57 protein-coding genes (1 of these 57 running past the window's edge) are annotated in these 57,671 nt (G+C 25.9%); 30 read left to right on the top strand and 27 right to left on the bottom strand.

From position 1 onward, the window contains the following. From dnaK to RDJ14_RS01935, 10 genes are all read right to left on the bottom strand, one after another. Window positions 1-802, bottom strand: partial view of a molecular chaperone DnaK gene (dnaK, locus tag RDJ14_RS01980; protein WP_308149693.1) — the 5' portion only. 1,040 nt of this gene lie to the left of the window's left edge; the window shows 802 of its 1,842 coding nt (coding positions 1-802); its start codon is at window positions 800-802; its stop codon lies beyond the left edge, outside the window. 14 nt (window positions 803-816) lie between these two features. Next, window positions 817-1,428, bottom strand: coding sequence for a nucleotide exchange factor GrpE (gene grpE, locus RDJ14_RS01975; RefSeq protein ID WP_308149692.1), 612 nt, complete (start codon window positions 1,426-1,428; stop codon window positions 817-819). 14 nt (window positions 1,429-1,442) lie between these two features. After that, entirely contained in the window at window positions 1,443-2,453 is a 1,011-nt protein-coding gene (hrcA, locus tag RDJ14_RS01970; RefSeq protein WP_308149691.1) for a heat-inducible transcriptional repressor HrcA, read from the bottom strand. 84 nt (window positions 2,454-2,537) lie between these two features. Next, entirely contained in the window at window positions 2,538-4,679 is a 2,142-nt protein-coding gene (locus tag RDJ14_RS01965) for an AAA family ATPase (protein ID WP_308149690.1), read from the bottom strand. A gap of 197 nt (window positions 4,680-4,876) precedes the next feature. Next, window positions 4,877-5,056, bottom strand: coding sequence for a hypothetical protein (locus tag RDJ14_RS01960; RefSeq protein WP_308149689.1), 180 nt, complete (start codon window positions 5,054-5,056; stop codon window positions 4,877-4,879). Window positions 5,057-5,078: 22 nt separating this feature from the next. Next, a complete protein-coding gene (locus RDJ14_RS01955) occupies window positions 5,079-5,240 on the bottom strand; it encodes a hypothetical protein (RefSeq protein WP_308149688.1) in 162 nt (53 codons plus the stop codon). Window positions 5,241-5,302: 62 nt separating this feature from the next. Then, window positions 5,303-5,728 (bottom strand): hypothetical protein, encoded by a 426-nt coding sequence (locus RDJ14_RS01950; RefSeq protein WP_308149687.1) that lies wholly within the window; start codon window positions 5,726-5,728, stop codon window positions 5,303-5,305. Between the two features lie 62 nt (window positions 5,729-5,790). Continuing rightward, window positions 5,791-6,003, bottom strand: coding sequence for a hypothetical protein (locus tag RDJ14_RS01945; RefSeq protein ID WP_308149686.1), 213 nt, complete (start codon window positions 6,001-6,003; stop codon window positions 5,791-5,793). 22 nt (window positions 6,004-6,025) lie between these two features. Continuing rightward, window positions 6,026-6,334, bottom strand: a complete 309-nt coding sequence (locus tag RDJ14_RS01940) for a hypothetical protein (protein WP_308149685.1) — start codon at window positions 6,332-6,334, stop codon at window positions 6,026-6,028. 159 nt (window positions 6,335-6,493) lie between these two features. Continuing rightward, window positions 6,494-7,735: a hypothetical protein gene (locus RDJ14_RS01935; RefSeq protein ID WP_308149684.1), complete on the bottom strand. Its 1,242-nt coding sequence runs from the start codon at window positions 7,733-7,735 to the stop codon at window positions 6,494-6,496. Between the two features lie 271 nt (window positions 7,736-8,006). Between RDJ14_RS01935 and RDJ14_RS01930 the strand changes: the two genes are divergently transcribed. The 25 genes from RDJ14_RS01930 to RDJ14_RS01810 all read left to right on the top strand — a co-directional run bounded on the left by RDJ14_RS01930 (window position 8,007) and on the right by RDJ14_RS01810 (window position 35,652). Beyond that, window positions 8,007-8,438, top strand: coding sequence for a hypothetical protein (locus RDJ14_RS01930; protein WP_308149683.1), 432 nt, complete (start codon window positions 8,007-8,009; stop codon window positions 8,436-8,438). A gap of 224 nt (window positions 8,439-8,662) precedes the next feature. Next, window positions 8,663-9,061 carry a hypothetical protein gene (locus RDJ14_RS01925; protein ID WP_308149682.1) on the top strand — a complete coding sequence of 133 codons (399 nt, stop codon included), beginning with the start codon at window positions 8,663-8,665 and terminating at the stop codon, window positions 9,059-9,061. Then, complete coding sequence (locus RDJ14_RS01920) at window positions 9,042-9,665, top strand: ATP-binding protein (protein ID WP_308149681.1); 624 nt, start codon at window positions 9,042-9,044, stop codon at window positions 9,663-9,665. Before RDJ14_RS01925 ends, RDJ14_RS01920 begins: the two co-directional genes overlap by 20 nt. 21 nt (window positions 9,666-9,686) lie before the next feature. Further along, the gene (dcm, locus tag RDJ14_RS01915) at window positions 9,687-11,306 is read left to right on the top strand and encodes a DNA (cytosine-5-)-methyltransferase (protein ID WP_308149680.1); all 1,620 of its coding nucleotides are present in this window, start codon (window positions 9,687-9,689) and stop codon (window positions 11,304-11,306) included. After that, entirely contained in the window at window positions 11,293-12,054 is a 762-nt protein-coding gene (locus tag RDJ14_RS01910; RefSeq protein WP_308149679.1) for a site-specific DNA-methyltransferase, read from the top strand. Before dcm ends, RDJ14_RS01910 begins: the two co-directional genes overlap by 14 nt. A gap of 283 nt (window positions 12,055-12,337) precedes the next feature. Further along, window positions 12,338-12,622, top strand: a complete 285-nt coding sequence (locus RDJ14_RS01905; RefSeq protein WP_308149678.1) for a hypothetical protein — start codon at window positions 12,338-12,340, stop codon at window positions 12,620-12,622. A 57-nt stretch (window positions 12,623-12,679) separates the two neighbouring features. Beyond that, on the top strand, window positions 12,680-13,042 hold the full coding sequence (locus RDJ14_RS01900; protein WP_308149677.1) for a hypothetical protein: 363 nt from the start codon (window positions 12,680-12,682) through the stop codon (window positions 13,040-13,042). A gap of 9 nt (window positions 13,043-13,051) precedes the next feature. Continuing rightward, complete coding sequence (locus RDJ14_RS01895; RefSeq protein ID WP_308149676.1) at window positions 13,052-13,576, top strand: hypothetical protein; 525 nt, start codon at window positions 13,052-13,054, stop codon at window positions 13,574-13,576. 19 nt (window positions 13,577-13,595) lie between these two features. Continuing rightward, a complete protein-coding gene (locus RDJ14_RS01890; RefSeq protein ID WP_308149675.1) occupies window positions 13,596-13,919 on the top strand; it encodes an Mbov_0395 family pilin-like conjugal transfer protein in 324 nt (107 codons plus the stop codon). 80 nt (window positions 13,920-13,999) lie between these two features. Further along, complete coding sequence (locus tag RDJ14_RS01885; RefSeq protein ID WP_308149674.1) at window positions 14,000-15,109, top strand: hypothetical protein; 1,110 nt, start codon at window positions 14,000-14,002, stop codon at window positions 15,107-15,109. A 79-nt stretch (window positions 15,110-15,188) separates the two neighbouring features. Further along, window positions 15,189-16,739 carry an Mbov_0396 family ICE element transmembrane protein gene (locus tag RDJ14_RS01880; protein WP_308149673.1) on the top strand — a complete coding sequence of 517 codons (1,551 nt, stop codon included), beginning with the start codon at window positions 15,189-15,191 and terminating at the stop codon, window positions 16,737-16,739. 60 nt (window positions 16,740-16,799) lie between these two features. Then, on the top strand, window positions 16,800-17,426 hold the full coding sequence (locus RDJ14_RS01875; RefSeq protein ID WP_308149672.1) for a hypothetical protein: 627 nt from the start codon (window positions 16,800-16,802) through the stop codon (window positions 17,424-17,426). A 161-nt stretch (window positions 17,427-17,587) separates the two neighbouring features. Then, complete coding sequence (locus RDJ14_RS01870; RefSeq protein ID WP_308149671.1) at window positions 17,588-19,180, top strand: Vmc-like lipoprotein signal peptide domain-containing protein; 1,593 nt, start codon at window positions 17,588-17,590, stop codon at window positions 19,178-19,180. A gap of 161 nt (window positions 19,181-19,341) precedes the next feature. Continuing rightward, complete coding sequence (locus RDJ14_RS01865; protein ID WP_308149670.1) at window positions 19,342-19,554, top strand: hypothetical protein; 213 nt, start codon at window positions 19,342-19,344, stop codon at window positions 19,552-19,554. Between the two features lie 17 nt (window positions 19,555-19,571). Then, a complete protein-coding gene (locus RDJ14_RS01860; RefSeq protein ID WP_308149669.1) occupies window positions 19,572-22,316 on the top strand; it encodes an Mbov_0399 family ICE element protein in 2,745 nt (914 codons plus the stop codon). 47 nt (window positions 22,317-22,363) lie between these two features. Beyond that, the gene (locus RDJ14_RS01855; protein ID WP_308149668.1) at window positions 22,364-24,484 is read left to right on the top strand and encodes an ATP-dependent helicase; all 2,121 of its coding nucleotides are present in this window, start codon (window positions 22,364-22,366) and stop codon (window positions 24,482-24,484) included. Between the two features lie 50 nt (window positions 24,485-24,534). Further along, window positions 24,535-25,224, top strand: coding sequence for a hypothetical protein (locus RDJ14_RS01850; protein ID WP_308149667.1), 690 nt, complete (start codon window positions 24,535-24,537; stop codon window positions 25,222-25,224). Then, entirely contained in the window at window positions 25,217-25,846 is a 630-nt protein-coding gene (locus RDJ14_RS01845; RefSeq protein WP_308149666.1) for a hypothetical protein, read from the top strand. The genes RDJ14_RS01850 and RDJ14_RS01845 overlap by 8 nt, the downstream gene beginning before the upstream one ends. A gap of 75 nt (window positions 25,847-25,921) precedes the next feature. Further along, a complete protein-coding gene (locus RDJ14_RS01840) occupies window positions 25,922-28,606 on the top strand; it encodes an Mbov_0397 family ICE element conjugal transfer ATPase (RefSeq protein ID WP_308149665.1) in 2,685 nt (894 codons plus the stop codon). 82 nt (window positions 28,607-28,688) lie between these two features. Next, complete coding sequence (locus tag RDJ14_RS01835; RefSeq protein ID WP_308149664.1) at window positions 28,689-29,729, top strand: dsDNA nuclease domain-containing protein; 1,041 nt, start codon at window positions 28,689-28,691, stop codon at window positions 29,727-29,729. Next, a complete protein-coding gene (locus RDJ14_RS01830) occupies window positions 29,729-31,396 on the top strand; it encodes a hypothetical protein (protein ID WP_308149663.1) in 1,668 nt (555 codons plus the stop codon). Before RDJ14_RS01835 ends, RDJ14_RS01830 begins: the two co-directional genes overlap by 1 nt. Before the next feature lie 107 nt (window positions 31,397-31,503). Further along, window positions 31,504-31,716: a hypothetical protein gene (locus RDJ14_RS01825; RefSeq protein WP_308149662.1), complete on the top strand. Its 213-nt coding sequence runs from the start codon at window positions 31,504-31,506 to the stop codon at window positions 31,714-31,716. 339 nt (window positions 31,717-32,055) lie between these two features. Next, window positions 32,056-33,201, top strand: a complete 1,146-nt coding sequence (locus RDJ14_RS01820) for a plasmid recombination protein (protein WP_308149661.1) — start codon at window positions 32,056-32,058, stop codon at window positions 33,199-33,201. 13 nt (window positions 33,202-33,214) lie between these two features. Then, on the top strand, window positions 33,215-33,562 hold the full coding sequence (locus tag RDJ14_RS01815; protein ID WP_308149660.1) for a hypothetical protein: 348 nt from the start codon (window positions 33,215-33,217) through the stop codon (window positions 33,560-33,562). A gap of 2 nt (window positions 33,563-33,564) precedes the next feature. Continuing rightward, window positions 33,565-35,652: a VirD4-like conjugal transfer protein, CD1115 family gene (locus RDJ14_RS01810; RefSeq protein WP_308149659.1), complete on the top strand. Its 2,088-nt coding sequence runs from the start codon at window positions 33,565-33,567 to the stop codon at window positions 35,650-35,652. Between the two features lie 171 nt (window positions 35,653-35,823). Here RDJ14_RS01810 and RDJ14_RS01805 read toward each other — a convergent pair whose 3' ends face one another. From RDJ14_RS01805 to RDJ14_RS01795, 3 genes are read right to left on the bottom strand one after another with little or no spacing between them, the layout of a single operon-like run. Further along, window positions 35,824-37,065, bottom strand: a complete 1,242-nt coding sequence (locus RDJ14_RS01805; RefSeq protein WP_308149658.1) for a hypothetical protein — start codon at window positions 37,063-37,065, stop codon at window positions 35,824-35,826. A 2-nt stretch (window positions 37,066-37,067) separates the two neighbouring features. Beyond that, the gene (locus RDJ14_RS01800) at window positions 37,068-37,835 is read right to left on the bottom strand and encodes a site-specific DNA-methyltransferase (protein WP_308149657.1); all 768 of its coding nucleotides are present in this window, start codon (window positions 37,833-37,835) and stop codon (window positions 37,068-37,070) included. After that, window positions 37,819-38,664, bottom strand: a complete 846-nt coding sequence (locus RDJ14_RS01795) for a site-specific DNA-methyltransferase (RefSeq protein WP_374047456.1) — start codon at window positions 38,662-38,664, stop codon at window positions 37,819-37,821. Before RDJ14_RS01795 ends, RDJ14_RS01800 begins: the two co-directional genes overlap by 17 nt. 215 nt (window positions 38,665-38,879) lie before the next feature. On the opposite strand from RDJ14_RS01795, the gene RDJ14_RS01790 reads away from it, so the two are divergent. The 3 genes from RDJ14_RS01790 to mnmA all read left to right on the top strand — a co-directional run bounded on the left by RDJ14_RS01790 (window position 38,880) and on the right by mnmA (window position 43,590). Next, window positions 38,880-40,259, top strand: a complete 1,380-nt coding sequence (locus tag RDJ14_RS01790; RefSeq protein ID WP_308149655.1) for an Mbov_0401 family ICE element transposase-like protein — start codon at window positions 38,880-38,882, stop codon at window positions 40,257-40,259. A 499-nt stretch (window positions 40,260-40,758) separates the two neighbouring features. Beyond that, entirely contained in the window at window positions 40,759-42,153 is a 1,395-nt protein-coding gene (locus RDJ14_RS01785; RefSeq protein ID WP_308149654.1) for a hypothetical protein, read from the top strand. Between the two features lie 300 nt (window positions 42,154-42,453). After that, complete coding sequence (gene mnmA, locus RDJ14_RS01780) at window positions 42,454-43,590, top strand: tRNA 2-thiouridine(34) synthase MnmA (protein WP_374047455.1); 1,137 nt, start codon at window positions 42,454-42,456, stop codon at window positions 43,588-43,590. 12 nt (window positions 43,591-43,602) lie between these two features. Here the strand turns inward: mnmA and RDJ14_RS01775 are convergent, their stop codons facing one another. The 3 genes from RDJ14_RS01775 to RDJ14_RS01765 form a co-directional block, all read right to left on the bottom strand. After that, window positions 43,603-44,091 (bottom strand): hypothetical protein, encoded by a 489-nt coding sequence (locus tag RDJ14_RS01775; RefSeq protein ID WP_308149652.1) that lies wholly within the window; start codon window positions 44,089-44,091, stop codon window positions 43,603-43,605. Between the two features lie 192 nt (window positions 44,092-44,283). After that, window positions 44,284-45,144, bottom strand: coding sequence for a hypothetical protein (locus RDJ14_RS01770; protein ID WP_308149651.1), 861 nt, complete (start codon window positions 45,142-45,144; stop codon window positions 44,284-44,286). 308 nt (window positions 45,145-45,452) lie between these two features. Then, entirely contained in the window at window positions 45,453-47,201 is a 1,749-nt protein-coding gene (locus tag RDJ14_RS01765) for an APC family permease (RefSeq protein ID WP_308149650.1), read from the bottom strand. Window positions 47,202-47,479: 278 nt separating this feature from the next. Between RDJ14_RS01765 and RDJ14_RS01760 the strand changes: the two genes are divergently transcribed. Further along, on the top strand, window positions 47,480-48,955 hold the full coding sequence (locus tag RDJ14_RS01760) for a YfcC family protein (protein WP_308149649.1): 1,476 nt from the start codon (window positions 47,480-47,482) through the stop codon (window positions 48,953-48,955). Between the two features lie 61 nt (window positions 48,956-49,016). On the opposite strand, the gene RDJ14_RS01755 is transcribed toward RDJ14_RS01760, so the two are convergent. Next, window positions 49,017-49,961, bottom strand: a complete 945-nt coding sequence (locus RDJ14_RS01755) for a hypothetical protein (protein WP_308149648.1) — start codon at window positions 49,959-49,961, stop codon at window positions 49,017-49,019. Between the two features lie 277 nt (window positions 49,962-50,238). On the opposite strand from RDJ14_RS01755, the gene RDJ14_RS01750 reads away from it, so the two are divergent. After that, window positions 50,239-50,790 (top strand): DJ-1 family glyoxalase III, encoded by a 552-nt coding sequence (locus tag RDJ14_RS01750; protein WP_308149647.1) that lies wholly within the window; start codon window positions 50,239-50,241, stop codon window positions 50,788-50,790. A gap of 6 nt (window positions 50,791-50,796) precedes the next feature. On the opposite strand, the gene RDJ14_RS01745 is transcribed toward RDJ14_RS01750, so the two are convergent. The 10 genes from RDJ14_RS01745 to rpsP form a co-directional block, all read right to left on the bottom strand. Beyond that, on the bottom strand, window positions 50,797-51,150 hold the full coding sequence (locus RDJ14_RS01745) for a hypothetical protein (protein WP_308149646.1): 354 nt from the start codon (window positions 51,148-51,150) through the stop codon (window positions 50,797-50,799). 217 nt (window positions 51,151-51,367) lie between these two features. Further along, window positions 51,368-52,183 (bottom strand): hypothetical protein, encoded by an 816-nt coding sequence (locus tag RDJ14_RS01740; protein WP_308149645.1) that lies wholly within the window; start codon window positions 52,181-52,183, stop codon window positions 51,368-51,370. A 246-nt stretch (window positions 52,184-52,429) separates the two neighbouring features. Further along, on the bottom strand, window positions 52,430-53,062 hold the full coding sequence (locus tag RDJ14_RS01735; protein WP_308149644.1) for a ribonuclease HII: 633 nt from the start codon (window positions 53,060-53,062) through the stop codon (window positions 52,430-52,432). 10 nt (window positions 53,063-53,072) lie between these two features. Beyond that, entirely contained in the window at window positions 53,073-53,957 is an 885-nt protein-coding gene (gene ylqF / locus RDJ14_RS01730; protein ID WP_308149643.1) for a ribosome biogenesis GTPase YlqF, read from the bottom strand. A gap of 1 nt (window position 53,958) precedes the next feature. Then, window positions 53,959-54,984 carry an alpha/beta fold hydrolase gene (locus RDJ14_RS01725; RefSeq protein ID WP_308149642.1) on the bottom strand — a complete coding sequence of 342 codons (1,026 nt, stop codon included), beginning with the start codon at window positions 54,982-54,984 and terminating at the stop codon, window positions 53,959-53,961. Window positions 54,985-55,048: 64 nt separating this feature from the next. Then, window positions 55,049-55,429, bottom strand: coding sequence for a 50S ribosomal protein L19 (rplS, locus tag RDJ14_RS01720; protein WP_308149641.1), 381 nt, complete (start codon window positions 55,427-55,429; stop codon window positions 55,049-55,051). A 3-nt stretch (window positions 55,430-55,432) separates the two neighbouring features. Next, entirely contained in the window at window positions 55,433-56,194 is a 762-nt protein-coding gene (gene trmD, locus RDJ14_RS01715) for a tRNA (guanosine(37)-N1)-methyltransferase TrmD (RefSeq protein ID WP_308149640.1), read from the bottom strand. After that, the gene (rimM, locus tag RDJ14_RS01710; RefSeq protein WP_308149639.1) at window positions 56,187-56,705 is read right to left on the bottom strand and encodes a ribosome maturation factor RimM; all 519 of its coding nucleotides are present in this window, start codon (window positions 56,703-56,705) and stop codon (window positions 56,187-56,189) included. Before rimM ends, trmD begins: the two co-directional genes overlap by 8 nt. A gap of 2 nt (window positions 56,706-56,707) precedes the next feature. Continuing rightward, complete coding sequence (locus tag RDJ14_RS01705; protein ID WP_308149638.1) at window positions 56,708-56,947, bottom strand: hypothetical protein; 240 nt, start codon at window positions 56,945-56,947, stop codon at window positions 56,708-56,710. 29 nt (window positions 56,948-56,976) lie between these two features. Beyond that, complete coding sequence (rpsP, locus tag RDJ14_RS01700) at window positions 56,977-57,333, bottom strand: 30S ribosomal protein S16 (protein WP_308149637.1); 357 nt, start codon at window positions 57,331-57,333, stop codon at window positions 56,977-56,979. Between the last annotated feature and the right edge of the window lie 338 nt (window positions 57,334-57,671).

Here is a 57,671-nt window from a genome sequence, read left to right as displayed (position 1 = left end):
CATTCATAGAAATAAAAGGTAATGAAATATTAGTTTGCATCACACCTGATAAATCTTTTTTGGCTTTTTCAGCAGCATCTTTTAAACGTTGCATTGCCATTTTGTCTTTTGATAAATCCACACCTGATGATGCTTTGAAATTTTTTACTAAATGTTTTACGATTAAGTCATCAAAGTCATCACCACCAAGTTGTTTATCACCACTAGTTGATAATACTTCAAAAGTTCCATTATCTAAATCTAGAATCGAAACGTCAAATGTTCCACCACCTAAATCAAATACTAAGATTTTGTGTTCTTTATCTTGTTTATCTAAACCATAGGCAATCGCAGCAGCAGTTGGTTCATTAATAATACGAACAACTTCTAGTCCGGCAATCGTTCCAGCATTTTTTGTTGCTTCACGTTCTTCGTTGTTGAAATAAGCAGGAACAGTAATAACTGCTTTCCCAATTTTTTTACCTAATTTTGCTTCAGCAAAAACTTTAATTGCACGTAATACTTCAGCAGATACTTCTTCTGGTTTACGTGTTTTACCAGCAGCTTTAACTGTTTCTTTGGTTCCCATAATTCTTTTTACTGATGATACTGTGTTGTCAGGGTCAGTGATTGCTTGACGTTTAGCAACGTCTCCGACCATGATTTGTCCATCTTTATATGCGACAACTGATGGTGTAGTTCGTGCACCTTCGGCGTTTTCAATAACTTTTGGTTTAGCACCTTCCATCACTGCCACACATGAGTTAGTTGTTCCTAAGTCGATTCCTAGAATAATTTCTTTGTTAGTTTTAGTTGTTGCCATGTTTTATCTCTCCTTTAATTTTTCTTAGTTGCATCTTTAGTTTCAGTTTGAAACACTTTAACTTTAATTGTGCTAATAACACGGTTGTGTAGTTCATAACCTTTAGCAATTACTTCAATGATGGTATTATTTTTCGTATTTTTGAAATTGTTAGTACCAGCATCTTTAATAATTTCGACAGCATCATGTTTATGAGAATTAAATTCTTCACCAACTTGTGCTGTAATTTCTTTTAATCCTTCGTGTTCTAATGAGCGAATTAGTTCGTCATAGATGAATTTGAATCCTACCAAGAAGTTTTCAACTTCTTTATTTTCGGTTTTAAAGTTTAGCGCTCGTTGGAAATTTAGTAATGCATGAACTAAATTTTTAATAATTTTTTGGTTAGCATATTTAGTATGCTCTTGATTTTGAATTTCTAGTTCTTTAATAGTGTTTAGTTTGGTTGCTAACATTAATTGTTTTTCATTAGCTTTGATTTTGGTAATTTGGTCTTGTAAATCTTTAATCGTTGTTTCAAAATTGATTTTATCGTTTAATGAAACCTCGGCAGAATTTTCTTCTACCATGACTGGAGTTTCGGTTGCTTGTTGTTCAAGATTAGTTTTTTTATCTTTTGCTGACATTTTATCTTCCTTTTCTATTTAAAATTTTTCATTAACGTTTGATTAATCCAGTTAAGGATTTCTGCTAGTTTTTCATATTCTAAACGCTTAGGTCCGACAATGGCGATTTGTCCTTGTTCACCATCATGAACTTTAAAGGTTGTCATAATCATCGCCATGTCATTATTTTCATTCCCTAACTCTTCACCAATTTTAATTTGGACGGTAGTATTATTTAATTGGTCGAAATACATTCATGGTGATTGTGATTCAATAAAGCGAATGATGGTTTTAATTTTGTTAATATCATTAAATTCGGGATTTTCTAACATATATTGTACCCCGTGGGTTGTTGATAATGGACGGGAGAAATTAATTAAAGTGTTAATAAAACCTTGAATAATAAACTCTGATTTTTGAACTTGTTGTTCAAGAATCGGTTTTAATAAATTAACTTTTTCACTAATTTCATTGATTTTTGTTCCTATTAGTCTCGTATTAAAAATATCAATAGCAATTGTTAAATCAGTTAGTGGTGTTTCTTGAATATTAAATATCTTATCTTGGACATGACCATTACTAGTAATACAAATTGCAAGCGCATTATCATTGCTAATAGGTACTAGTTCAATCTTTTTTAACGTATCTTCATTGAGGTTAGGCCCAATGACAACACTAATTAAATTAGTCATTTCGCTGAGAATATTACTCGTTTTATTTAGCACTTCGGTAATTACTAAATTGCGGTTTTCAAATACTTCAGCAATTTTGCGTTTTAATTCTACTAAAGTATGGTCTTCACCACTATTCATTAAGTTATCAACATAGTAACGATAACCTTTCGTGGACGGAATACGACCACTAGAACTATGAGTTTTTTCTAGTAAACCTAATGTTTCTAATTCGACACATTCATTACGAACAGTTGCACTAGAATAATTAACATTATTGTTTTCTAATAGTGTTTTACTACCAACTGGGAGTGCTGTTTTAATATATTGTTCAACAATAATTTTTAAAATTTGGGATTGTCTTTTCGATAACACGTTTCACCACCTTATTTTAGCATTCACTAACAATGAATGCTAAGACTTATATAATTATAACTAAGAACACAATAATAGCAAGTATTAATTGAATTTTAATTTGGAGCTAAGGATAAATTCTTGGTTTTTATCAATGGTAATCAGAAAGCGTTTATGAGGAATTAGTTCCTCTTTAATAATTGCTTGTGCTAATATTGTTTCAATATGATGCTGGATATAGCGTTTAATCGGTCGTGCTCCAAATTCTTCATCATAGGCATCTTTTAAGATTTTATCGATGATTTGTGGGTCATAAAATAATTGCAAATTTTTTTCTTGTTTTAACCGTAATAAGAGATTATCTAATTCTTTAGTAATAATTTCTTTGACTACTTGTTTGCTTAAAGGATTGAAAATAATGATTTCATCAATTCTATTAATAAATTCTGGGCGTAATGATTGTTTTAAAATCCGTAAAGCCTGCTCTTGACTATTATCTTTGCCACTAAGTAACTCTTGCGAACCAAGATTAGAAGTCATAATGATAATGGTATTTTTAAAGTCAATTAAGAATCCTTGACTATCAGTAATCCGACCTTCATCTAAAATTTGTAATAAGATGTTTAAAACATCAAGATGAGCTTTTTCCACTTCATCAAATAACACAATACTGTAAGGATTTCTTCTAACTTTTTCTGTTAATTGGCCACCATTTTCAAACCCAATGTAGCCTGGAGGTGAACCTAATAGTTTACTGACAGCATGTTTTTCCATAAACTCGGACATATCAATGCGAACCATATTTTTTTCACTATCAAATAGGGTATCAGCTAATGTTCTTGCCACTTCGGTTTTACCAACACCAGTTGGTCCTAAGAAAATAAATGAACCAATCGGACGGTTAGGGTCTTTAATGCCAGCTCGGGCACGAATTAAGGCATCACTTACTAATTTCAAAGCATTACTTTGTCCTTTAACTCTCGTATTAAGAATGTAAGGCAAGTTTAATAATTTATCTTTTTCACTCTCTAATAATCGCGCAACAGGAATACCAGTTCACTTAGCAACGACCATGGCAATATCATCATTAGTTACATCTTCACGTAATAAAGGATTATCTTTTTTAATGGCATCATTATCTTTTAAATCCTTTTCCAGATTAGGAATAATGCTATATTGTAACTCACCAGCTTTGGCAAAATTACCTGCTAGTTGGTAAATTTCTAATTGTGATTTAGCATTTTCTAACTGATTTTTTAAACTTGTAATGTGGTCTAATGCTGCTTTTTCGGTACTTCATTTACTTTCTAATTGTGTTAGTGTTATTTTTTTTGTATCTAATTCTTTGTTAACTGCTTGTAATCGAGTTTGGGAATTATCATCTTTTTCTTTGGTTAAAGCAGCTTTTTCGATTTCTAGTTGTAAAACTTTTCTTCGCAATTCATCTAAAGCACTAGGTACAGAAGCAATTTCAGTTTTAATACTAGCACAAGCTTCGTCAATTAAGTCAATAGCTTTATCAGGAAGGTAGCGATTGTTAATGTATTTATTAGATAAGAAAACAGCTTCACGTAAAGCGCTATCATGAATTTTAACACCATGATAGGCTTCGTAACGTTCTTTTAAACCACGTAAGATTGCAATCGTATCTTCTGTTGATGGTTCTTTAATTATCATTTTGCGGAAGCGGCGTTCTAAAGCAGCATCTTTTTCAATGTATTGACGGTATTCATCTAAGGTAGTAGCACCAATACAACGTAATTCACCACGGGCTAACATTGGTTTTAATAAATTAGAGGCATCGATAGCACCTTGGGTACGTCCAGCACCAATAATTAAATGTAGTTCGTCAATGAAAAGAATGATTTGTCCATCAGAGTTTTTAACTTTGTTAATAACTGCTTTTAGTCGTTCTTCGAATTCACCTTGGAATTTAGCACCAGCAATTAAGGCACCCATATCTAGTTCATAAATGATTTTATCTTTTAAGTTACTAGGGACATCACCACGAACTATGCGTTGTGCAAGTCCTTCAATAATAGCAGTTTTACCAATTCCTGGTAAACCAATTAGCACTGGGTTGTTTTTCGTTTTACGAGAGAGGATTTCTTCTACTTTGCGAATGTCGTCATCGCGACCGATAATTGGATCCATTTTTCCGATTTTAGCTTGGGCAATAAGGTTACGAGCAAATTTATCTAAAATTTTGGGGTCGTTGTTATAATTAGGGATTTCATTTAGTTGCATGATATCACTCCTTAACTTAGCACTACTGTTAGTTGATTGCTAATTAAATAATATGATAACAAAAAAAATTAGCAATTACAAGTAGTAACTGCTAATTTTTTGTTTTAATCATTTATAAATTAGAATAGTTTTAATAAGAGAAATGAGAAATATTCAATAAATTCTAAAAGTTTTTTACTTTACTTTAAAAATTTTATTTAATACTTGGTTCATTTAGAAGTGCTTGGAGTTTGAGTTTCTTCTTTTCTTTTTTCTTGCTCTTCATGTTCAGCTTTATTTGCAGCATCACGTATCTTTTTATATTTAATTCCTTGAGCAAGTTCTATATTAATTGCTGTCAATTCTTTTTGTAACTGTTTTTTTTCATCGTCATTCATTATTAATGATGCCTCCTTGAAATTAAATTTTCATTTTTTTAAATGGTGATTTTTTTCTAAGATCTGACTGAATTTTATCATTTTCTGTTAGTTCTTGTTGTAATTTGCTTATATCTTCTAGTATCTCTCCTTGTTCAAATTTTTCTCATGCTTCTTTAGGTTGATAAAAAAATCAATCACACATAATAGTGTTACTATTTTCAGATTGTTTAAAAATTTCTTTTATTTCTTCTATATTTTCAGACTTTAAAGATTTTGTAAATTCAATTTTTTCATTTCATTTTTCATTTCAATGTTTAATTTTTTCTTCATAAGTTTTTGCAAAACTTTTTTATTTTCTGTAAATTTTTCACTTAATTCTGTTCATAAGCTTTCAAAATTTTTATTTTTATTTTTTTCTAAAATTTGCTGAAAACCATTTAAAATTCGTTCTTGTTTGGCTTCAGGAGTCAAAGTTAAATAAATTTCTCTTGTTAATTCTTTATATTTTTGATTTTGTTTTATCTTTTCATTTTCTAACTTTTCTATTTTTTCTTCATATGATGTTTTCTTTTTTTTGAATACTCAATCTACTATTTTATTTCTTATATTATTTCATGGAATAGCAATAAAACCTAAAACAATTGAAACACCAATAGCTATTGGTTTAATAGCAACAATCCCTAAAATCACAGCAGTAGGGACTAATCCTAATGTTGTACTAAAAACAATGCATCCAAAAAATGCGATAAATTTTATAATTCATCATAAGTATTTCTTATATTTTTTTCTTCTACGCTTTCTTGTTCTAAAATCGTTGGTTTTAATTTTTCTTGTTCTTGTTCTGTATTAATGTTTTCTATAAAATCTGATAATGGAGTTTTAATAAGAGTTACATTATTAGTTTCTTCTGTTTTAATTCATTGTTCTTTATTTTCAACCATTTGTAAAAATTCATCGTAACTCAAACGGCTAATTTGCTGTACTACATTATCTTTTTCAAGAAAAATTATTAGTTCTAAAATTTCTTCTTTTTTCATCATCATGAATCTTTAATAATAAAGTAGGTTTGTTATTAATTTTTATTATTTCTTCATAAATAAAATAATCTTTTTCTACACCAGTACTAGTAATAACTGTTTTATATTGAGAATATCTTATATCTTCTAAATCATTTTTATATTTAAAAGTTTCACCATTATGTAAATTTTCTTCTTGTTTTATTAATTTTTCAATAAATTCTTCTGAATTAATTTTTATTTCTTCTTCTGATATAGTGTTGGTTTCAGACAAGTTCATTTTTTACCTCCTTGAAATTATATATTAACAAATATTAAAAATTTTATAATATATAACTATTGAGGGACAATCCTCTCTTATTAGAAACATATTTTATTGTTTTTAGTTCATTATTTGCCATTTTTCAAATTTATATTTAGGATGTTCAGTATGTTATATTTAGGCTTGATTAACAACTTTACTAGTAGTTTGAGGACTACTAATATTGGCTTCTTCAATATTAGATTTATCCCTTATTAAATCAATATCAAAACTTTCTTTTATACTACTGTTTAAATCTGATTCTGTTAGTTTTAATTGATTATCTAAAAGATTAATACCCTTACTAGTTTTTAGACATTCTTTAATGCGTACTTTTTCAGATTCAAAATTAGGATGTTCAGTGATGTTTTCCATATTTCATTCTTTAAATATTTCTACTCGGAAAATCTTTTTAACTACTCATTTTAAAAATGACTTAAATATTCCATTTTTTGATTGATATTGATGCAAGAATAGTTTTTTTACAATTAAATCACTATTTTGTAAAATTGTTGTTTGAGGGCTTGAAATAGTATGTTTTTTTAACTGTACATTCTCTTTTGTTAATTTATTATACTCTTCTTTTAGATTACCAAGTTCTGTTGTTAAGTATTTATTAAACTCTTCTAATTCAACAATCTTAGGTTTAATATTTTCATTATTTTCTACAATTTCTGATTCTAAACTAGAAAATTTATGTTTAACTTCTTCTAGTTCTTGTTGTGTATTCTCTAATTTAATTTTAAGTGATTTATTTTCTTGTATTACTTCACTAAACTCATTGCTTATTTCATCATTATCCTTAGTAATTTCTTCTTTTTCTGTTGTTAAACTTTTTATTGTGTTTTGTAATTCCTTATTCTCTCTAGTAACCTCTTTTAATTGTGATGTAATACTTTCAATTTCTTGAGTTTTAGTATCTAATTGTTCTTGTAATTCTTTATTTCCATTTTTAATTTCTTTCTGTTGTTTTATAGAAATATTTATTTTATTTTGTAAATCTTTATTTTTATCAGTTAATTCCTTAAAATAACTATCATAGTAAATTGCTGAGTCTCCACTTTCTTTAATAACACTTTTTAAATCTTTATTCTGTTTTTCCAACTGTTCCTTTTCATCTGAAACTACTTTTAAATTACTTTTTAATTCTTCAACTTCATCAATTAATCTTTTCATTTCGGTTTCTACTTCATCAAAGATTTTTCTATCTAAAAGTAAGTTTACCTTATTAGTTAACTCAGTCACTTGAGTTTTACTTTCTAATAACTCAGTTTCTAAACTTTTGATTTGTTCTTGTAATTTTTCAGTTTCTTTCTTTCCTAAATTAATATCACTATTTGTGCTTAGAATACTAACATCTAAATCTTGACCATGAGCCATTATTAGTCATTTCCTTTCAAAAAAAGTCTTACAACAAATACTAATACTTGCCAAAGACTTTTGAATCATTTATTTTATTTTTTTACACATTATAATTTCTAAATTTCTACAATATGTATTGGAGGTTGAGTAAAGTTGTTTCCGGATAATATATAACCCTCCAAAGTTTTATTACCCAACCCCCTAAACGTCTATACAATTTAAAGATAATAGAATGTCTTTTCAATTCACTTAATATTAAGTGAATTTTTTATTTAGAAAGGAGAAGTTGATGTCATTAACTAAATTTGAGAATGATTTTTTATTAGATGCTAAACAAAAATTTGAAAAAGAAATTTCTAGTGTTTTAGTTGATATTGATAAAAGTAATAAATCATTAATTGTTACTTTTAAAAATAACGATATTAATTTAATAAAAACTTATAGTTTAAAAAATTGAGATGACAATTATCAAACATGGATTGATAACTTTAAAGTTCATTTACTAGCTGAAAGTAATAAAAAAATTAATGTTGTGGATATTCCTAATGACACAGAAGTTTTTATCAAAAATGTGCTTCTTGTTATAAACCAAATCCTTATGGTGATTTATTATGTTCTAAGTGTTATGAGCACATTGATCAGCATTATGAAAAGGAACAACAAAAATATCAAGCACATAAAATCAAGAGATAGATTAAAAAAGTTATTTATTAACTTTTAATTTAAGCACTTAATCTTAATCTGCACTAAGAAAGAAGTGATAAATAAAATATTTTAAAATTATTTTTTTATTTAAGCTAAGTGCAGATAGCAACATTAGCAATTTTCTAGTTGCATAAAAAAATCATACAAAGCATGACCATCTATGTTTTAAACATAGAATAAAACAAAGATTTTAAACATTGTTTATTTAAAAACATAGTTTTAAACAAAGGAGAAAAAAACATGACTAAATCAGAAAAAACTTTTACTAACATTTTCCTTAACAAAAATTGAATTATTACTGAAACTCCAAATGCCATTGAAATTATTAGTCCCGAGCAATATTTTAATAAAACAGATGACAATGCTAATATTGGAATTTGATTTAGCAAGACGATTGCTTTTAATTCTATTAAATATCCTAATCAAATGGTTATTGGCATTGATTTTGATAAAGAATATGAAATTGTTACTTCTTATCGTAATAGTACTAACACTTCAAAAGAAATTATTAAAGGCAAAGATTTATATGATCAATTTCAAGTTATAAGACAACAAATTAAAGATAAATATTTTAATAATCGTAATCAGACCTTTAAGCCAAATAATAGTAAAAATCAAGATGGTAAATGGTTGAAATAAAACCATGATTAAACTACTACCACATATTGATGCTATTAAAAATAATCAACAAGTTAAAGGAATTTATCTTTATGGTGAGTTTGGAATTGGTAAAACTTATGCCATGAACCAGTTATTAGAAGAAACTAAAAAAGTACAAGTAATTAATGGTAATGTTGAAAATACTACTTTTAGTGAATATCGCGGATATTTAATTGTCTGACCAACACTAATTAATGAATTAAAACAAAATATGAACAATAAAGATAGTACAACTTATTATCAACATGACTGAAAAAAATTTATCAATTGTCAAATTTTAATAATTGATGACATTGGCGGTGAAATTGCATCTGATTGAGAATTAAGAGAAATTTTATTTCCTTTACTTAATAATCGGATTGAAAAGAAATTAACAACTTTCTTTACTAGTAACTTTAGTATTAAAGAATTAACTAATCATTATTTAAAAAAATCTGATGTTATTACCGTTGGTAGGGTAATAGATCGAATTAGAGGATTAACTCAAGAAGTATTACTAACTGGAGAAAATCTAAGGCGAAATTCTTGAAATGATGATTCTACGATTGACTTATCCAAACTGGAGCATAAGAGAAAAATGTAAATTAGAAAGGAATCAAATAATATGGAAACTATTAAAGTCTTAGAATTGTTTGGTGGGATTGGAGCACCACGTAAAGCTTTAGAAAATTTAGGATTCAATGTTAAAACAATTGATTATGTGGAATGATGAAAATGACCAGTTACAGCATATAATAAATTATTTAATAATGCTTACCAGACACAAGATGTTAATAGTTGAAACCATAATATTGATTTATTATTTCATGGTTCTCCTTGTCAAGACTGAAGCAATGCTGGTAAACAAGATTTATCAACAGGACGTAGTTTACTATATTTAAAGACTTTAGAAATAATTGAAAAGCAGTTATTTCCAAAACCCAAATATATTGTTTGAGAAAATGTTCCTGGTTTAGTATCAAAGAAACATTGAAAATACTTTCAATATTATTTAGATACTTTGCAAAGGCTGGGTTATACCAATTATTGAAAAATATTAAATGCTAAAGATTTTGGAATTCCCCAATCACGTAATCGTGTCTTTGTTGTTTCTATTCATAATGATGTACAACAAACTTTTGATTTTGATAAATTAAAATTACAAGCAATGAAACCACTTTTAAACTTTATTAATATTCATGAAACAGATATTAGTTATTTTATTAAAAGTCAAAGTATGCAAAAAGCAGTAGCTGCAGGCAGAGTAAAAATTATTGATGAGTATACTAATACTGTAACAACCAAACAAGACCGTTGAAACAATGCAGGTGCTTTGCCAATTCCCTTAACTATTAAAAACTTAGAACAAGGTAAAGTAAAAATCGATAATTTAACAACTTTCAATGCTGATAATTATGTAACACTTACTGATCAAGAAAATGCTACGATTAAAACTTTACAAAGCAATAATCGTTGTAAAGTAGCAATTCCAATTGATAATCAAGGATTTAATAGTTCTGGCAAAACCAATATTAACTTAAATAATTTTATTCAAGAAAATTATGTTTATGACAGCACCAATCCTAATACAACTATCGGTACAATTACAACTAACATTAAGCAAAGCAAACTTGCGATTCCATTAACTAATGAATGTTTAGAAATTAAAGAACATAAAGACTTTAGTAACTTTATAACTTTGCCAAGAAGTAGTGATGGCAAAGTTGTTAATGGTGCATATAATCGGATTTGAAAAATTGCTAATACTAATGCTTACACTGGTACAGTTGCAGCAAGTAATCCTTTAAAAATTGCCATCCCCATTATGGAAGTTAATAAAGACTACAAGTACAAAATGTCAGATGGCACTTCCCGACCAATTGGTGAAATTAATAAAGAAGGCAAAATCACAATTCCTATTACTAATAATCATAGTGCTAATAAAATTGGTGTTTCAGTAGTACCAACTATTACTACTAATGGTAATGTTAAAGTTATTATTCCTGCTATTAATCCAATTCCTAATATTCCAATCTTTATCATTAATGGTAAACCTTATCATTTAAGAATTCTAACCCCCAAAGAAACATGGTTACTGATGGGTTTTACTACTAATGATTTTAATAAAGTCAAAGATATGCCTAAAACACACTTATATCACATGGCTGGAAATTCAATTGTTGTCCCAGTATTAGAAGCAATTTTTCAAGAACTACTTAAGGATTTTAAAAATGGAACCCATTAAAACTGATTTAGGAAAATTATTTAATACTGATGCTTTAGAGTTTATTAAAACCATTGCTGATAATTCAATTGATTTAATTTTAACTGATCCACCTTATTTATATGAAATGACTGAAAAAAATATTAGGAATACTAATTTAGAACAAATGTCAGAGGTAGAATACCGCAAACGAAAAAATCAAAATGATTTAATTAATAATAATATTCATAAATCAATTGATATTAAAGCTTACTGTGATGAATTTTTACGAATTAGTAAAAATAATTTCATGTTAATTTGAATGAATAGCCATCAAATTAAAGAATACTTAGATTGAGTATATTCTAAAAAATTAAAATTCAACTTTTATATTTGAGAAAAAACTAATCCTATGCCCTTAAATACTTTTGTTTATCAAGATAAAGAGTATTGCATGATTATTTATGATAATAAAAAACGAATTCCTAATTATTTAAATAACTATCAACATAAGAAAACAATTTTAAAATATCCGATTGGTCAAGAGACTAATGGTCATCCAACGGTTAAACCTTTAAAAATGATTAAATTTCTGATTGAAAAACATTCTAAACCTAACGATTTAATTTTAGATCCATTTATGGGTTCTGGTACTACTGCTCTAGCTTGTGAACAATTAACTCGCCAATGGTTAGGAACTGAGCTGAATACTCAATTCTTTGCTATCTGTAATGAGCGTTTAACTTATGTTCAAAGAGAATTAATTTTTAATTTTGAAAGTGAGAATTAAAATGTGTTTATTTTGTAAAAGAGAAAAAATATTTGGTATGACTTTCATTACTATTAATAATCAACCACTTTCTTGATGTCAAGATTGTGAACATAAAATTATGTTTGAAGCATATCAAAACTTAAATATTAAAAGAACTATTAAGTTTTAATTAAATACTATCATTCATTAGTTATTGGTACGCTAATGATGTACGGGGCTGGTAACCCTAACCATAAGCAATACCAGCTTAAATGCTATAGTCAAAAAAGACAATAAACCATTTTTATTAAGGAGGGATATTATGTCCATTAATAAAATTATTAAAGAAAAATTACCAGTAACTAGTCAAACATTACCACACCCTAATACCACTATTACTCATTGTAAATATACTAATTACGAATATTGCACACAATGTAAAGAACATAAATTAACTAAATGTAATGAAAAATTAATTTTTCAAAGTTATCAACAAGTTAGTAATGTAAGATGACATTTATTTTTTGTATGTGGTAAAAATCATAAAGTTATTCGATGAGTAATAATTGATAATAAAAGTGTTGTTATTGGTAATGTCAAAAATTAAATTTATTAACTAACAGAATCCTAAAGTGGATTCTTTTTTTATTTTAAGGAGGAAACAATGAAAGACCAAAAAATTATAGTTATGAATGATTTACTGCAAGATGCAGTTAATTATTTTATTACTGATATTAAAGAAAACTTTGATATTGATTTAGAAAATAAAATTTTAAATGATGAAGAATATGAGCAAGTTCAAGAACGCTCTTTAGAAGCAATTTTTGAATATGAAGTTTATAATCAGAAACTTTTTGAATTATTTTGACCATTATACGCTGAAGGTTATAATCCATTAGAAAAAGTACAAGAATTAGAAAATACTGAACCAACAATTGTCTTAGATTCATTAAGAGAATTTGTTATTGACACTATTTTTGAACACCAAGAAGAATTAAAAATTAATTCGCAAAAAATAAAAAGATAAAGAATATTTATGAAAAAATTTTTAAAAACTTTTCTTTTTCTTAATATCGTTTCTATGGCTTCTTTTACCACAGCTTGTACTTTTAATGGTGGTGGGAGCTCTGATCCAACTCCAACACCACCAATTCCTAAGCCACATGATATTAAATATTGACAAACTTTAAAAAAACAAGATATTTCCTTTAGTAGTGATTGTGATAGTATGCTCCAAGAAATTAAAAGTAATAAAGATCAATATGATAATCAAGAACAATATCAATGTGCTTTAGATGAGGTTACTGCCGAAAAATACTTATATCAAGCTTCTATTAATAATTGTGATTATCAAATTTTGTTATTAGAAAAAATTACTAATTTTACACCTGAACAAAAAGTCCTTGCTATTAAAACATTACAAACAGAAATTATGAATTTAAACCATGAATTAATTTTAAAACAAAAGTATCCTTATGATTATTCAAAAACAGAATTATCAATTCTTACTAAACAAATTAATGATACTCAAACAATTTTAAATCAATTATTAAAACCTTAATTTTAGAGGAGGAACTCAAATGTTAAAATTTTTATTAACTTTAAATGATAGTGGAGGCGGAGGTAACACACCAGACTTTAGTGGTTTAATGCAACAAGTAACAATATATGTTAACTTAGCATTAGGTTTACTAATAGGTTTAATAGCCCTAGCAGCCATTATTAAGGCTGCAGTTATTTCTGGCAAAATGATTGCTGCAGCAGATGATCACGAAAGACGTGGTAGTTTATGAGATGGTATTAAATGAATTATTATCATTTTGGGTGTAGTTATTGTTATTGATGGTTTAGCAAATATTATTATTCAAATTGTTAAATCCAGCGTGACACCAATTAATACGTAATATTTTGTTAAAACTTATATTTATGTATTATAAATTAATGTTATAATCAAGAAAGTTAAGCGATTTAGGGGGTACCATTAGTGAATATAAAAGATATAGTTACTCTTGTATTTTCTATTTTAGCTATTTTAGTTTCTATAGCATTATTAATATATAATATTTATAATTTTAAATGAAATAAACATAATAATTACATAAAAAGAAAGCAAATAATAATTGAAAGTTTTAATAAACATAAAAATGAATTAATTAATTTAAAATATGATAATATTCAAGATTTTAATTATGTAGTTTCAATGAATTATGAAAAAAATAAAATTTCTTTAATAAACACTTTAAATATAGTAAAGAGTTGTTTATTTGATAGTGAACTATTTTATGAATCAATGTTTTACTGTCAATCATGTAGAAACTTTTATAAACCAGAAGCTATTAAACTAATATTGGAAATCATTAAAAGTGATTTATATGGTTATGGTCTTTTTTCAATAATAAAATTAGAAATTAATAATAAAAAAGATTTCTATTCCAATACTAGCGAATTTTTATCTTTTGTAAAAAAACAAAGTGTTTATTATTCTAAATATTTTGATTTAGAAATTGAATTATTTTCTCAGAAGAATAATCTTAAAGAATTTCAAAATTATATTTTTTGTAATACTGAAGATAAGTGTTGCTTATCTTTAGTAAGTTTTTTAAAACATAAAAATGATAAAAATAATATTAATAATTCAAAAATACCTAAAATTAAAACTTATGTTGAAACTTATTATAAATGTTTTTATGATAAAAAATTTAAAAAGTATATTGAAGATTATTTTGAATCAAAAAAATGGACTATTGACATAAATTTTATGGATTCAGAAAATTTTATTGATTTAAATTTATTTACAGATATTACAAATAAAAATAGTTATTTAGCTTACTTACTATATGGATTTAAATCGCTTAATTATATTCCTGAAGAAGAGTGAATTAAAAATTATGATAAGAATAAAGTAAATTCTATTTTCAAAAAACAAAAATATACTAAAAAAGAATTCAAAGTTATATCAAATTTAAAAGTTAATAAAAATATTTTATTTTTTGTTTCAAAATGTCATTTTTGTTTATTTGATCATTTAGCATTTGAACAAATAATACCACTTGATATTTTAAGAAAATTTCTAAAAAGTAATATTAAAAAATAATTACTATTAATACTAAAATACATTTTAACTTACAGTTTATTTTAAACTGTTTTTTATTTTATAGAAGGAGGTTGTTTATATGATTAAAAATGCTTTACTAGGTCTTTGATGAGATGTTTTTATTCAAGGATCATTGTATATTATTAATGCTTTCTCAAAAGTATTAAATTATTTAACTGGTGGAGTTATAACTGATTTACTATTTGGTTCACATCAAAGTTTTTCATTTAGTAATATTCCGATGCAATTTTGATGATTTGTAATTGTTGCAATTTCGATTTGAGTAGTATTTTTTACTATTCAGTTATTAGTAATTCAATTTCGTGAAGAAACAGAAATTAAAGTTAAATTTATTTTAGCATTTACTAATGGTGCCAAAGGATTTGCTTTTATGTTTATTATTCCGATTGCATTTTTCTTAATGAATTTTATTATTCAAGGATTTGCAAATTTAATTATTAATAACTTTGGTAATAATAACAATATTGCTCAATATTTATGACATATTGGCGATGCTAATTGAGATGGAACAGCAAATGGTGTTCCTAGTGACTTTGGAACACCTGATAATATTGGTTCTTATAATGTCATTGTTCAAACATTTGGAACATGATTTATGGGAATTGGATTATTTATGGTTGGTTTGTTATTAACTCAAAAAGTAATTGAACTATTTCTATTATTTTGTATTTCACCACTAGTTATGGTGGGAATGACACTTGATGAAGGAAAAGCAGCTAATACTTGAAAAGATATGGTTATTGCTAAATTCTTAGCTTCTACAGCAACCTTAATTGGATACTTTATTTTTATATCAGCATTACAAGCTATTATTCATAATGGTACGCCAAGTTTAGAAACAGGTGACTTTACCAAACAATTATTCTTATTATTATTCTTATGTGCTGGAGCACTAGCAATGCTTAGCTTTGCTGATATAGCAGCACAATTAGTTGGTGAAGCAGCAGGAATTCGTGAAGGATTTAGCTCCTTTAAATCAACTGTCGCTGGTATGGGAATGATGATGGGAGCAGCCAAAATAACTGGAAAAGCTTTGGGTATGACTAAGAGTAAAAGAGCATTGCGGGCAATGGGAAACTCTGGTGGTGCTTTAAATCAAGCAGTTAATTCAATAAATGATAGTCAAACTAATGAACCATTGTTTAAAAGTACAAACTTCATGAATGCAACCACTGGTATGACTTCAAGAAGTGGTATTGTTGGATTAGCAGGGCTTGGATTAGGAATTTTAGGTGCTACTGTTGGAGCAGGTAGTGCTGGCTTAAGAAATTCTTATCGTAATAAAAAAGTATCAATTGGTCAAGACATTGATGGTAATAAAAGAAAAGTTAAATTACATAGAACTAAAACTTTAGCAGCGACAACATTATCTGCACCATTTACTTTCGCTAAACATGGTACTAAAAAAGTTGGAAGTGTTGCTGGCAAAAGTATTAAACATGTTTATGATGCTTCTATTGGTCATGGTGTAAATATTCATAAAAAAGTTAATGAAGAATCACTTGAAAAACTAAGTAAAAAAGTTAATGAAAAATCTAAAAATTCAATTAATATTGAAGAATATAATAAGAAAAAAGCAAAATTACCTAAAGCAAAATCAAGTAAATAGATTTTAAATAATTACAATGTTATAATTTATTTATAAATTTATAAATAAAAGGTGATTATAATGGGTCTATGAAAACTACTTGGTGGTGAAATAAACTGAGCAAGAGTAAATAAAATAGCTTTAAAAGAACAATATCAAATAATGGATTCTATTATTGCTAGTATTTTATTTGCTGAAACAGATGCAAAGATGGAAGATATTATTGAATACAAAGTAAATAGATTAATTAAAATATATAAAAATCAGTCTAAAGAAAGTATGTTAGAAGGATTTGAGTGAATTTTAAAATCAATGGGTGTTGAAGCACCAACTAAAAATAGATATCCTGAATTTGAACGTATTTTATCAGATCCATTATTACCAAGTCAAAGAAAATTAAAACAAAATCCTCATTGACAAGAAAATTGATATAGAGCCCAACAATGACTTTTAAATCAAGAAAAAACTAAGTTATCTGAAGTAGAAAAATTACAATTAAAACAAGAAATATTAGAATCAAAACATAAAAAAAATATTGATGAATTAGTTGACTGAAATAAACATTTGCAAGAAGAAAATGAAAAATTGCAAAATGAAGTTGAATATTTAAAATCAATTGCATTCAAAGAATCAAAATCAAAGAAAAAAATCTGAGGAGAAAAACTTACTATTAAAGAATTACAACACTTTTCTAGAAAAAATAAATAATGTAAACATTTAAAGAACTGAATAAAATTCAGTTCTTTTTTTATTTTAAAAGGAGCATCTTATGGAAAATATCAATAAATATATTAAAACTCATATTAAAAATATAAATGAATTTAACCAAAGATATCTTAATAAAAATTCAAAAGAAAGAAGGAATAAATATGAAAAAACTATTAAATAGCTTATTAGTTTTAACAACCCTTGCAACACCAACATTAACTGTAGTTGCATGTAATAACCAATTAGAACCAGCAAATCAAGGTTATGATTATGATATTGCTGTTGCTATTAATAAAATAAACTATACTTTAAATGTTGGCTTACTTGATACTGAAGCAAATATTATCAAACAAATAACCCCACAATTTATTAAAATGTCTTTAAATAAGAACTTACAGAATAACTTTATTGATAATAAATTAAAAATTACAGAAATTACCTATAATGGTAATAGTTTAAAACCCCAAGACTTAAGTCAATTAGGACAAATTAAAACATTATTAACTTTAGATTATGGGGCAATTAAAGTAGAAACAAAACTAAATTTAACTATTTATGATCAGTATCAAAATCAAGTTGCAAAAGCTATTGCAAATGCTGATTATCAGTATACTAATGATACTGAAAGTACTTTAAAAGATTTACAAACAACAATAACTACTAACTTTATTAATACCCAATTAGATTTAGAGACGCAAAAAGAATTTCATGCTGATAAATTAATAATTAAAGAATTTTTAAAAAATAATAAACCACTGGTTCCTAGCGATTTTAAAGTTACTGGAACTTTTTTTATTACTATTAATTTTCAATATTATGATATTAAAAGCAATTTGATTTTAAAAATGTTTTTAAATCCGACAATTAATAACCAAATAACTAATGCTATTAATAATTCAATATATAGTAAATCAGTTATTGCAGGAACTAAAGTAGAGTCATTAAAAAATGATATTAATATTGAATTTATAAAAGATAAGTTATCACAGGAGTATAAAAAGCAATTTCTTGACCAAAACTGACATTTTATTAATCTCTTAAATAAAAATAAAACTAATTTAAGTGATAATGATTTATTAAATCCTAATAATTTAGATGCAATAATTCAGTTTAGTTATGATGGAATTCAGGGACAAACTGCACTAGAACTTAATATTACTGAAAATGCTGATACTAGAATTGTTGAAGCAATTGAAAGTATAAATCTTAAATATTTTTACTTAACAGTTGCCTATCGTGATGCAGATTCTTATTTTACAGCTGACTTTATCAAACAACAATTATCATTAAATATGCAAAAAGAATTTCAAACAGAAAAGTATAAATTTATAAAAATGGAATGATGATCAATGGATGATGGTAGACTTTACTACAATTATAAACTTCATTTTTCTTATAATGGTCAGTCTGGAATTGTGCCAATTGTCCAAGCTACTGATATGTTTTCTCGTTTTTTAACTGATAAAAATGAAGCAAAATTAGAAATTAAAAATAATAGTACAATTCAAGATTTAACTAATCTTTTTTGAAATAATTGAAAAAATTTTGTTCTAGGCAATACAGATCCAAAATATAAAGATGATTATCAATTTGTTATTAATCTTTTTCATTTACAATTGCTAGGATTTGTAGACTTAAATCAAAATCAGCTAACTGATAAAGATCTTATTACAAAAGGCACAATTTCAATTTTTGTATGTATGTTTATTCAAAATGTTCCAACAATGATGCCATTTCAAATTACTATTATTTAATTAAGAAAGGATGAATTAAAATGCATCAATGCATTAATTGTTCAAAAAAATGTAACTGTTACATTACTAGACTAAGTGTTTGTAGTAATCAATGTAAAACTAAAATTAATCCAAAATATAAAACAATAGTAAAAGTTTGCAATAAAAAATAAGGAGGTAATATGACTACCGCAATCAGTATTTTAGCAGCTACTGCTTTATCGTTAATTTTTATTAGTATCTTAAAATTACTAAAAATAAGAAAATTAAAAAATAATAATACTAATATTACTGTTAAATATCAAAAACAAAGAAAACTATATTATTACTTATTAAGCGCTGGAATAGCGCTTTTATTAATAGCGATTATCATTGACTTAGCAATGAGACTTTAAACAAAGGAGGTAAAACAATGAAACGTTTTTTATTATTTATTTTGCTAATTTTAGTTCCCACTAGTTTATTTACTAGTGGTTATGTACAATCAAATAATTTAGCAAATGTTAATCAAAGTTCAATAAAAAACAAACAACCTTATAATTATTTAATTAATAACAGCTACGACACAAGTTTATCTTTTCATCAATCTTATTGTCCATCTGATTGATGAGGAACACTTGAAGACAATACTAATTATTTTTCTATTCCCAACTACTATACAGTAACTAGCGTTGATATTACTTTTAGTTTACAGTTTAATCGTGGGTATGGTTGATATACTAAAACATTTAATTTTAATAGTGATATGATTAATACTTTAAATCAAGGTTTAAAGAGTGGTCAAACTTATTTTGCTACTGATAATTATGCTTGACAAGGACAATCAGGAGCGTATTTATATTGACAATTTAAACTGACTATTAATAATAGTACCAATCAATGATTTGACCCTAATTGAGGTGGTTGGGCTTCATGAACTAGAGTTGGTGGTTTAAAATATGATGCGATTATTCATGTTCATAATAATTGACAAGAGAAAACTGATGCAGTTAATAGCAAACTTAATTCATATCTTAATAATCATACTCTTAATTTAGATTCTGATTTTTCAGCATCACTATTAGATAACAATAATAAAAAAAGTGAAGAACAAGCATTAGACCAATTATTGCAACAAGCTTTAACAACAGATTATCAAACATGAAAAGGTTATTTACAACCGTATGCTTATGATGATAGTACTGGATATGCTACTTTAACTTTTAAATTTCAAGATATTACTAAAAATTATCAACAAGTAGTTTGAGTTTTTAAGGTTAAAATTACTTTTCACTTAACACAAACTTATTGAGATAAAACAATCGGTTCGCGCTTAACTATTACTCCTGGTAAACTAGTGAATCCTAATGATCCTAATGGTGCTATGATTGATGATACACCTTTAAATTGAAAGCAAGAACAAGTTTATGGTACGACAGCAAGCTTAGTTTTTGGTGCTGCTACTGATGAATCAGAATATATGACTGTTAATGATCAACCAGTACAAGTTTTAAATCACAGATTTACTTATAATATGACTGATAAACAAGGTCATACTGATGATAAAGGGCAACCTACAAATGAATATGACATTAAGTTATTTAAAGATAATGTTCAACGATATCAAGTTAAATACTTAATTAAACAAGATACTCCAGAATTAAGTAATCAATGATACGCTTGAAACCCTAATAATAATCCTGATCAAAAAGAATTAATTAGCCCTACCAATCCTGATGGTTCCAATAATCCAAAATATGACCGTGAAGTTAATCCCAAAACAGGAACTAAAACCCAAATAGTTTGAATTAAACATCAAGCAGAAAATCCTTTTCCTTTAGATCCAATTGATAAAGATGGTAAGTTTATTACTGATAAAAATTATGACCAAGGTTTCTTAGCTGAAGGTAGTGTTAGTGGAATGGGAGTAAAACAAATCTTTAATGATGATTGAATTAAAAGTGTTAGTCGTGAAACAGTTAATAATGAATTAAATAGCACTTCTACTAAAACTATTATTAATAGCGACAAAGATGGCCACTATTGAAGTTCAGAGGGAATATATCATTATACTGTTACTAACCAAAAAGATGGTTCTTCCAATAAATATGTCATTATTGGAGCTCCTTATCAAAATCATTATCCACGATTTTTAGATGTATTAAATGATAGTAATGTGGCTGTTAATTTTTGGACAACAATTCATGGATTACACTTAAAAAATTATTTAATTACATATAAAAAACTAAATTCAGAAGCAATGCAAAAATTAAGTTTTGAAGATGTAGCAAGTTATTGAAAAGAATATGTTTCTGATTTAAGTCGTAATGCCATACCACCAGATCCACAACCTGTTAATTATGTTGATTTAAACAAAATTAGTTTTGATACTATTAAAATGAACTTAACAACAATTGATTTAATTCGTAACGAAATTGTTTTTCAAATTAATAAAGCTTTAAATAAATATTATTTAGTTAATAATATTGATTATGAAATTAAACCGTTAGATAATACTAGTTTAAAACAATTATTAAACTTTAAAACAGTTGGTGATATTCAAGAAGCCAAGATGACAATTAGCATTAATAGTTTAGATACTTCATCGCGAGCAATTGGTAATACAACCATTAAATTTATTAATTCGCCCCAATATAATCCCAAAACAGTAGTTGATTTATCAAGTATTAAAATGCAAACATGAGAATACAATTTTAAAACTTTTTCCATTACAAAAATGAGACAATGAATTTTAACTGATATTAGTAATGAACTAATTACTCATGGTGGAGGAATATTAAAATATAATTTTGATTATTCTGTTTCTAATTTAGATGATAAAACATTAACTGATTTTTTAGATAACAGTAAAGGAACAAAAACATTAACTTTTACAATTGCTGCTTTTGATGAATCAATGAAAGCCCAAGGTTCTACTTCTTTAACACTCATTAATAATCCTAATGCAACTCCAGCCCCACCAGAACCACCAACTCCACCTGATCCAAATCCTCCAGTACCAACTCCACACCCAAATTGATTTAGTAATGGTTATAATTTAGCTTGATTTTTACCTTTAACGATTGGAACTATTGGAATTAGTTTAGGTTTAGGTTATTATTTATATGTCCGAAATAAAAAAGGCATTGGTGGTAAAAAAATAAAATCAAAAAAATAATTTAGAGTTTCAATAATATCATTTTTTGGGGAGGGGATTAAGAATTTATGACTTTAAATAAAGAGCAACTAAAAGCAGTTTTAGATAATAAGAATAACTTACGAATTATAGCTGGAGCCGGTACAGGAAAAACAAGAGTTATAACACAAAAATTTATTTATTTTTGTAAAGAATTAGGTTATAAACCAGAAAAATTATTAGCCATTACTTTTACAAATAAAGCTGCTAATGAAATGTTTGAAAGAATTAGTAAAGAAATCATTATAAGTAAACACAAAAGTTATATTTTAACTTTTCATGCTTTGTGTTTAAAAATTTTAAGAAATGACATTGATAAAGTATTTAATATTTCTAAGCTTTTCACTATTATTGATGAAAGTGATAAAAAAAGTTATATTAGAAATTATTTTAAAGAAAACAAAATTAAATATGAAACTAGTTTAATAAAAAATATTTCACGTATGATTTCTTTTTGAAAATTAAATAATTTTGACGATACTAGTTATAAGTTTATTGATAATTTAGAAGATGATTTTGATGGTAATTTAGCAATTAAAAAATTAGCTTTTAAGTACTATCAAGAATCACTTTTAAAAAATAATCAACTTGATTTTGATGATATTTTAATTTATGCTTACAACTTACTTTTAAATGAAAATATTAGAATAAAATGACAAAATAATTTTGATTATATATTTGTTGATGAATTTCAAGATACTGACTTAATTCAATTTAAGATTTTAAAATTATTATATAATAACAAATTAAAAATTGTAGTAGTAGGTGATCCAGATCAAAGTATATATACTTGAAGAAATGCAGATATAAAGTATATTTTAAATTTTGATAAAGATTTTCCTAATGTTAAAACAGTAGTATTGAAACAAAATTATCGATCAACACCAGAAATTTTGCAATTATCCAATGATTTAATTAAAAATAATAAAGAAAGATACAAAAAAGAATTACTTCCAACAAGGATTAGTGGCAGTTTACCTACTATTTATGAGTTTGATAGATCTATTGATGAAGTTTCTACCATTATTAATTTAATAAAAAAATTAAAGGAAAAAGAAACAATAATTAGTTTTTCTGATGTTATGATTTTATATCGTAATAATTCATTGAGTGCTAATTTTGAAAAAGAATTAATAAAAAATAATATTCCCTATATTATATATGGAGGTTATCAATTTTTTGAGAGAAAAGAAATTAAAAGAGTTATCAATTTACTAAGATTAATAATTGGTGGTGATGATTTTAGTTTAACTAATTTTTTATTAACTATGCCTGGCATTGGACTAACAACAATAAAAAAATTAGAAGAAGCAGCAAAGAAGAATAAAATTACAATTTTAGAATTAACTTATAAAAAAGAATTATTAATTTTAATTTCTAAGTTACCAAATGAATTAGATAATTATATTAAAATAATTCATGAAGCAATTGAAACTATTGATAATTTTGAAGAACCTGTAAAATATTTAGATGATATTCTATCGCAATTTAAAATATTTAAAAAATATAGTGAAGCTTTTGAAGAATATAGAATAATAAATATTAAAGCCTTATATGATATGATAACTCAGTTTAGTATAGCAAATGATAAATTATCTGGAATAGAATTATTTCATGAATTTTTATTAGATTTAAGTCTTTTTCAAGAAAAAAATAATTATATTGAAAAAAATACACAGGACCAATCATTAGTTTTATCAACTATTCATAAAGCAAAAGGTTTAGAAAGAAAAGTAATAATTATTATTGGTGTATCTGAAGGAATTTTACCTTCTAAAGCAAAAATAGATTTAGAAGAAGAAAGAAGACTATTGTTTGTCGCGTTAACTAGAGCAAAAGATTATTTATATATTAGTTATAATAAGGATTTTAGTTTTTTAATTCGTGATAATTTTAGTGAATCTAGTTTTTTAAAAGAATTAAATACTGATACTTTTAAAAAAGAAAAAATTGGAATGTTTAATTATCAAAAAATAAATTCTATCAAACGCATAGAATCTTTGAATAATAATAGTCTAATCAAACATTCTTCATTTGGCATAGGTAAACTATTAGAAAAAACCGAAAAATATTTAATTGTTTATTTTGAAAGTGTAGGTAAAAAGAAAATTTTTATTGATAATCCTTTATGACAATTAGTAAAAATTTAATATATTAAAGTAAATAAATAAACAAAATTAATTACTATTAGTGAGGATTTATGAAAGAAAATAATATTTTTAAAATAATGATAATAAATGATGAAGATATCAAAGATGCAAATTTTTATTTTAAAATTAAAGGTAAAGATTTGTATATGCATGTAATTAAAATTTTTCAAGATAAATTTCATGAAAAAAACTTTAATTATAAAGAAATCTCATCTTATATAATGCACGATAAATCATTAAGAGATAATCTTTTTAGATATTTTGCTTATTTAGAAGAACATCTAAGATCTAAACTTTTAAATATAAAAGACGTTGATAAAATTGATAGTTTAAAAAACTTAAATTTTATTGAAAGAAAAGTGACAAATAACATTTCAAATTTATATCTTTCTATAATTAAAAATGAAAATAAAGTAACTTTTACAAAACTTATTGGTTTGTTAGAAAAAGCCGATATACTAACTGAAAAAGAAATAACCGAATTAAATTTATTAATCAAATTAAGAAATGAAATTATGCATCATAATTTACTTTTAATAAAAGATTTTATAACTTGAGATAAAGTTGAAAAAAATATTAATGAGTTAAAAAATACTTTAAAAATATTACTTACATATTTGCCAGATAAGTATAAAAATGGATTTATTAATAGTATAAATAAGTTATCAGAAAAAGACAGTAAGAAAAACCCTGAATATTTTACTCGAATTAATTTAGGAGCACTAGATTATCATGAATAATATAAGTTATGTAACAAAAAAAGAAACCAAACCTTATAAAACTGAATTTAACCAATTATTTCAAAAAATAAAACAATATTTTGTTGATGATTTTTCCTTAACTTATCAATTAGTAGGAAGTAGCAAAAGAAATTTAGTTATTAGTCATCATAATAAAGGATTTGACTTAGATTACCAGATAATTATTCAAAAAATAAAAAATCAAGAAAAATGAAAAAATCCAAATAAAATTAAAGATAAATTTTTTAAATTCATTCAAAATCAATTGCAACAAAAATATACTATTGAAAATTCAACTTCAGCAATAACTTTAAAAAAATTAGATACAATAAATAGCAAAATTAAAGTAGGATTTGACATTGTTATTTTGAAAGAAATTAATAATAACTATGAAATATTAAAACGTTCTATTAATGATAACTATAATTTTCAAAAGATGACTGAACATAAAGATTTTAGAAATAATTTTAGAAAAATTAAAGATAAACAACTATGAAATGAGTTGAGAAAAAAGTATTTAGAAAATAAAATTAAAATTATTAAAGAAAATTCTGATGAAAAGTCATATTTTACTTTAATCAAGACAGTTAAAACAATAATTGATAATTTAGATAAATATTAAAACATGAATTTTTAATTTTACAAAGAAAAATTTAAAGTCAGAAATGACTTTTTTTATTCTGAAAGGAGAATAATTATGAATAATATTATTCCTAAATCCATTAAACGAACTAAATTTGAATTCTATAAAGGATTTGGTTTAGTAGAAATATTAGTTTTAAGCAGCTGAATTGTATTAGCTGCTTTATTTATTTTTGGACTACCTATTGGTAGATACTGAAAAATATTAGCAATGTTTGTAACTAGTATGATTGCTATTCCTTTAATCTTACCGGTTATGCCTGGTGTTAAAGGTTGATATGGTCTTGTATTAGCATTTAAATATCTTGCTCAACCAAAAAAGTACCATAGCAATAAGCATTATGATACTAGCTTATTAGTACCTTACGAAACTATTGTTAATGATAATTATTTAAAAACATATAAGTTACAAGGTAAAACCCACTATGTAGCAGGTATTTCTGTACAAGGTTTTAATGTTAGTCTATTAAGTAATGAACAACAAAATTTAAAAGTTCAAGAATTTCATGACTTGTTTAAATATTGTGATTATCCAATCAGTTTAATGAAAATTGATTTACCACCAAGTAACACTAACACAATTACTTATTATCAAAAGCAATTAAAAAAGTACCAAAAACTTTACAATAACAAAGCAATAAGTAATGATAAATTCAAAACATTAACAGAACAAATTAAAGATTATATTAAAGTTTTACAACAAACTAATATCCAAGATAATGGAGTATTACCAACTCAAAAACAATGATTTTGTTTTGTTTACGCTAAAACAATTAAACAATTAGAAGAACGTATTTATTACATTCAAAATAAATTTAGTATTAATAACTTTGCTAATCAATTATTAACTGGTTATCAATTAGTTAATACGATTCGTTTAATTTGAAATCCCTATCAAAAGGCATTACTAGAAAGTGATTATCAAAAACATAAAAATAATGTCAGTATGCTATTAGCATTTAATGATTTTCAAATTAAAAAACACTATTTTAAAGCAAATAATATTTATTATAATGTTAGTAATATTTATGATTATCCCTTAACTCCAGTTAATGGATGAGGTGCTAGTTTAGCTAATAATGAACAAACTATTGTTTGAAATATTTGACCAGTTAATCGTGCAACTATGCGTAAGAATTTAAATAAAGCCATTAACAACGCTCATACGAAAAATATTATGAATCGTAACAATGTCGATAAAAGTGCATTTAGTTACGAAATTCAAGCTTATGAAGCTTTAAATGATAGTATTAATGGAGCTAATGAAATAATTAAAAATGTAAACATTAGTTGCTTGAGTTATGGTACTAATGTTCAGTTATTAAAAGAAGCACAAGCAAGATTAACTAAAAATCTAAAAGAATTAGATATAAGAATTAATCCTTTAAAATATCGACAACTATTAGGTTATACAACGATGTTACCTAACTTACAAGATCCATTAATTAACAATTATGGTCGTGAAATTCCTGCGGGAACGATTGCTAGTTCTTGACCGATGATTAATAGTGGGTTAAATGATACTAAAGGTTTATACTTAGGAACTAATAATACTGGTGATAATATGATTTTTGATCAGTTTTTATTAAATGATAAACGAAAAAATCATAATCAAATCATTATTGGTACTAGTGGTAGTGGTAAATCATTTCTTACTAAAAAAGAAATTGTCTTTCACTTAAATATGGGTAGAACTGTAATTACTATTGATCCAGAACGTGAATATAAAAACTTATGTCATAAGTATAAAGGGCAATGAGTGGATACGACTGATGCGACAAGTGGTCGTATTAATCCGTTACAAGTACTAGATAATAACTTTAAAACTGAATTAGAAACACAAGAAAGTGATTCTGAGTTTGATAAAAATAATGATGAAACTAATGAAGCACCAATATCAACACATTTACGTTTTTTAACCCAGTTATTTAAAATTTTATATCCTGATTTAACTAATCGTGAATTACGTGTTTTAATACAAGAAATTCAAAAAACTTTCCAAGCTTTTAATATTACTAATAAAACTAATATTGAAAAATTAAAGAATACTGATTTTCCAACTATGAATGATTTATATGAAACTATTTGTCAAAGTTTAAAAGATAGTCCTACTAGCACCTTAAATGAAATTAAAGAAATTATTAATTTTGATTTTTTAGGTGATGGTCAATATAGTAAACTTTGAAATGGTCATACAACATTAGCAATTAATAATCAGTTTATTGTTTATGACGTTTTAAATTTATTTGATGAAGGTTCAAATGTTATTGCTGCTCAATTATATTTAGTACTAGCTTTTATTAAATCAGAAGTTAAACACAATCGTTTTAACGAAACTAAAAAAGAAATAGTTATTGTTGTTGATGAAGCCCATTTAGCAATTGATAAAGATAATCCAGCAGCCTTAAACTTTATGTATCAAATGGTAAAACGAATTCGTAAATATCATGGTGCTATGATTATTACCACTCAAAACTTAAATGACTTTACTGGAACTGATGATATTAAAAAGAAAACTACCGCCATTATTAACAATACCCAATATACTTTTATTTTTAACTTAGCACCACACGATTTAACAGCAGTAGCAGATTTATATCGTGCTTATGGTGGCTTATCTGAACAAGAAGAAGATTACATCGCTCGAGCAAGAAAAGGTGAATCATTATTTATCGTTTCTGGTTATGAACGTCACTGTATTCAAATTCAAGCTACAGAAAGAGAACAAGAAGGATTTTAAAAAATAAAACGTTATATTATATTAATTTTAAAAAAGTTATTTTATAATAAATCTAACAATTTAAATAAATTTGGGTGATAATATGGGGATTTCTAAAATAGAGTACAATAAATTAATTAAAGATCTTGGCGGATCTATAGCACAAAACAGATTTAAATTTCAAAGATTTTGAGCAATAAATGAAATATATAATTTATATAAAAGTAATAAAGAATTTACTATAATTTTTGATTATGTTTCTGATATAGATATTTTTATAAATGATGATTTACATTTTTATCAAGTAAAAACTAATAAAAATAATAATTTTACTATAAAAAAACTTATTAAAATTAAAAAGAAAAATAATCACTCAATTTTATCAAAATTGGCAATATTAGAAAATAATCAAAGTGTTAAATCTCTGAACATTGTATCAAACACACATTTATCTGAAAAAGATAAAAATAATAAAGAATTACAAAAAATATGTTTAGACAATTTAAAAGATGAAATTAAAAACCAATTAAAAACTCATATTGAGAAAATAAACAAAATAATTCCTAATTTATCTAAATATTTTTATATAAAATCAGATTTGTGTTTAGATAGTTCTTATAAAACCCTTTTAGGAAATACTGTTACATTTTTAGAAAATAATTTTGGTACTACTTCTACTAGAGCAACATTATTTTTAGATTGACTACTTAGAGAAACTGAAAATAGGTCAACGTATGAATATGAAGTAGATAACATTGATGAAGTAATTATTAAGAAAGGCATCACAAAAGAACAATTTTCAAAGTTATTGGCAGACTACAACTCTACAAGTAATGAGTTACTAAGTAATGTTAATAAAGTTATAGACCAAAATTATAATTTTTCTGATACATCTAAATTAGCATCTGCACTAACAGAAATTACCAGAAATTCTTTAAACTCAAATATAAATAAAACCATTTTAGAAAAAATAAGAAAATATATTTTACAAAATGAGAAACATTTAACACACCATAAGTCAGAGAGAGATGTTATAGAAGAAATTGTAGAAAAATTTAATTTTGATTCTGTTGGATATAATCATTATGAAAAAAAATGTTTAATTATAATAGGATTTGTTCAATTTAAAGAAGGAGTGAGATAATGAATCTAATAGTAAATAATATATCAATAATAAGTGCTGAAACTAAAATGGCAAAAACTCAAGATTTTATAAAGGGTATTAATGTTGTAACATCTTCAGGACAAGTCGGTGGAAATTGAGTTGGAAAATCATCTATGCTTAGAAGTATATTTCATACTCTTGGTGCTGATGGTTGCTTTTCAGATAATTGAGAAAATGAGGGAACATACATTTACTTACTTGATTTTAATATTGATAATACTAATTATTTAATGTTAAGAAAAAATAAATTATTTAAATTATTTGATTCTAAGAGAAAATTAATTTTTTCAGTTTCTAACAGAGAGAAATTAGCTGAAGAATTAATAAAATTATTTAATCAAAAAATTTATTTAAAAACTCATGATGGAAATTACAAATTAGCATTTCCTGCTTATAATTATTTATTAAATTATATTGATCAAAACAAGATAGAACCAACAAATTTTAAATCTTTTAATTATTTGAATAGTTTTAAAGAATATTATAGCGATGTCATTTATTCTCATTTGGGATTGCGTAATAATAATTCAAATAGTCTTAAAGAACAACAAGAACGACTTTTAAAACAAAAAAAAGAACTAGAGGATAGAGAAAAAACTTTAAACGAAATGAATAAAGAAATTGAATCAAGTAGTGGAATAATATTAGATTTTGATATATTCAAAGAAAAACTTAAAGTTCATGAACAAATATATCGTGAGTTAGCAAATAACATTAATAAATATAAGAAAAAAATAAATAATGCATATAACTTAAAAGTAGAATTAGAAACTTTATTAAATGAAATTGATAGTCTAATGCGTATTGAAAATAAAGAACTAAATAAAGAGTTAAAAACCCATAAATGTTCTAAATGTGAAAGTTTAATATCAGATGAACAATGATACTATTTTCATAAAGTAAAATTTATTGATGGATATTGTGTCCAAAGATTAAATGTAGAAGAAAAATTAAACCAAGTTAAAAGAGAAATTGAAATAGATAGTCAACAGTATGAAAAAATTTTAAATGATATAAATAATGTTGAAAAAGAAATATTTAATAGTTCAAAAGAAATTAAAGATGGTTTAAAAGCTCTTGGATTAAAAGACATATCAACCAGTATAATCAAACAGATTGGAAAAAGTAGAGGAGAAATTGAGTCTATACAACAGGGTCTTACAAAAATTAAAAAAGAACTTCGTGAAATAGAAAGCAAAAAAAACGAAATAAACAATTGTTATTATAAGAACTTTAATGAATTATTATTAAAATATTCAGTTACTGGCATTGAATCAAATATAGAGAAAGCTGTTAACAAAATAAAAGTAGATGGTACACATAATAATATAATTACAGTTGTTTGACTTTGCTCATTATTAAAAACTAAATATGAATTTAATCCTACCGCTGTTAGATATCCGTTGATATTTGATACTCCTAATAATGCTAATTTCGATAAAGAAAATGAAAAAAAGATATTTGATATTATTTTTGATAGTATTCCTGAAAAAGGACAAGTGATTACTTCATTAGTAGGATTTTTAGAATCAGATTATAAAAATTATAATTTTAATAAAATAACTTTAGATAATACTCCGTATAAATTATTAAATAAAGAAGATTATATTAAATGTAGTAATAAATATAGTTTTTTAGGATTTTAAAATTCAAAGATTTTCTTGTAAATATTAAGTGTAACTAATATAATTAACAGTAATTAAAAAAGAAGGTATTTAAAATAGCAGGCAGAGGAAATTGAAACAGAGAAGATTTGAAACAAATTTGAAAAGATTATGTTCAAAATAAAATTTATGGAATTTTTAAGAGTAAAAACAATTTTCAGAATTGAGATTTAAGTCAAGAAGCCCCTTGTTCTAGATGTGGTAAGACAATGTTAAAAAGTCAGTATCAAGGAGTACAACCTGATAAAGATTATAGTTGAGATGTTGATCATATTGATAGTAATCCTAGAAATAATTTTTAGAAAATTTGCAACCAATGCATCCTTGATGTAACAAAAATAAAGGTTAATTATAAAATACTATTTTAAATTTAAGTACTAAAATTGAGAGACAATAAAAAATGAAATTTATTGTCTTTTTTTTGTGTTCCGGAAAAAGCATGATGAGTATTCTTTTTCCGGAACATATTTTCCATACTATGAAATAGTTGGTAATGTGTTTTGGGAAAAGGTATGGTTGGGGTTATTAGGGGTTAGACATGCCCCTAATTGGGGTGGTAGGGGCTAGCCCCTACGGTAACCGTAAATGGTTAAAATTCCCCAAAAATCTAAAAATAGTTAAAAAAGAAAGGAAGAATCAAAATGGAACAAAAATTTTATTCATCACCACCAGTATTGCCATTTAAAGAAAAAAATAATCATACTTTTAATACCTTACTAGTACATAATTTTCGTATTAATGTTCCAGAAGATGTTAATACTGAATTTACTAAGTATAATTTTTATTTTATTAATGGTCAAAAAGAAACTATTACCAATAATTTAGGTTTTGAAAAGGCTAAAAAATATAAAACACAATTAATGACAGAATTAGAAAAAAATTGAAATGAACAACAGCAAGGTTATAGCCCTAGTAAAAGAAGTAGTTTTGAAAATTTTTGCAAAAAACATAATACTTATGTTGATGTTGTGTTGCCTGGTACTAGACAAGAATGATTTGAACAAATGGGTATTTGTCAATTTACTGATGAATATGTTTGAGATAAATTTACTGAAACGAGAAAAATGGGGAAACTAATCCCTGAAACGATAAATAAAGAAAAACTTTGAACTTGAGCAAAGACAGAAATTAATTTTATGAAACAATGAATGAACCAAAAATTAGGAACAGATAAAGGTTTTCTTTATGCAACTGTTCATTTAGATGAAACTACACCCCATGTTCATTTTGGTTTTATGCCAATTACTAAAGTATTTTCTAAAACTTTAAACCAAGAACGATATGTTATAAGTAATAATAAAATTTTAGGTGGCAATTTAGACATTTTAAGTAAGTATCACGCCAATTATTTAACTAAGGTTGGTTTTGGTATTTATCCTGGTTTAAAGGGCAGTAGAGGTTCTTATAACGCTGCTTCGTTTAGAGAAATTAAAGTAATTGAACGTAATAAGATTGAAGCTGAAATTCAACAGTTATTAATAGCAAAACAGAATGAAAGTAATTCTTATGATCAATTCAAAAGAATGTCATTAATTAAAGATTATTACGATAATCGCATTGAAGAAATAAGAAGCTATCTATTGCTAGAAGAATTAAGTGACTATGAAAAAAATCAAATCAAACACTACCTAATCTTATTAGAAAAAGTGCGTTATTTTAAAATTCTTAAAGATAGTTCAAATAATCAAATCCACAGTATAAATTTAGAACACTATGAAGAACAACTAGATAAAATGACTATTAAATTAGCACCTATTTTAACAAAAAGTTATCGATTAACAATATAAAAGGAGGCTATTAATGTTTAAAAAAGAAAAAGTAATGTGCAGAGCACCAGACTGTTTTAATATTAGTAATAACTCTTTAGAAAAATGACAATTAGATTTATGTACTATTCATTTAATTGAGTTCATGAGATGAATTAAAAAAGATGAAAAAATAAGAGATGTATTTTATAGATTTTGCGAAAAATGAGAATTAATAAAAAATAGTAATAATGTTGAAGAAAAGAAAAAAATTAAACAAAAAATTAATGAATTACAAGTTTATTTTCAAAATCAAGAAAAACTAGGAATTGAATTTGAAAAACAATCATTATTGAAAAAGGAAACAATATCTAAACAAAAATTTAAAAGAAGGAAGGAATAAAAATGAAAAAATACCTTAAACAATTAAAGAAACGTAAATGATGATTAGTTACTGGATTATTAATAATACCAGTAACTTATATTTTCATTCTATTTTTAATTGGTATTGCAATAACTATTGCTAAAACTTCACAATTCCATATCAATTTAAAGCAAGCATGAATTAATGTAGTAACTGTTAATTACAGTTATCTAATAGCAGCAACTATTAGTATTAGTTTATACCTGCTATATGGATTTAAGTTATGTAAAATAACTAAAACTGAAGCCAGAATTAAAACAACTGATAAAACCGACTTTGGAAAGGCAAAATGATTAACTAAGAAAGAAATTAATAATAAGTTTCCTACAATTAGATATCAAAAAATAACTAAACATCATGGATTTATTATTAATGCCAAACAAGATAAAAAAATTATTACTTTTAATGTTCATAGTAACACCCACAATTTAATTATTGGTGGAACAAGAAGTGGTAAAACACAAGGAATAGTGCTACCAACAATTCAAATTAACAGTCAATCTACTATTAAACCAACCATGGTTATTACTGATCCAAAAGGTGAGTTATATAGTTTACAAAGAAATAATTTAGAACAACAAGGTTATGATGTTAAAGTTATTAATTTAAGAGATTTAGAAAATAGTATGTGTTGAAATCCTTTACAACAAATTTATAATTTACATCAAAAAATGATTTTTACTAGTAATGAACAAGAAAAACTGTTATTAAGAGTGCAAATTCAAACTGATATTCAAGATTTAGCAAGAACATTATTTCCAAAATCTTATCATGAAAAACAACCTTTCTGAAGAGATAGTGGATGTAATGTTATTCAAGCTATTATCTTAGGAATATTAGAAGATTTAGAAACAAAACTTAAACAAAATCCAAATCTTACTATTCAAGAAAAACAAGAAATTATTAACAAGGTTTTACCAATTAATAAATTTAATTTAGCTTCTGTAGCAATTATTGCAACAATGAAAAAAGATTTAATTCAATGATTTAAACAAAGACAAGATACTAGTATTGCTAAAATTACTGCAAGTAACTTAACTGAGGGTGAAGCAGATACTATTGGTAATATTATGATGACAATTGCTACCCAATTAAATATTTTTAAAAATAGCTTTATTCAAAATTTAACTTCAAGAAATGATTTACATTTTACTGACTTAATTAATAAGCCTACAGCATTATTTATTGTTATCCCTGATGAAAATGATAATTATTATGTTATAGCTTCTTTATTAATTTCACAAATTTATAAATTTTTAATTGCTGAAGCTAGTAAAAATAAAAATAATAAGTTAGAAAAACCAGTTTATTTTCTATGTGATGAATTTGCTAATATTCCTGCTATTCCCCATATGGAACGCATTATTAGTGCTGGTGCTGGTAGAAATATTTATTTTCAATTGATTGTTCAAGATATTCAACAAATTTATGCTAATTATGGTGAAAGAGTAGGAAAAATTATTTTTGCCAATTGTTTTCTCCAAACATTCTTACAAACTATGGAAGTTGAAACAGCCGAGCGTTATGCCAAAATGTTAGGTGAACAAACTGTTGAACAAATTAGTACTTCTGGTAAAGGAGTAAGTAAAAGTCAATCTACGACATTAAAAGCTCATAGTTTAATTACTGTTGCTGATCTAATGCAATTACCGCAAAATCAAGCAATTATTTTTCTTAGTAAAGAAAACCCTGCTAAAACAAAATTAGTTCCTTGATGAACTATTAATACTCCAATATTAAAAGACAATAATCTAATTAAAACCTTAGAATTAATTGATTTTGATAAAAACTACTACTATAACATTAAAAAAACTATTAAAACTAATACTAATTTAATTGTTAACAATACAGAAGTTAAAAATTCAATTACTAAATCTAACGACAATATCAAGGTAATTAATTCAAAAAAAGAATTAAATAAAGAAGAAATTAAACTAAAAATTGAACAATTAAGAATTGAATTTAAAAAATATGAAACCGATAACTCTATTAATGGTCAGGAAATTAAATTAGCTATTAATAAGCAAATTGAGAGACTAGAAAATAATTTAAAAAGTATTATCAAATAGAATCGGTAAAAAATTTTATTTAATAATATTAACTAATAGTATCAAAATTATAGAAACTATTGATTTGGTAAAGTTAATAATCTTAGTTAAATTAATGGATATTAACTTTAGTATTTATATTTATGTCTTAAAAATAAGTTAAGTTTAAAATTATGATTTGCATATACTAGTTTATAAATTGTATTTTTTTATTAAAAAATTATTATAATTTAAAATATCATCAGTTTTATTTATATTTATTAACATATTCTCATTGTTTTTTAATGGTAAAAATTCACCATCATGAGCAACCATTTTTAAATCATAGTTTAATCCCTTTTTCAGGAAAATGTATTTATTTCTTTTTTTAGTTTTAACACTATGAGTGTTTGCATCAATATATAACATATTTTGTCAATTATCAATCTTCATATAACTTTCATAATTTGTTATTAACGAAAAAGGAACTATATGATCTAATTCAAATTTATAATTTTTTTCTACATTATGATTTTTAAAATATTCTTTTTTAGGTTGAAATGACCTAGCAAATTTAACAATATTACCTTTTTCATCTTTAAATACTTTTAAACTTATTTCATCTCCTGATTCATTTAGATGAAATAATGAAAATTCTTTTAAAGCTTTAAATATTTGTTGTGATTCATTTTTTCAATTACTATAGTCTTTTTTTTCATTTTTAGGAAGTATTTTTTGTCAATTTGCTTTTGGATTTGCAAAATTTTTAATTTCTATATTAATTTGTTCTTTTTGTGATTTAGATAAAGAAATATATTCCTTAATTAAAAACAATATGGCATTTGAATCCATTTTTTTATTACGATAATCTTTTCCAACTCAAGTAACAAATAGTAGAAATTCATTTAATGTAAGTTTTTTTAAATCTACTAAAATGTCAAATATACATTGAATTAAATCATTAAATAACAATTTAATCTTTGTGCTAATAAGTTGACTTAAAAGATTTTCATCATCATAATATTTATTATATTCTTTATTTAAAGCAAAAAATGATGATTCACATTTAGAAAAAGGATCAATTTTTTTTAAATGTACATCATATCTATCAAATATATTCATTCTTGCAAGATCTGGTAATATGTTTTTTTTAATAGAATTAGCTGTTCCTTGCTTATTTTTGGTGTAAACTAATTTAACAAATTTTTCATAATCTGGATAATCAACTAATTTAAAACCCTTATTTTTAGATGCAACATATTCATCTCCTTTAGGGAGCTTTATATAATCACATCCAACTTCCAGAAATGAATCTATTAAACCTTTAATTTTAGAGGCAGTCATTCTATTATGTTGTAAGATATGAAAGCCCCTATAATCTTTTTTATTCATTCTAAATTCTAAAAAATCTCTTATTTCTTTATATGGTTCTCCCAAATTTAATTTAAATTCCATTTTTATTCACCTTTAAGTCTTTTCAAAATGTACTTATAGTATTCAGAATTTAATTCACAACCCAGACTATTTCTGTTTAAGTTTTTAGCAGCAAAACTAGTAGTTCCCGTTCCTGAAAACAAATCTAAAATTAGATCATTTTCATTTGAACTTGCAAGAATCATTCTTTCAATCATTTTTATAGGTTTTTGAGTGGGGTGAATTCCTTCAATAATCTTGCCATTAATTTTATTATTATGTCTTTCACTAACAAATTCTCATACATTTGTGCAAAGCTTTCCATTTTTATTAGGAAATCATCTTTTCCCATTTTTTAAAATTCCTTTTTTTGTAGCATGTTTCATTCTATCTGTTGAAAGATAAGCTACTCTGATTGAATCTGCATTAAATTTTCATTTTTTACTTTTTGATAAAAAAAGAATTGTTTCTTGATTATTGACATATTTATTTTTACAACCATTAAATCCATCTTTTTTATATCAAGTAATTCAATCAATAAAGTTAAATCCTATTCTTTCTAAAATAGGGATTAATTTTGCCGAATTATAAGCATTATTAAACAAATAGAATGTTCCAGTATCTTTTAATTTTTGGTAACTTTTTTCAAGTCACGATATCATAAATTCCATGTATTCTTTTTCTGAATTAAAATTATCTCATTCTATTTTCAATATGTTATAAGGCGGATCAGCTATAATTAAATCAACTGAATTATTTTCAACCCGCTTATCTAAAAAAAAGATTATATCCTCATTAAATACAGTATTCATTTTCGACATATTCCTTATATTCTTTTTTAATATTAATTTTAGCAATTTCTAATTTTTTGTATATTATTTCTTTATAATGGGGATAAAGCTCAAACCCAACATATTTTCTTCCATTTTCATAAGCTACCTTAAGAGTAGTTCCTGATCCTGCAAAAGGATCTAATACTACATCTCCTACAAAAGAAAATAATTTAATGAGTCTTCTAACAAGCTCTTCAGGCATTAATGCTGAATGATTTCCAAATGCAATATCTGATTTATTTGGAATTGGAATATTTCATATTTGTTTAGTAAATTCAAGTCATTCTTCTTTAGTTAACACGCTTAATTTTTTTATTTTTTCTGATCTCCCATTAATTGGTTTCCCATCTTTAACATAAACTGCAATAAATTCGCTAGTATTTTGAGCATAAAAGTTACCTGGCATAGGATAACTTCCAAACATAAGTTTTTTAGTAGAGTTAGTTCTATTTCAAATATATAAGTCCAATAACTGAAAATTAGTATTTTTTAATATACTATTCTGTATATCACTTTGCAAATCAAATAAGTGTCTATTATGGTGAATATTCATTTCTTTCTTAAGGATTGGCATAAGAGGTACATTAATACACATTTTCCCATTTGGTTTTAATATTCTATAACACTCTTTTCACACTTTTAACATTTTTTTAATGTATAGTTCATAGTTATCTAAGTTCCCAACATCATTTGCTTTAATAGTAGAATGTCTAGTTTCTTGTTTTCCATCTTTTGAATAGTCTTTAATATTGAAGTATGGAGGAGAAGTAATTACAAGATCGACACTATTTTCTTTAACATCTTTCATATTCTCACTACTATTAAAAAATACTTTATTCATAACTTCTCTCCTTATTTAATTTTATAGCACATTAAATTATATCAAATTAGTATTAATAATATATACTAAATAATGAAAGTTATAAGATTGTAAAGTTTTATAAATTATTTAAATATTCATTATTTTCCGAGCCCTTTAATGATATGAGAGTTATAATTTTATCAGGAAAGGTTGGGAAAATAGTGAATATATTAGAATCGTGTAATTTTCAAAATCAATATAATTTTTTTGAAGAGTATGAAAAAACTAATGTTTTTAGATCACAAGAGGAATTAAAAATATATTTTGAAAAATTAGATCAAGAAATATTTAATTCATCATGACGCAAAAGTATGGGATATATCCCAGATGGATTTAAAAGCAGAACAATTTTAACAATTTATGGGGCAGTAACATTTAAAAGACGTGTTTATAAGTATTGAAATAACAATAAATATAAACACATTTTTTTAGTTGATAAAAAATTACAAATTAATAAATATAGTAGAGTTAGTAGTCATTTAAAATTTAAAGTACTAGAACAAATTGCTTGTGGTAAAAGACAAAGAGATATTTGTGATATGTTTTATCATGCTAATCTTAGTAGGGCTACCATTAGCAATTTAATTCAATCTGTAGAACTATCTGAACCATTAAATCTTATTTTTGATGATATTGAAAAAATAAAAATACCAAAACACCTTTATATCAATATGGATGAAACCTTTGTTAAATTATGAATTAAGAAAAAAATGAAAAAATATCGTATTCGCTTAGTAACATTCCATACTGGCTATAATAAATTTTATTCAACAGAAAAACGAAAAGTATTAGATAATAAAAGGGTTTACTGAGTACTTGTACCAGTTAATTCTAAAATTAATACTGCTGAATTTATGGCAGATGTTGAAAAAATGGCAAATAAATTTTATTCTAATGTTAATCAAGTTGATACTATTATTGGTGGTGATGGAGCACCCTGAATTAGAAATTCCCCTGAATACTTTCCTAATTCATTTTATGTTCTAGATAAATTTCATGCTTGTAGATATTTAAAAAGATTATTTCCAACAAGAAAAAATGAATTAAATGTTAAACAATATGAAAATAATAAAACTATTTTTGAAACTGGTAATCATGAATTTTTAATCAGTAATTTAAAGCAATCAATTATTAAACCAGAAAAAAATCAAAAGCTAAAAGAAATAGTGAGATATTTTCAAAATAATAAGTTAGGTATTACTAATCAAAGTTTAGAATGAAATATTGGTGTTAGTGCTGAAGGTGATATTTCACATATTGTTAAATGACTACTTGGATATGGTTCTAAAGCATTTAATTATAAAACTTTCAATAACATGTTGTTATTAAGAACAGCTCAAATTAATAATTTAGATATTCTTACTTATTTAAAAAATGATTATCAAAGAGAACATGAACATGAAAAAAGATTTTACTGAAGCAGTTATTGAATTAAAACAAACAATGATTTTTATGATTATCCTTGTCAAGGCTCTCTACCAGGTGCTACTTTAGGAAAAGGTAAATCAAAGTGGATTAATGGTTTATTAAATCAAAAATAAAGAAGTTAATGTTTTTAATTATCTCTACCTAAATAATAGGAATTTTAACTGTGTATTTTTTTTAAATCATGAGCAAATTAGTGGATATAATTTTAAATTTAATATAAAATTATTAAGAATTGAAAAGACGTTCATTCTAAATAAGTAATAGATTAAAAGAAATACTTATTTTAAACTCCCTAATCCGTAAAAAATAATATTCAATCTGTATTGGATACAAATATACCACATTTTTAAAAAAATGTTATAATAATTAATGAATAATTAAATAAAAACAATAATTAAAACTTATTTTTAATTACAAGGACATTAGTACTATGAAACAAATTAAACAAAAACTATCTCTATTGCTAACTACTAGCAATCTTTTAGGTGCTTCATTTTAACTACTAATACTAAAATTAACGGCTTCCACATAACCGTTAAAACTTCAAATATTAATTTAGTAAATAGTATTAACCATTGAAACAATGATTCAAACTATTTAAATGAAAATATTGTGTCTAATCCCTTAAATATAAACTTTGATAGTTACGACCAAATTATTAATAATGATTGAAATCTTGCAACTAATGCTAATAATATAATTAATAAACAAGGTTATTTACAAACCCAACAACGTATTACCAATAATATTAGTAATTTTAAAAATAGTGCTGGTTTTACAAATACTAACCTTACTACGTTTGGTCATACTTTCAATAGTAAAAATCAAAGTATTATTATTCCTTATCATGAAACTATCAATGAAAGTATTAATCAAGGATTATTTGAAGTTATTAATGAAAAAAGTAAACTTAATACATTAAAGGAAGTACCATATATTTTAACTCCAAGTACTACTTTTAAAATTAATGATATTAGTATGCGCCCTAAGATATTTCCAATTGGTCCTGTAAATAATGGTGAAGATACTATTAGTAACCAATTATTTGTTTTTTATGTCCATGCTCCTTTTCTTAAAAATAATAAAGGGCTAAATATTACCGTTGCTGGTCAACCTAGTATTGCTATTAAAACTAATGCTAGTAATACTTTTAGTTACGCGATTTTAAATCAACAATACAATGCCAACAATACACCAACTAACTATGATATTAAATGAAAAGATAATGATAATAGTACTATCTTACAAGAAGAAAAAGTTAAAGTTATAAGTAGCACTCCAACTGTTAATATTGGTAATAACAATGAATATATTAATAATTCTTCATTAATTCATCAATATTTTGTTAAAAATAATAGTAGTGATATTACTGTTAAAGCCCTTAGTCAAATTAAAAACCAAGTTTCAATTTCCTTTAATGAAAATGAACATTGAACATATCAAGCAGTAAATGATGATTTAACACCAGTAGCAGCAACTAATACTCTTAACAATAATAGTACTTTAAAACCACGTGATGACGCCGACCATACTATTTATTTACTACAACGTACTACTAGTGATAATAAAATTGATCCTGAATCACAACAGTATTTAAATGTTTATACAATTAACCCACTATTATTAACAATCAATGGTTACTCTGACTTTGCTACTAGTAATTTAGGTCACGCATTTGCCCAATATTTACGAGAAGCAACTAATGTTGATGAAACAATTAATAAGTTAAATGCTGGGCAACTACGCTACTGATTATTATTTTATGCTCATGATTTAACTAATCATCTTTATGTTAATATTAATAATCATGATGATAAAATTTTACAAAAATGTAAAAAACAAGTATTACAAACTGAGAATAACCCTTGGTTTTTAAAACAGCAACCTTTAACTTTAATAACAATTATTAATAATTGAAATGTTATCATTATTGGTGGAATAATCTTATTAGTGATTATGACTGTTCCAGTCATTGTGTTAATTATTAGAAGAAAGAAAATTAAATAAAATTTTTAATTAATGCTTAACTCTTAGAAATTCAGTCTAAAGTTTCATTTATGACCAATTTTCTTTTTTCTTTTCTAGTTCTTACTGTTTCTTCCTTACCTTTTCATTTTCTTCTTTTTGACAACTTTGTGCTAAGTTTTCAGTATTATTCTTATTTCCATTGTTATAATAACTAGAAGATTGTGTATGTTCAAATGCTGTTCTACAAAATTAAAGTAAAATATAATAAGTTTTTAGTGATTGGATTAAACAATTATTTTAGTATTTAATAAATATTTGCTACAATTAATAAGCATTTCATTATTTATCAAGGAGAAATCGATGAAAACCAAAAAACGGATTATTGTTGGCATGAGCGGTGGCGTTGATTCATCAGTTACAGCCGCATTATTATTAGAACAAGGCCATGACGTAGTTGGTCTTTTCATGCGTAATTGAGATTCACTGTTAAATAATGATTTAGAAGGCAATAGTAACCAAGATATTTGTCCACAAGAACAAGATTACTTAGATGCTTTAGCAGTTTGTAAAAAACTAAATATTCCTTTAGAACGAATTGATTTCATTAAAGAATACTGAGATGATGTCTTTACTTATTTTTTAGATGAATTTAAAAAGAGTCGAACACCTAATCCTGATATTTTATGTAATAAGTATATTAAATTCAATGCCTTTTTAAAGTATGCTCGTAACCAATTGCAAGCTGATTACATTGCGATGGGTCATTATGCCCGTATTATTTATCATAAAGAAACTAAACAATACCAACTATTAAAAGGAACTGATGATAGTAAAGACCAAAGTTATTTTTTATGCCAACTAAATCAAGACCAACTACAATATAGTATGTTTCTCTTAGGTAATAAAACTAAAGTTGAAGTACGAAAATTAGCACTTACTTATGACTTACCAACTGCTAAGAAAAAAGATTCAACAGGAATTTGTTTTATTGGTAATCGTAATTTCCAAACCTTTCTTGCTAATTATTTACCTGCGAAAACAGGAGATATTGTTGATATTAACACTAAAAAAACCATTGGTAGTCACCATGGTGTTTACTATTATACTATTGGTCAACGACGAGGTATTAACTTGTCAGGCATGAAAATGCCATATTTTGTAGTAGCAAAAGATGTTGCTAATAATATTCTTTATGTAGCAAATGATAATGAAACTAAGTGATTAATGGCTAATAGTTGTACTGTTAGTGACATTAATTGAATTAGTAAAGATAAGATTAGTAAAAACATAAACTGTTTTGCTAAATTTCGTTATCGTCAACCTGATGTTGCTGTAACTATTAATGTTGTTAATGATAATGAATTTAAAGTTACCTTCTCACAACCAATGCGTGCCGTAACTCCTGGTCAATCAGCTGTCTTTTATGACGGTGATATTTGTCTTGGTGGTGGTGTTATTAATGAAGTGTTTCGTTAGTAACATTTTTATTTAATTTAATATTCGTGGTTTAGTGCTATCCAAAGTTTTGCTAATACTGCTACTACTATTGATAGTACTATCTGTTAGGTTATTAATAAGAGGTTTTAAACGTTTATCAAATAAAGTAATTAATATTGCGCTAATATTACTAAAGAATCTCTTTAGAAATGCTAGTTGTTCTGGTGTTAATTCTAAGCTTTGATTGGACAATAGATTAACAATTTTGATAATATTTAAGTCATTTTCAAAATACATGGTAAAGTCTTCGCATTGAAAGCTTTTCATAAGTATAAAGAAAAAGTCGGTGGCGTTAGTTTCTAGTTGGTCTAAGGGTATGGTTTTAAAGATTCTGGGTTGCAGAGCATCACCAGAGTTTGTTATTTTGTATAATGCTTTTAAATCATTATCAATTTTATAGTTTTCAACTTTACAATCTTTTAGTTTGTTAGGTTTTTGATAATTATTATTTATATAATCATTTGGTTGTTTTGGTTTCATGTTATAGTACCACCTTTTAAGAATAGGATTAAAATTCATTATGTTAATTTACTAACTAATTTTACAATTATTTTAGAAAAAAAGAAAGAAAATTATTTTTATTCAAAGTTAGGATGTTTTTGGTATTAAGAAAATAGAAAATGATACAGTTAAACTGTATCATTTAGTAATTATTATATTTTAATAAGTTTATTATACTAATGTTAAAGTATATTCAGTTGCAAATGTAATAGTACCAATTGAGATTTTCACTTTTAAAGTATCCATATTTGCAAAGTTAGGTTTTGCAGCATTTACCTTAGTAACTTTAACTGCTAATGCTCCTTGTTTAATAAGGTCAACAATACTTTTTATTCCCTTTCCTGGAGTTGCATCAACTTTAAAATTACTTACTAAGTCTTGACCAACTGTAATTCCTGTTTTAGGTTTACCAGCAGCAAAGTTAGCTATTGGATTAAAATTAGATAGAGTAATACCAGCAGTGGCAGGTAAAAGAGATTGGATTATTCCATCATTTGGTTTTGCTAAAATATTTAATGTATAATCAACACCTAATTGATCTGTTCCTTTTTTGAATTGCACAACTGCTGTTCCACCATTAACAGCATAATCATCAGTTCCTTTTTTAGCAATAGTAGGTGATCAAGTTTTAACTGACATAATAATAGGAGTAGCATCAGCATGGTTAAATGTTCTATCTGCTCCTGTTCCAGCAACTACTGTTAATTTAAATACATTAACTAAAAAATCTCCAGCATCAACAGAAACAGCCTTATCAGCAGTATTTCCTCCCGTAGTTAATAACTTATCAGCAGTAATACCAGTTAATTGAGTTGAACTTCATGATGCAACATCAGTAGTAACTACTACTTTTGTTTCAACAGTTGAAACACCCTTATTATCTGTAAATCCAAAATTTTCAGAAACTTTTGCTTCCATTGCTGTCCCTGGGTTATTAGGACCACAAGCAACAACTGAAGTTGCAGCAACTGTAGTTAAAACTCCTGCCCCTAATAATCTTAATAATGTTTTCATACTCGCCATACTTTTCATATGTGTATACCTCCGTTATAAAATTTTTGAATTAACTTACAATGACCATTGTTTTAACCTTATATATAATAAACAGAATATTGCAATTAATTCATTAACAATATTATATCATCATATTTTCTCGTTATCCAAATAAAACTAAAAAATTCTTTTAGTATTACATACTGATCATTTTGTTCACTCTATGAAAGCATTAACAATGAATAACATCATAAATAATTCATTAATAGTAATTATACACCTTTCTAAATAAAAATTAATTTTCATAATTAAAAAAGCATTAGTTTTTAAACTAATGCTTTTTTAATTTATTCTTCATCCTCACGTCATTCGCCTTCTGATGCCAATAATTCATTACGGACATTTTTAGCAAAAGCATAATTAGGATTTTCTTTATTACCATTAATAAGAACATTACGTTTTAAGTAATTTTCAATTTCACTTTGCATATTTTTAGCAACAAAAGCTCAGTCATCTTTAACTCTAAAGTCTTCATCTAACACCGCTTGCGTTTTATTTGCTAAGCGAACTTTCAATTTAGGAGCATAATAAACGAAATATCAAACAATAGCGAACATAACAACAGCAAGTAAATAAACAATTTGTAAGATATTTGATGTTAACTGTGTAACACCACCAGCACTAACTGTTGCATTAGTGCTACTAATATCGTTAATTGATTTTATAAATCCTTCAATTAAACCAATAAATCACATTACTAACTGTCAACCTAAGAAAACAAATGCTAAACTTCAAATTGTAAATTCAAATTTATTATGACGCATTTTCTTTTGTCAAGATAATTTTAAAGCAATGCTAATAACGAACATATAAATTAAAATCATAATTAGTGATGCCTCCCCAGTAATTGTACCATAGTCAATAACAGCACTTGGTGATGTTATTCCTTTGCTCGTATCACTAATAGCTTGGATTAAATCTGGAATAATTAGCCACACAAGTGCAAAGGCAAAAGTAACAATTAAATTTAAAATAGAAGCACGGAACGGAATATTATCCTTATTTAATTGTTTATATTTAGCAGGTATATATCCTTCTATTGATAACGGTTCTAAAATACCACCACTATATAAAGCATTTTGCATTCCTGCATTAGCTTTTAGCGAAATAGTACAAACTAACATAATTAAGATACCTATAACTCCTAATCATGGAGCATTAGCTTTCTCACCTAATTGATGAAAAATTTGTAAGTTAGGGTTATCACCAAAAATACCCGTAATTCCACCAATCATTAAAACAGTAACTAATACATAAAATAATGTTGATAAAGCCATAACAATAACAATAGAAAGACTAATATTCTTTTGTGGATTACGAACATTTTTCCCAATTGTCGAGTATGTTTCAAAACCTAAAAAAAAGAAGAAACAAGTAGTAAAGGCATTAGAAAAAGAACTAGTTGTTAAACTTTGATGCTTAATAACTTCTTTGAAATTACTTGTGCCTGCAATAATAAATAAAATAATAACAGCTACCATTAGTAAAGCAGTTGTTCCTCACTTTAAATAAGCAGAAATATTAACAAACTTTTTAAAAGCTCTCATTCCTAATAATAGAACACAAGAAGCAAAACCATAAATAATGATTCCAATTAAGTCTAGTCCAAAGTTGCTTCATGCCCCTCAGTTAGCAAATAAAAATGAAGTTGAATCTGTAAAGTTAATTCTAATCATTGAAATGATTTGTGAAGTAACAATAACAGGTAATGTTGAATACTGAATAAACGCTATTAGTCAACCTCAGAAACGACCATAACTACTACGTACATAGATATAAGCAGCACCATTATTACCAGGATGAACTCGTGATAAACGAGCAAATGCTCAAGCACACGTACCAGCAATTAAACCTTCAACTAGAAAAATTCAAATCATATGCGTTCCCAAAGTAGCTCCTACTTTATTACTATATAACAAAGCAGCAAAAACAGCAGTAAATGTAACACCAACTGTATAGTTAAAACCAAATCAAACTAATTCAGGTAAACTTAACTTTTCATTAGTCTTTTCTTTTTTCTTGAATAATTTCAACATAAATTTTCTCCTTTCGATTTTATCTTATATTTCATCTGTATATCCTTAAAATTGACTTTATAATTTTAATAAAATCAACCTATTAATAAAATAATATGACAAACTAGATATGTTATTTATAATACCCAATTTTATGAAAAAATACTACTATTATTGAGTTTATTTTAAAAAAAGTGAAAAATAAACTTCAAAACCTTTTAAATAGCACAATAGATAGTGTATTATATAAAGTAATATTCTAAATATATATTTTTAAAAAAGGAGGTATTAAATCTATTATGGGAAATATTAAAAAGAAGAAATTTCAGTTATTCCCTTTTAAATTACCCACTGCGATTACCATTTTATTTTTAATTACAGCATTAGTTATTGTAATTTCTTGAATTCCTGGCACAACAGGTAGCTGAGGTGGAACTACTGGCCATGATAAACCAGGTGGACCATTAGGAGTATTTGACTTATTCTTTGCTCCAATTCAAGGTTTCTTACGTAGTGATAGCATTATTGTTTTTGTTCTAGTAATTGGTGGATACATTGGTATTGTTACGAAATCTGGAGCTTTAGATGCAGGAATTGGTCGTTTAGTTAAACGTTTAAACGGGAAAGAAATTTGAATTATTCCTTCAATTATGACTATCCTTTCAATTGGTGGTACGGTAGAAGGAATGTGTGAAGAAACAATCCCTTATTATCTTATTATTATTCCTGCTATGTTAGCTGCTGGCTTCGATGTTGTTACTGCTGTATTAATGATTTTATTAGGCGCTGGAGTTGGAGTTATGTTCTCAACCCTTAATCCGTTTGCCATTGCTACAGCTTCTGCTGCTAGTGGAATTAGTCCTGGTAGTGGGATTATCTGACGTTTGCTTGGTTGAATATTAGCAACAACGGGAACTATTTGTTTTGTGATGTGATATGCGATTAAAGTTAAACGTCATCCAGAAAAATCAATTGTTTTTGATTTACAAGGTGAGCACCATGCTGAATTTATTAGTACTGAAGAAATACCTGAGTTTACGAGAAAACGGAAAGTAATTCTTACGCTCTTTGGTCTTACATTCTTAATTATGATATTATGTATCATTCCTTGAGATAGTATTACTGGCACTACTACTTTTGCTGATTTAAGTGCTAATATTACTAAACATTTTCCTTACTTTACAAGCCAAATTGGTCAATTCGGGGGATGAGATGTCATGACATTAGCTTTCTTATTTTTCTTTGCTTCGATTGTTATTGCGATTATTGATTGAAGAGGTGAAGAACAATATGTTCGTACTTTTGTTAGTGGTTCTTCAGAATTACTAGGAGTTGCTTTAATTATTGCTGTTGCTTCTGGAATTGGTTGAGCAATTGAAACTTCAGGAATGCAACAAGTAGTGGTTAATGCGCTTGCAAGTAAAATTATTACTTTACCAAAATTATTAGTAGTTGTTATTGGTTTCTTTGCTTTTATTGTTATTGCGTTCTTTATTCCTTCAACTTCAGGATTTGCTTCTGCTGTCTTTCCAATAGTTGCACCACTTGTTAAAACAATCGGTTTATCATCAGGAATGATTACGGCCTTTGTTATGGCTAGTGGTTGGGTTAATTTATTTGCCCCAAGTGCTGGAGTAATGATGGCTGGATTGTCAATTGCTAAAGTGCCATTGGGTCGATTTTATAAAGTAATATGGCCTTATGCTGTCGGTATTACTGCTTTTGCTGTTGTGATGTTAGCTGTTGGTTCATTATTACCGACAACGATATTCTAAGTAAATATGAAGGAAATTCCCTAGTTTGTATGAACTAGGGAATTTTATTTAACTAATATGTTTACAAGGGAATTGCAACTGCTGCTGTAATACCTAATATAGCACCTACTACTGCTACTTTAAAGTTATTAATGCTCTTAATGTCATTTTCGGTTAATGATTTTATTTTTTTAGCATCTTTTGAATGTAATAATTTGGTTAATTTTTCATCTTCCATTCCTTCTGAATAAAATAATGCACTAGAACCATATGAGGGTGAATCGATTATTATATCTTTGTATTCACATAATTTATAAATCATTCTCTTATAAGGTATAATATCACTTGCTGTATTTTCTTTATTTGATAGTAATGCAAATGTAGCCATAATTGGTGTCATTCCAAATTTAATATCTTCATCAAATGCTTCTTTTTCATTAATTTTAATATTACAATAAGTTAATAAAAACTCTGCAACCTCAAAATATTTATAATTCAATGCTATAAAAAATAATTTAGTATTATTTTCAATAGTTGAATTATAATTTAATCCAAAATCAAAAAGAGTTTTTATAAATTTTCAATAGTTATCATCAGCTAAAATAAACTGTAAAAGACTCTTTCCTTGTATTATTATAAGATTTAAATTAATAGGATTATTTGTTAAAAAATTATTAAGTTCATTTATTTTATTATTTCGAATAAAATAAAGACAACGTTTCTCTAAATATATAGTACTGTTTTTTCTTTCTTTCAAAAAATTTATTTTATTATCAATAAGTTGTATTCTATTATTAATCTCATTTAGAATATCTTGCTTTGAAAGTGGTATACAATATGAAGCATTTTCATCATTATTATATTTTTCTATCGCTTTGGCATCCTCTGGAATTTTCTTTACTTTTTCTTCTAAAAATTTAGTGATTTCTTTTTTTAATTCTTCTAATTCATCTTCATCACTAATAATACCAATTTTGTATTTTTGAAAGTTAGAATAAAAGTTTTCTACTAATATTGGTCAAGCCATTTTTCTTACTCCTTAATTAAAATTATTAGTTTAAAAACAAAAAAATACTTACTACTTATAAACATAAATAGTTAAGTATTTTAAATACATTTCTTAAACTAATAATATTATAAACTATTTGTTGAATAATAGTAAACTTATTCGGTTACTTTTTACTTGACAAGTTGATTATTATACTAATCTATTCAAAAAAACTTTATTTTTAATAATATCCTTCCCTTTTTATGTTTTATTGTTTACAATTACGTTAATAGTTTTATCAAGGAGGACATCAAATATGAAAATAGCATTATTTATCGCAACCGGATATGAAGAGGGAGAAGTAATAATTACTGGTGATTTATTACGTCGTGCCGGAATTACCGTTGATTTAATCACTATCAATGACCAACCATTAGTTACTAGTGCTAATAACTTTGTATTAAAAACAGATACTGCTTTTACTAGTGCTAAATATGAAGACTACAATGCCTTTATTTTACCGGGTGGCATAACAGGTGTTAATAATTTAAAAGCATCACCTAAATTAAAACAATGATTATTACAAGCACACAAAGAACAAAAAACCATTGCTGCAGTTTGTGCTGCACCAATTATCTTAGCTGAATTTGGAATTCTAACAAAAAAGACAGCATATGCTGTCTATCCTTCATGTGAAGAATTAATTACTGTTGGTAAACTAAATACGAAACTAGCTGTTGTCATTGATAAACATATTATTAGTGCCCCCTCTTTAGGATGTATTTTTGAATTTGCTTTAGCATTAGTAGAAATATTGCATAGTAAACCTCGTGCTACCGAGATGAAACATAATTTATTGTTTAAATAGTTATGTTTACATATTAGGAAAACTAACAATATTTGTTGATACATTTTCTTGTAAATTAACTAAATCATTTACTTTTTCAATAGTAGTTAATGACAAGTGTTCTTTATCTAAATTATAATATTTAATAAAAGTATCTAGTTTAGTTAGAACTTTGGGAATTTTTAAAAGTTCACTATAGATATCGATAATATTTTGATATTTTTTAACCACTATCTTAGCATAATTAATATTTTCAGTAGGATTACTTGGTGTTAATTGTTCCAACAATGTTTTAACCAAGTCACCAGCAGGAGTTAAAATTTTATTTAAAGAGATAAAACTAACTGTAAGACCCTTATATTTTTCTTCTAGTTTTTCCATGTTTTTCATTCATTCAAAGATATTTCAATTTTTAATTGGTGGTAGTAATTCTTTTAAAACTTTTAAATAAATATCACGCTTTTCTGCAGTTAATGCACTAAATTGTTCAGCAGACGTGATTTGATTAAATCCATTTTTTCTATTATAACTAGTAACACTAATACTAGTATGAATATAATAATACCATATCTACAATAAGAAAAATATTTTTTTAATACTATACTTCGTCTTTATAAGCATTAACATTATTAAGCTGCATAGCAGTTATTTTTAATAATTGAAACTGCTCATGAACAGCAGCTTCAAATTCTAATACCACACCAACTTTGAATTTAATAAATGATTCATCAATAAACTTTTTATTATTTAAAATTAATGAAGCAAATTGATCAAAAGCATAATATAAAATTCGTTCAGAATTAGGTTCTAAAGCCAAAAAACAAAATACTTGTTCATTACGTAAATATTCACTAATCCCCAGAACATTATTTAATTTACTCATTTCTTTTCATAACTTTGCTGTTAAAATAATTTTGCTAACACCTTTATCATTATAACTAATACCATATTGTTCGTAAGATAAACCATTATTAAAAATAATAGTATTCATTCCCATTTCACGATTATTAATACTATACTCAGCTTTTAAAGCACTAAAACTATTATTATTACCTACTCAATCAATTTCGATATTTAAATTTTTTGTTGCTGTGATAATTAAACCATACTTAATGGTTTTAACTCATTTCAAAAATAAATTTCATTGTTCAATAAAAACAAAAGCAATTTCTTCTGTTAAATTAATAGGAATAGTTGTAACTTCTCCTGCTACTGAGATTTTAGCAACAGTATTACTATTTAAAAAATTAGAAATAGCGCGTACTTGATCACTTTTTTCATACTTGCGATGCTTTCTATAAATTTTAATAATCTTTTTGCAAGTATTCTTTGTTATAACTAACTTCGCTGCGCCTCTATGTTGCACTGGTAAATATACAAATGTTAGTAAATTATAACCAAATTCTTTTGCCATAATAATTGCCCCTTATCTACTATAGTGAACTAATTAATTTTTCAAAATTAAACTAATTATCTTTATTATAACAGAACAAGAAACAGGAATTTTATTTGAACAATTTAAATTAGATTTTTTTTATAAAATCTTTAAGTGTAATTAGTGTAAATAAATCACACGTTATCGTATATAAATTAGTTGCATATAAATTTAGTGATTTTTACACAACTAGTTTGTATGAAATATAAAATTGACAGACAAGTTTTAAAATTTCACACTAAAATTTGTTTGCGGATATTTTTGAACAGGCGCACAACTTTTGCGATGGTATTGACATGCACCATATTTTTCTAAAGCTAAAGCATGGTTTTTCGTATAATAACCTTTATGGTTTTTAAACCCATAAAGGGGATATTGTTGGTCATACTCAATCATCATTTGGTCTCGTACTACTTTTGCAATAATCGAAGCTGCAGCAATATTAAGTGATTTTTGGTCACCTTTAACAATCCCTTCCACAATTCCAGAAAAATTAGAAAACTGTGGTTTTTCAAAATCAACTAAACAAACTTCTGGAATAATTGATAATTTAGTAAATGCTTCTATCATTCCTAAAACACTACTTTGTTTGGGATTATGGATATCAACAAACTCATGAGATTTAATACTAACATTAACACCAATCGCATTTTCACGAATGATTTCACACATCATAATACGTTGCTTATCACTTAATTGTTTAGAATCTTTAATTAATTGGTGACTAAATCCTGATTGTAAAATCACACAGGCAACTACTACCGGTCCAGCAATTGCCCCACGTCCTACTTCATCAAATCCAGCAATTAATTGGTAATTTGGATAGTTTTCTAATTCATATTGTAAAATATTACTCATAAACAATTACCTACTTAGGAGCAATTTCAAATGAAATTAATCCTAATTTTCCTGATTGTAAATCACTAATAAATAAATTCATGGCACGATGCGTATTATCACCAGCATTGGCAACTTTTAAATGATACTTTTGCGCTAATAAAGTAAAATATTGTAATAAGGTTGTTTCATTAATATCATTAACTTCAAAACTAATTTCATAATATTTCATTAATCTTTCATAATAGTTGGTTAGTAAAAATACTAAAGCAAAATTAGCCATTTGTTCTAAAAATAAATGTTTAACAGGAATTGCTTTAATTAAGGCTAAAATCATTGTCACACGATTATCGTTCATTTTTGGTGGTAAAATGCCTGGACTATCTAATAAATCAATCATAGGATTTAATTTTACTCATTGTTGACCACGAGTAACACCAGGGGTATTAGCAGTTTGCGTAACTTTTCGTTGTAATAAATTATTAATGAATGTTGATTTACCAGTATTTGGTAATCCCATAATTAAAACTTTAATCTTCAGGTTAACAATTCCTTTGATACGTTGTTTTGCTACTTGTTCTTCCATCAAACTAGTAATAAGTGCTAGTAGTTGCGGTTTCATTTTGCTCGTTAAACTACGTGCTAACAGTACAGCACAACCACGGTTTTCAAAATAAGTAACTCAATCTTTGGTAATATTACTATCAGCTAAATCAACTTTATTCAGAACAACAATTCGAACTTTTTTTTCTAATAATCGGTCTAATAAAGTACTTCGCGTTGCTAAAGGGGCACGGGCATCTAAGATTTCAATGGCGACATCGATGATTGGTAATTTAGTTTCAATGGCTTTAATCGCTTTCATCATGTGACCAGGGAATCAATGGATTTGATTATGGGTATTATCGCTTGACATTTTATCGTGTCTCCTTAGTGTTAGTATGAATATGAGCAAACATTAATGTTGTTTCAATTAATGTTTGATAGTGAAGATGGCTAGTTTTAGTATGTTGCGCTTGGTCTAATAATAACAATTGACTAAGAGGTTGGGTTTCATATTTAATTTTAGTTTCATAAATATGTTTTCCCATTTCATGAATAATAAAATCATCATTTGTACTATGGATTACTAATAATGGTAAATGACTAATAGTGTCTAAATTAGCAATTGGTTGACACTTACTAGGAGCAAAACCATAGCATAATTTAGCAAATATTAGCATGCCATAAATTCCCATAACCGGAAAACAATGATATTTTCGTTTGACCATTCATTGGTATTGGTGGGTTAAAGTAGTAAATGTACCATCAACAATCATAAAATTAATATTAGTAGGTTGATAATGCTTAGCATATTCAATAATTGTAGCTGCCCCCATACTATGCCCCATTAAACCAAAAGTTGTTGGCTGATAGTTATTAGTAATATAATTGACAATCGCATGTAAGTCATATTTTTCATTAATACCAATTGTGGTAATGCTAATAGTACTATTACCATGACCTCGGGCATCATATGTACAAACATTATAACCATTCTCGCGTCAATATCAAGCAATATTTAAAACTTGATAGCAATTTTCAGTTCATCCATGGGCAATAATCATTCATTTTGTTGATGGAGTTGTTGCTCTTAACAATAAACCGTGGAGTTTAATTTTTTCATTATTAATGGTAAAGGTTTTGATGAGAGCATCATGAAACTGTTGATTAGTAATATTTAAATGGTGAAATGATTTAACATTATCTTCGTGATATTTTTGTAATTGTTGATTGTGCGTTTCATCATGGCATTGATAACGATAATGTTTAGTTTTGCTTTGTGTTCAAATGGAAAAATGAATACCAATAACAATATTACTAATGATAATAACTGGTAAACTAAGTGGTAATAAAATAATTATGATGGTAATTACTCATCATGGTGTACTAATTCGCGACATTATTGAAATTATTCCTTTACTATAAAAACCACCATCAGGTTAATAATGGTGGTTGTAATATTATTTAAACTGCTACTTGTTGTTTAACAGGTCTTGCTGTTTTAATTTCTTTAATTCTAGCTGCTTTACCGCTTAATTTACGTAAATAGAAAATACGAGCTCTTCTCACTTTACCTTTACGGACAATCGCAATTTTAGTAATTAATGGTGAATGTAAAGCAAAAGTTTTTTCTACACCTTTACCATTAACAATTTTACGAACGATAACGTTTTCCGTAATTCCTGAACCTTTACGGACAATTACTACTCCTTCAAACATTTGGATACGTTCTTTTTTGTCTTCTTTAATTTTGCAGTAAACTTGGATTGTGTCTCCTGCTTTAAAATTGGGAAGATCATGATTTAGTTGGTCTTTGCTAACTAATTCGATAATTGCATTTTGCATGGGTTATTGTTCCTTTCGTCGTGATTTTTTAATTGATAATTTGTATTGTTCAATAATTTGTTTATCTTTAACAGATAATGGGTACTTTTTTAATAAATCTTTACGTTTTTTGTAAGTGTTAAGTAAAGCTTGTTGGTGACGGTATTGTGTTATCTTTTCATGATGACCACTAGTTAGAACTGCTGGTACTTTCATACCAAGTACTACTTCAGGACGTGTATATGTGGGATAATCCAATAACGAATTGTTAAACGAATCATTAAGATGAGAATCTGTAACAATAACATCAGGAATAAGTCGTGTTATGCAATCTATTACTACCATTGCTGGTAATTCACCACCCGTTAGGACATAGTCGCCAATTGAGATTTCAACATCAATATAGGGCATAATACGCTCATCAATACCTTCATAATGACCACAAACTAAGATATAATTAATATCTTTTTGACTATATGAGTAGGCTAGTTGATGATTTCATTGTTGACCTTGGGGACTTAGTAAGATGACTTGGGCTGTGGGATGAATAGTTTTAATACTATTAATAGCTTTAATAACTGGTAAGGCTTGTAATACCATACCAGATCCACCACCATAGGGAGCATCATCAATTTGTTGCTGTTTATTATCAGCAAAAGTTCTAATGTCAACAATGTCAATATTGATTTGCTTTTTACTAATAGCACGTTTGACAATTGATGTTTGCATAAAATCATTAAAAGCATTGGAAAATAAAGTTACAATGGTAAATTGATTTTTAGTCATGTTGGATTAAACCTTCAATCATATTAAAATAAGCTTTTTTTGCTGTTTTATCAACTTTACTAATAAAGGCTTTATTGTTAGGAATAAAAAAGGTATTACCATCAATCATTTCAATTTCTCATAATCCTTGATGATTATTATCAACAAAGTCAATAACTTGTCCTAATGATATATTATTACTAGCATCGAATGCTTGGTAATTCATAACATCATTATAAGTTCAAGGTAAAGAATCAAGATTAATTTCATCAGTATCAATTACTATTATGTCTTTGGTTTTCATTGTTTCTACTAATTCAATTTTGTCATGCTTGGCAAATGTTAACAATAAAAATTGTTTATGATGTCGAACATTAGTAATGGTTAAGGGTTGATATTCATTGTTGGAATGTAAGTAAATTATTGATTTTGGCTGTCATGGAAAGTTATTACCATAATAATTACATAAAACTCTTACTTCACCTTTTAAACCATGGGTATTAACTATAGTTCCTAATTTTAAATATTTCATAATTATAACTCACTAATTACTAAACTAATAGTATTATTTTCTAGACGAGCCTTACTTTCAATAATTGTTGTAAGTGCATTTTTGGTAGTACTTTTTTTGCCAATTAAAATTGGTAATAATGATTTTGGTGCCATAATAATTAATTCATAATGTTGTTTTTCTGGTAATTCACGAATTTCAATTTCATCAATTTTTTCAAACAATATTGGTTCTATTAATTGTGTTAAAAGTGTTATATACATATTTTAATCATTTCAAGTTCTTAGTTTTATTAATTAGCAGGTGCTTCTTTTACTGTTTTTAATGTTTTATTTTTTGTTACTACTGTTTTAGGTGTTGTTTTTTTAATTGTAGTGACCTTTTTAGCTTGTTTTAATTCATGAAATTTAGTCATGATACCTAGTGTTGATAAAAGACTACGAACAGTATCAGTTGGTTGAGCACCAGTTGATAAGAAGTAGATTGCTTTTTCTTCGTTGATTGTTGCTTTTGCATCTGTCTTACTTGGATTGTAAGTACCTAAGATATCAATATAACGACCATTAAGTTTAGATCTTGCATCAATAGCAATGATTCTGTAACTTGGTTGTGCTGATTTCCCTGTTGGTATTAATCGTAATTTAACCATTAAATTACCTCCTTCTACAAAGTTTGTGGTAAGTAAACCTTCATAAGGATAGCAATAAATATTAACTATGTCAAGTTTTTTTACTTAACAGATTAAAAATTATTTTGAGTGTGTTGTTATCTTATGATAATATCCTAATAGTTATCTTTTGATTATTTTAAATATGTATGGTGCAAAAGGAAAAAAAATAAAAAATCGGTTAAGTCCCGAATCTTGTGTAAATTTATTTTTACAGAGCAATATTTCTCATATCAAATAAATTTAGTTTAATTTATTGTACCATACTTAAAAGTTGGTAGGTTAATCTTATCTAAAATTAATTTTAAAATTCTTATAGT

The organism is Spiroplasma sp. AdecLV25b, assembly GCF_030913225.1.
Classification (GTDB): domain Bacteria; phylum Bacillota_I; class Bacilli_A; order Mycoplasmatales; family VBWQ01; genus Spiroplasma_E.
Note: the sequence above shows the minus strand (reverse complement) of the source record. Positions and strands in the feature narration are given on the sequence as shown.